Origin of the sequence: Streptomyces sp. NPDC048483 (genome assembly GCF_040651455.1) — a bacterium.
In the GTDB taxonomy this organism is placed as follows: Bacteria; Actinomycetota; Actinomycetes; order Streptomycetales; family Streptomycetaceae; genus Streptomyces.
The window spans coordinates 1-42248 of sequence record NZ_JBEZJZ010000071.1; the positions used below are offsets into that span (position 1 = coordinate 1).

At 70.3% G+C, this 42248-nt stretch carries 38 protein-coding genes and 1 pseudogene; 16 read left to right on the top strand and 23 right to left on the bottom strand.

Features of this window, described 5'->3' with window-relative positions:
- Window positions 1–76: 76 nt before the first annotated feature.
- The 11 genes and pseudogenes from AB0D04_RS28765 to AB0D04_RS28815 all read right to left on the bottom strand — a co-directional run.
- Window positions 77–397: pseudogene (locus AB0D04_RS28765) on the bottom strand (amino acid permease); the annotation flags it as partial.
- A 220-nt stretch (window positions 398–617) separates the two neighbouring features.
- On the bottom strand, window positions 618–1622 hold the full coding sequence (gene argF / locus AB0D04_RS28770; RefSeq protein ID WP_362708988.1) for an ornithine carbamoyltransferase: 1005 nt from the start codon (window positions 1620–1622) through the stop codon (window positions 618–620).
- Between the two features lie 116 nt (window positions 1623–1738).
- On the bottom strand, window positions 1739–2974 hold the full coding sequence (locus tag AB0D04_RS28775; protein ID WP_362708991.1) for an arginine deiminase: 1236 nt from the start codon (window positions 2972–2974) through the stop codon (window positions 1739–1741).
- Between the two features lie 221 nt (window positions 2975–3195).
- A complete protein-coding gene (locus AB0D04_RS28780; protein WP_362708994.1) occupies window positions 3196–3765 on the bottom strand; it encodes a lytic polysaccharide monooxygenase auxiliary activity family 9 protein in 570 nt (189 codons plus the stop codon).
- A 401-nt stretch (window positions 3766–4166) separates the two neighbouring features.
- Window positions 4167–6935 carry a polynucleotide kinase-phosphatase gene (locus AB0D04_RS28785; RefSeq protein ID WP_362708996.1) on the bottom strand — a complete coding sequence of 923 codons (2769 nt, stop codon included), beginning with the start codon at window positions 6933–6935 and terminating at the stop codon, window positions 4167–4169.
- Entirely contained in the window at window positions 6932–8470 is a 1539-nt protein-coding gene (locus AB0D04_RS28790) for a 3' terminal RNA ribose 2'-O-methyltransferase Hen1 (RefSeq protein WP_362708999.1), read from the bottom strand. The genes AB0D04_RS28785 and AB0D04_RS28790 overlap by 4 nt, the downstream gene beginning before the upstream one ends.
- Window positions 8471–8553: 83 nt before the next feature.
- Complete coding sequence (locus AB0D04_RS28795) at window positions 8554–9477, bottom strand: LLM class F420-dependent oxidoreductase (RefSeq protein ID WP_362709001.1); 924 nt, start codon at window positions 9475–9477, stop codon at window positions 8554–8556.
- A gap of 312 nt (window positions 9478–9789) precedes the next feature.
- Window positions 9790–10245, bottom strand: coding sequence for a DUF6099 family protein (locus AB0D04_RS28800; RefSeq protein WP_362709004.1), 456 nt, complete (start codon window positions 10243–10245; stop codon window positions 9790–9792).
- A 323-nt stretch (window positions 10246–10568) separates the two neighbouring features.
- Complete coding sequence (locus AB0D04_RS28805; RefSeq protein ID WP_362709006.1) at window positions 10569–10955, bottom strand: nucleotide pyrophosphohydrolase; 387 nt, start codon at window positions 10953–10955, stop codon at window positions 10569–10571.
- Window positions 10952–12403 carry a biotin transporter BioY gene (locus AB0D04_RS28810; RefSeq protein WP_362709008.1) on the bottom strand — a complete coding sequence of 484 codons (1452 nt, stop codon included), beginning with the start codon at window positions 12401–12403 and terminating at the stop codon, window positions 10952–10954. The genes AB0D04_RS28805 and AB0D04_RS28810 overlap by 4 nt, the downstream gene beginning before the upstream one ends.
- 83 nt (window positions 12404–12486) lie before the next feature.
- Entirely contained in the window at window positions 12487–12846 is a 360-nt protein-coding gene (locus tag AB0D04_RS28815; RefSeq protein WP_362709010.1) for a cell division protein SepF, read from the bottom strand.
- Window positions 12847–13153: 307 nt separating this feature from the next.
- Here AB0D04_RS28815 and AB0D04_RS28820 point away from each other — a divergent pair, with 307 nt between their 5' ends.
- From AB0D04_RS28820 to AB0D04_RS28830, 3 genes are all read left to right on the top strand, one after another.
- Complete coding sequence (locus AB0D04_RS28820; protein ID WP_362709012.1) at window positions 13154–13741, top strand: RNA polymerase sigma factor; 588 nt, start codon at window positions 13154–13156, stop codon at window positions 13739–13741.
- Window positions 13738–14544, top strand: a complete 807-nt coding sequence (locus AB0D04_RS28825) for an MGMT family protein (protein WP_362709014.1) — start codon at window positions 13738–13740, stop codon at window positions 14542–14544. The genes AB0D04_RS28820 and AB0D04_RS28825 overlap by 4 nt, the downstream gene beginning before the upstream one ends.
- Window positions 14545–14687: 143 nt before the next feature.
- Entirely contained in the window at window positions 14688–15242 is a 555-nt protein-coding gene (locus AB0D04_RS28830) for a methylated-DNA--[protein]-cysteine S-methyltransferase (RefSeq protein ID WP_362709017.1), read from the top strand.
- Window positions 15243–15259: 17 nt separating this feature from the next.
- Here the strand turns inward: AB0D04_RS28830 and AB0D04_RS28835 are convergent, their stop codons facing one another.
- The 7 genes from AB0D04_RS28835 to AB0D04_RS28865 all read right to left on the bottom strand — a co-directional run bounded on the left by AB0D04_RS28835 (window position 15260) and on the right by AB0D04_RS28865 (window position 23859).
- Window positions 15260–15910 carry a LysE family translocator gene (locus AB0D04_RS28835; protein WP_362709019.1) on the bottom strand — a complete coding sequence of 217 codons (651 nt, stop codon included), beginning with the start codon at window positions 15908–15910 and terminating at the stop codon, window positions 15260–15262.
- Between the two features lie 49 nt (window positions 15911–15959).
- Entirely contained in the window at window positions 15960–17234 is a 1275-nt protein-coding gene (locus tag AB0D04_RS28840) for an ATP-grasp domain-containing protein (protein WP_362709021.1), read from the bottom strand.
- A 96-nt stretch (window positions 17235–17330) separates the two neighbouring features.
- The gene (locus AB0D04_RS28845; RefSeq protein WP_362709024.1) at window positions 17331–17651 is read right to left on the bottom strand and encodes a Rieske 2Fe-2S domain-containing protein; all 321 of its coding nucleotides are present in this window, start codon (window positions 17649–17651) and stop codon (window positions 17331–17333) included.
- Window positions 17651–19075 carry an iron-containing redox enzyme family protein gene (locus AB0D04_RS28850; protein ID WP_362709027.1) on the bottom strand — a complete coding sequence of 475 codons (1425 nt, stop codon included), beginning with the start codon at window positions 19073–19075 and terminating at the stop codon, window positions 17651–17653. Before AB0D04_RS28850 ends, AB0D04_RS28845 begins: the two co-directional genes overlap by 1 nt.
- A gap of 39 nt (window positions 19076–19114) precedes the next feature.
- A complete protein-coding gene (locus AB0D04_RS28855) occupies window positions 19115–20200 on the bottom strand; it encodes a 50S ribosomal protein L11 methyltransferase (RefSeq protein WP_362709030.1) in 1086 nt (361 codons plus the stop codon).
- A gap of 398 nt (window positions 20201–20598) precedes the next feature.
- Window positions 20599–21879, bottom strand: coding sequence for an IS701 family transposase (locus tag AB0D04_RS28860; RefSeq protein WP_362709032.1), 1281 nt, complete (start codon window positions 21877–21879; stop codon window positions 20599–20601).
- Between the two features lie 783 nt (window positions 21880–22662).
- Complete coding sequence (locus AB0D04_RS28865) at window positions 22663–23859, bottom strand: FAD-dependent monooxygenase (protein ID WP_362709035.1); 1197 nt, start codon at window positions 23857–23859, stop codon at window positions 22663–22665.
- Window positions 23860–24218: 359 nt separating this feature from the next.
- On the opposite strand from AB0D04_RS28865, the gene AB0D04_RS28870 reads away from it, so the two are divergent.
- The 7 genes from AB0D04_RS28870 to AB0D04_RS28900 all read left to right on the top strand — a co-directional run bounded on the left by AB0D04_RS28870 (window position 24219) and on the right by AB0D04_RS28900 (window position 32174).
- Entirely contained in the window at window positions 24219–25040 is an 822-nt protein-coding gene (locus tag AB0D04_RS28870) for a 2-amino-3,7-dideoxy-D-threo-hept-6-ulosonate synthase (protein ID WP_362709036.1), read from the top strand.
- Entirely contained in the window at window positions 25037–26155 is a 1119-nt protein-coding gene (locus tag AB0D04_RS28875; protein WP_362709037.1) for a 3-dehydroquinate synthase II family protein, read from the top strand. The genes AB0D04_RS28870 and AB0D04_RS28875 overlap by 4 nt, the downstream gene beginning before the upstream one ends.
- Window positions 26156–26254: 99 nt before the next feature.
- Window positions 26255–27733: an amidase family protein gene (locus tag AB0D04_RS28880; RefSeq protein ID WP_362709039.1), complete on the top strand. Its 1479-nt coding sequence runs from the start codon at window positions 26255–26257 to the stop codon at window positions 27731–27733.
- Between the two features lie 6 nt (window positions 27734–27739).
- A complete protein-coding gene (locus AB0D04_RS28885) occupies window positions 27740–29053 on the top strand; it encodes a class I adenylate-forming enzyme family protein (RefSeq protein ID WP_362709042.1) in 1314 nt (437 codons plus the stop codon).
- 136 nt (window positions 29054–29189) lie between these two features.
- The gene (locus AB0D04_RS28890; RefSeq protein WP_362709044.1) at window positions 29190–29714 is read left to right on the top strand and encodes a cupin domain-containing protein; all 525 of its coding nucleotides are present in this window, start codon (window positions 29190–29192) and stop codon (window positions 29712–29714) included.
- Window positions 29715–29799: 85 nt separating this feature from the next.
- A complete protein-coding gene (locus tag AB0D04_RS28895; protein ID WP_362709046.1) occupies window positions 29800–31323 on the top strand; it encodes an MDR family MFS transporter in 1524 nt (507 codons plus the stop codon).
- A 107-nt stretch (window positions 31324–31430) separates the two neighbouring features.
- Window positions 31431–32174 carry an SDR family oxidoreductase gene (locus tag AB0D04_RS28900; protein WP_362709048.1) on the top strand — a complete coding sequence of 248 codons (744 nt, stop codon included), beginning with the start codon at window positions 31431–31433 and terminating at the stop codon, window positions 32172–32174.
- A gap of 97 nt (window positions 32175–32271) precedes the next feature.
- Here AB0D04_RS28900 and AB0D04_RS28905 read toward each other — a convergent pair whose 3' ends face one another.
- The 5 genes from AB0D04_RS28905 to AB0D04_RS28925 form a co-directional block, all read right to left on the bottom strand.
- Window positions 32272–33762 carry an FAD-binding oxidoreductase gene (locus AB0D04_RS28905; protein ID WP_362709051.1) on the bottom strand — a complete coding sequence of 497 codons (1491 nt, stop codon included), beginning with the start codon at window positions 33760–33762 and terminating at the stop codon, window positions 32272–32274.
- Between the two features lie 576 nt (window positions 33763–34338).
- Window positions 34339–34977, bottom strand: coding sequence for a DNA-3-methyladenine glycosylase I (locus AB0D04_RS28910; RefSeq protein ID WP_362709053.1), 639 nt, complete (start codon window positions 34975–34977; stop codon window positions 34339–34341).
- Window positions 34978–35019: 42 nt separating this feature from the next.
- Window positions 35020–35295, bottom strand: a complete 276-nt coding sequence (locus AB0D04_RS28915) for an Ada metal-binding domain-containing protein (protein ID WP_362709056.1) — start codon at window positions 35293–35295, stop codon at window positions 35020–35022.
- 54 nt (window positions 35296–35349) lie between these two features.
- The gene (locus AB0D04_RS28920; RefSeq protein WP_362709059.1) at window positions 35350–35736 is read right to left on the bottom strand and encodes a VOC family protein; all 387 of its coding nucleotides are present in this window, start codon (window positions 35734–35736) and stop codon (window positions 35350–35352) included.
- A 107-nt stretch (window positions 35737–35843) separates the two neighbouring features.
- Window positions 35844–36767, bottom strand: coding sequence for a nitroreductase/quinone reductase family protein (locus tag AB0D04_RS28925; protein ID WP_362709062.1), 924 nt, complete (start codon window positions 36765–36767; stop codon window positions 35844–35846).
- A gap of 500 nt (window positions 36768–37267) precedes the next feature.
- Between AB0D04_RS28925 and AB0D04_RS28930 the strand changes: the two genes are divergently transcribed.
- The 6 genes from AB0D04_RS28930 (at window position 37268) to AB0D04_RS28955 (ending at window position 42156) form a co-directional block, all read left to right on the top strand.
- A complete protein-coding gene (locus AB0D04_RS28930; RefSeq protein ID WP_362709065.1) occupies window positions 37268–37732 on the top strand; it encodes a MerR family transcriptional regulator in 465 nt (154 codons plus the stop codon).
- Window positions 37732–38070, top strand: a complete 339-nt coding sequence (gene trxA / locus AB0D04_RS28935) for a thioredoxin (protein WP_362709067.1) — start codon at window positions 37732–37734, stop codon at window positions 38068–38070. Before AB0D04_RS28930 ends, trxA begins: the two co-directional genes overlap by 1 nt.
- A 385-nt stretch (window positions 38071–38455) precedes the next feature.
- Window positions 38456–39265, top strand: a complete 810-nt coding sequence (locus AB0D04_RS28940) for a hypothetical protein (protein ID WP_362709070.1) — start codon at window positions 38456–38458, stop codon at window positions 39263–39265.
- A 50-nt stretch (window positions 39266–39315) separates the two neighbouring features.
- A complete protein-coding gene (locus AB0D04_RS28945; protein ID WP_362709072.1) occupies window positions 39316–39849 on the top strand; it encodes a hypothetical protein in 534 nt (177 codons plus the stop codon).
- A gap of 118 nt (window positions 39850–39967) precedes the next feature.
- On the top strand, window positions 39968–41248 hold the full coding sequence (locus AB0D04_RS28950; protein ID WP_362709075.1) for a VWA domain-containing protein: 1281 nt from the start codon (window positions 39968–39970) through the stop codon (window positions 41246–41248).
- A 17-nt stretch (window positions 41249–41265) separates the two neighbouring features.
- Window positions 41266–42156: a hypothetical protein gene (locus AB0D04_RS28955; protein WP_362709076.1), complete on the top strand. Its 891-nt coding sequence runs from the start codon at window positions 41266–41268 to the stop codon at window positions 42154–42156.
- The last annotated feature ends 92 nt before the right edge of the window (window positions 42157–42248 follow it).

Consider the following 42248-nt stretch of genomic DNA (forward strand, 5'->3'; position numbering starts at 1 on the left):
AACCACCCCGGAGAGCTGATCCGGAAGCCCGTACGGGCCCCGGAATGAATGCCGCGCCCCGCAGGTTCTAGCCTGGGCCGAGGGTGGCGTAGGCGTAGGAGTAGGAGCTGCCGGAGACCGGTATCGCGCCGCCCAGCTCCGCGAAGGAGAAGGCGGTGAAGACGCAGGTGACGGCGGCGAGGACGAAGGAGACGATGACGGCGGGACCCGCCTCGGCGACGGTGTCGGAGAGCCCGACGAAGATGCCGGTGCCGACGATGGCACCGATGCCGAAGCACACGAGCTGGAAGAGCCCCATGCTGCGCTTGAGGCCATTGCCTTCGCGGTCCGCGCCGGATTCGGCGACGAGGAGGTCGGGGGACTTGATGCGCAGTCCGGACGGACCTGAGGCACTCATGGGGTGGTTCTCTCTCTGGTGGTGCGGTGCGCGCGGCGGGGGTGGGGCCACGCACAGAGCGGGGTCCGGACCGGATGGGCCCGAACCCCGTGAGCGGCTCGATGGTAGCCGCTATGACTGCATGATCGCCCGTTGAGGTGTATGGCTATGCAACGTATCTGTTGTGACGTTTATGACGGAACCACCGGCTGAACCGAAGCCCGCGCTGCGACGGGGCGGCCTACCGTCCCAGCGTCGCCACCATCACGGCCTTGATCGTGTGCATCCGGTTCTCCGCCTCGTCGAAGACGACGGAGTGCGCGGACTCGAAGACCTCATCGGTGACTTCCAGCGAGGTGAGGCCGTGCCGCTCGTGGATCTCCCGGCCGACCGCCGTGCCCAGGTCGTGGTAGGCGGGCAGGCAGTGCAGGAACTTCACCTCCGGCTTCCCGGTGGCCCGCAGCACGTCCACGGTGACGGCGTACGGGGTGAGCAGCGCGATCCGCTCGTCCCACACCTCCTTGGGCTCCCCCATGGAGACCCAGACATCGGTGGCGACGAAGTCCGCGCCGCGCACGCCCTCGGTGACGTCCTCGGTGAGCGTGATCCGGGCGCCGCTGCCGTCGGCCAACGCGCGAGCCTGGGCGATGACGACCTCCTCGGGCCACAGCTGCCGGGGCGCCACGATCCGTACGTCCATGCCGAGCAGCGCGCCGGTGACCAGGTAGGAGTTGCCCATGTTGTTGCGGGCGTCGCCGAGGTAGGCGAAGGCGGTCTCCTCCAGGGCGCGGCCCTGGCCGTGCTCGACCATGGTCAGCACATCGGCGAGCATCTGGGTGGGGTGCCAGTCGTCGGTCAGCCCGTTGAAGACGGGTACCCCGGCGTGCGCGGCGAGCTCCTCGACGTCCGCCTGCCGACTGCCCCGGAACTCGATGCCGTCGAACATCCGGCCCAGCACGCGCGCGGTGTCCTTCACCGACTCCTTGTGCCCGATCTGCGAGCCGGAGGGGTCGAGGTAGGTGGTCGAGGCGCCCTGGTCGGCGGCCGCGACCTCGAAGGAGCAGCGGGTCCTGGTCGAGGTCTTCTCGAAGATCAGGGCGATGTTGCGGCCCGTCAGGCGAGCGATCTCGGTCCCGGCGCGCTTGGCGGCCTTGAGTTCGGCCGCGAGGTCGATCAGCCGACGGAATTCCTCGGCGCTGAAGTCCAGCTCCTTGAGGAAGTGGCGGCCCGTGAGGTCTATCGCCATGGTGGACTCCTGGTTCGCGCGAGCGGGGTGGACGGACTCGGATCCTGGAAGTATATACGAGAGTACGTATCTCTATACGAACGCCCGTCCCCCCGGATTCCTCCCCGCCCCTCCCCTCATCCCATTCCCGGTACCGCCTCCCGCGTCACCGGGCAGCTCATGCACCGCGGTCCGCCCCGCCCCCGGCCCAGTTCACTCCCGGGGATCGTGATCACCTCGATGCCACGCTTGCGCAGGAACGTGTTCGTGGTGACATTCCGCTCGTACGCCACGACCACGCCCGGCTCCACCGCCAGCACATTGCAGCCGTCGTCCCACTGCTCGCGCTGCGCCGAGTGCACATCCTGGGTCGGCGTCAGCACCCGGATGTCGTCCAGCCCGAGGGCGGCCGCTATGGCGCGGTGCATATGCTCCGGTGGATGGTCGGTGACCTTGAGGTCCTGCGCCCCCGAACCGGCTTCGATGGTGTACGAGCGGAGCATCCCCAGCCCCGCGTACTGGGTGAAGGTGTCCCCGTCGATCATGGTCATGACGGTGTCCAGATGCATAAAGGCCCGCCGCTTCGGCATGTCCAGCGCCACGATGGTGCGCGCGGAGCCCGCCGCGAACAGTCCGCGCGCCAGCAGCTCCACGGCCTGCGGAGTGGTCCGTTCGCTCATCCCGATCAGCACCGCCCCGCTGCCCAGCACCAGGACGTCGCCGCCCTCGATCGTCGAGGGGAAGTCCGCCTGCCCCTCCGACCACACGTGGAAGTCCTCACCGCGGAAGAGCGGGTGGTGCCGGTAGATCGCCTCGTAGTGCACGGTTTCGCGCTGCCGGGCGGGCCAGCGCATCGAGTTGATCGAGACGCCGTCGTAGATCCAGGCGGAGGTGTCACGGGTGAAGAGGTGGTTGGGCAGCGGTTCCAGCAGGAAGTCGTCCATCTCCATGACGTGGAAGCGGACCGAGGTCGGCTCGGGGTGCTGTTCCAGGAACTCCCGCTTGGTCATGCCGCCCACCAGCGCCTCGACGAGCTCGGTCACCGGCAGCTCGTCGAACGCCGCCCGGAGGTGGTCGGTGGCCAGCGGCCCGTACTCCTTCTCGTCGAAGACCCGGTCCAGGACCAGGCTCCGTGCCTCGGGCACCCGCAGGCTGTCGGCCAGCAGATCCCCGAAGAGGTGGACATCCACCCCCCGGTCCCGGAGCACATCCGCGAACCCGTCGTGCTCGGCCCGCGCCCGCCGGACCCACAGCACATCGTCGAAGAGCAAGGCGTCCTTGTTCGACGGTGTGAGCCGCTTCAGCTCCAGATCAGGGCGATGCAGAATGACCCGGCACAGCCGCCCGGCCTCGGAGTCGACATGGAATCCCATCTCCCCATCTTGGCGGCTACGGGGCGAGTAGGAACCCTGCCGGAGGATGTCGGGTGGGGTTGTGGGGTGGGTGGGGTGCATGGGGTGGGTGAGGAGCGGTCCGTGGGCTGTCGGAGGCTGTTGTGGGGCTGTCGGACATGCCCAGGCGCGTGCGTAGACGCTTGCCCAGGCGCGTGCGTAGACGCTTGCCCGGGCTCGCGCATCGCGCGCCGTAGCTCCGGCTACGTGTACTCAAGGTCGATGACCTGGTAAAAGGCATTGGGCGTGTCGGCGATCTCCCAGACGGCGAGCAGCACCTGATATCCGTCGGCACGCCGGGGCATGAGCAGCGTGTGCGTGGTCGGCTCCTCGGGGATCAGGCTGTCGCAGGACCAGAAGGGCTGACAGGTGAGCTGTTCGGCGTGGAAGGGCTCCGCTTCGAACTGGCCACGGCTCAAGCGCTCGCCCGGGTCCCATCCCTCCTTGGTGAGGAAGTAGTTCCACCGGCGGGTCCTGTGTGCCGTGCCGCTGTACCAGGCGATGTCCAGCCTCTGCCCCGAGGACACCGACTGCGTCTTCCAGTCGTTCCGGGGCTCATCGAGCAGGGCGGCGAAGTCGTGCCCCGCGCTCGCGATCCGGCCGTCCTCGGGCGGTTGACCGTTCATCGTGTCGTCCGGAGCGTACGGGTCTCGCAGACCCGAGTCGCTCGCCGGGAAGAACTTCCCCGCTTCCAGGCCCGCTGCCTGCCATGCCGCCAGGTAGAGCTGCGCCCGAGAAGGCGGCGAGCTCACCTGCCCGTGCCTCGCTTCCACGCCTGCCCCTCTCCTCCGGTCTCACCCGATCCGATCTGATCCGACCTGATCACACTTGCGACACGCATCATTACAGAGAGTTGGCGACCTCTTGCTGACGACCGGGCAGCGTGGCGAGCCCTGCGGCTCATCGATCGGCCGACCTCCTCGTCCGGCGAGGCGGCGTGAGTGTCGCGCGATACGACGGACAGGCTCACGGAGCCCCGCACCGCCGGGCGAGCGCCGGGTGGACGACGGGTCCGGCGGCTCGGCGGCCCGACGCGCAGGGCGTACGCCCGGTCGACCACCGCGGCCGTACGGGCGGCGGCCCGGGTGGCCCGCCCCGTGACGGGGTGACCCCGCGCCATGAGGTGCCGATCCCCCGGGCCGCCCCGCCACCGCCACGGTGGTCGCCCGGCTCGCTACAACCGCGGGTCCACCGGCTCGGACTCCAGCGCGAGCACCGCGAAGACCGCCTCGTGGACGCGCCACAGGGGATCGCCGTCGGCCATCCGGTCGAGCGCCTCCAGGCCGAGCGCGTACTCGCGCAGGGCGAGCGAACGCTTGTGGCCCAGGTGGCGGACCCGCAGACGCCGCAGATTCTCCGGGCGGGTGTACTCCGGCCCGTAGATGATCCGCAGGTACTCGCGGCCGCGGCACTTGATGCCCGGCTGAATGAGCTGGCCGTTCCCGCCGCGTATCAGCGCCCGCAGCGGCTTGACCACCATGCCCTCGCCCCCCTCCGCGGTGAGATCCAGCCACCAGGCGATGCCGGCCGCGACGGACGCCTCGTCCTCGGTGTCGACGACGAGCCGACGAGTCGGGGCGAGCAGCGCCGTACGCCCGCCGTCCGGCTCCGTGCCCACGGCCGCCGCCTCCGCCTCCGCCTCCGCCTCGATGAGCCGGTCGATCATGGCGAGCTGTTCGGTGTGCGCGAGCCCGGCCAGGCTGCGGCCCTGTACGGCGAGGATCTGGAACGGGGCGAGCCGGATGCCCGCCAACTCGTCGGTCCCGGCGGGCCGTTCCGCACCGACCCGCCAGCAGTAGCGCCGGTACGCCTCGGTGAACGCGACGGCATCCGAGGCCCGGTCGCGCTGCCGGCCCAGCAGCGTCGATACGTCGACACCTCGCGCGGCCGCCGCCTCCAGCGCCCCGAGCGCACCCGGGAACACCGCCCCGGACGCCGCGCCCACGGCGGCGTACTGCTTGCGCAACAGACCGGTCGCCTTCAGGGACCACGGCATCAACTCGGCGTCCAGGAGCAGCCAGTCGGTCTCCAGCTCCGTCCACAGCCCGGCCCGCTCGGCACTCTCGCGGACCCTTTGCAGGATGCGCTCGGTCGTCTCCGGGTTGTCGAAGAACGGCCGTCCCGAACGGGTGTAGAGCGCGCCGGATACGCCCTCCGGCACCTCGAAGCGCTCACGGGCCGCGGCCTCGTCGCGGCAGACCAGGACCACCGCGCGGGAGCCCATGTGCTTCTCCTCGCACACGACCTCGCGCACGCCGTCCTCGCGGTAGGCGGCGAACGCCTCGGCCGGGTGCTCCAAGTAGCCCTCACCAGCGGCCTCACCTCCGGTCTCGGCCTTGGAGGTGGCGCAGGGCGCCATCGTCGGCGGAAGGTACGGCAGCAGCCGCGGGTCGATCGCGAAGCGGCTCATCACCTCCAGCGCGGCCGCGGCGTTCTCCTCCCTGACCGCGAGCCGGCCCATGTAGCGGGTCTCCACGATCCGTCGCCCCGCCACATCGTTCAGGTCCAGCGGACGGCCGTCCGTGCCGCCGGGTGCTTCCGTGACCAGCGGCTTGGCGGGCTCGTACCAGACCTTCTCCGCCGGTACGTCCACCAGCTCGCGCTCCGGCCAGCGCAGCGCGGTCATGGTGCCGCCGAAGACACAGCCGGTGTCGAGGCAGATGGTGTTGTTGAGCCAGTTGGCACGCGGGGTGGGAGTGTGGCCGTAGACAACGGCGGCGCGGCCCCGGTAGCCCTCGGCCCAGGGGTAGCGCACCGGCAGGCCGAACTCGTCGGTCTCGCCGGTCGTGTCGCCGTACAGCGCGAACGACCGCACCCGGCCCGATGTCCGGCCGTGGTACTTCTCCGGCAGCCCGGCGTGGCACACCACCAGCCCGCCGCCGTCCAGAACGTAGTGGCTGACCAGGCCCTGGATGAACTCCGCTGCCTCGGCGCGGAAGGTGTCGTCCTCCTTCTCCAGCTGCTCGATCGTCTCGGCGAGTCCGTGGGTGTGCTGGACGTTGCGTCCCTTGAGGTAACGGCCGAGCTTGTTCTCATGGTTCCCGGGCACGCACAGGGCGTGGCCGGCGCCGACCATGCCCATCACCAGGCGCAGCACCCCGGGGCTGTCCGGCCCACGGTCAACGAGGTCACCGACGAAGACGGCCGTACGGCCCTCCGGGTGCGCGGCGTCCACGGGCCGGCCGAGTGCGTCGCGCTCCAGGGCGTAGCCCAGCCGGCCGAGCAGGCTCTCCAGCTCGGAGCGGCAGCCGTGGATGTCGCCGATGATGTCGAACGGTCCGGTGAGGTGGCGCAGGTCGTTGAACCGCCGCTCGGTGACGATCTCGGCGGCCTCGACCTCCTCCTGGCCGCGCAGGATGTGCACCTTGCGGAATCCCTCGCGCTCCAAGTGCCGCAGGGAACGGCGGAGTTCGCGCTGATGACGCTGGATCACCCGGCGGGGCAGCCCGGCCCGGTCGGCGCGCGCGGCATTGCGCGCGGCACAGACCTGCTCGGGCACGTCGAGCACGATGGCCACCGGCAGGACGTCGTGCTCGCGCGCCAGCCGCACCAGCTGGGCGCGCGCCTCGGACTGCACATTGGTGGCATCGATGACGGTCAGCCGTCCGGCAGCCAGGCGCTTGCCCGCGATGAAGTGCAGCACGTCGAACGCATCGCGGCTGGCGCTCTGGTCGTTCTCGTCGTCGCTGACCAGCCCGCGGCAGAAGTCGGAGGAGAGGACTTCGGTCGGCTTGAAGTGCCGGGCGGCGAAGGTCGATTTGCCGGAGCCGGTGGCCCCGATCAGCACCACGAGCGAGAGGTCGGGCACGGCGAGCGTACGGGGTGCCCGCTGGGCCCGGGGCTGCGGCTGGTTCTTGCTCTCCGGCGCGCGCCCGCCCTCCTGCTGGTCCTCGTGCTGGTGCTGGTTCTCGTCCCCGTACTCCGTACGGTCGGCGTCCGTCATGCCGCGGCCTCCTTCCCACTCATCGCACTGCTGCTGTCCTGGCCCTTGCTGCTGTCACTGCTGCTGCTGTGGCCGCTGCCGTCGTTACCACTGTCGTCACCGGTCAGACGGAAGCAGGCCAGCTGGGTGGGCGGCCCGACCTCGGGATCCTCGGGCCCCACCGGGCCGAAGGTCACCGCATAGCCGTGCCGCGCGCCGACCTCCTGCGCCCACTGCCGGAACTCCTCCCGCGTCCACTCGAAACGGTGATCCGCATGGCGCACCTCACCGGCCGGCAGCGACTCCCAGCGCACGTTGTACTCGACGTTCGGCGTCGTCACCACGACCGTACGCGGCCTGGCCGCACCGAACACCGCGTACTCCAGCGCCGGCAGCCTCGCCGGATCCACATGCTCGACGACCTCGCTCAGCACCGCCGCGTCATATCCCTTGAGCCTGCTGTCGGTGTACGCCAGCGATCCCTGTACGAGCCGTACACGTGCCGACTGCCGCTCGGACATCCGGTCCAGCCGCAGCCGACGGCGCGCCTCGTGCAGCGCCCGCATCGACACATCCACCCCGACGATCTCGGTGAACTGCCGCTCCTTGAGCAGCGCACCGACCAACTGCCCCTGCCCGCAGCCCAGGTCGAGCACCCGCGCCGCCTCGGCCGCACGCAGCTCCGCCAGGATCGCCTCCCGCCGCTGTACGGCGAGCGGTACCGGTTTCTGCTCGGTGTCCACCTCCTCGTCCACGGCGTTGTCGATCTCCTCGCCCTCGGTGTCGTCCGCCTCGGCGAGCCGCTCCAGCGCCAGCCGTTCGGTGGCCTGGCGCGTCAGCGCCCAGCGCCGCGCGAGATAGCGGCCGACGATCACCCGCTGCTGCGGATGGTTCTCCAGCCAGCCCTCGCCGGCCCGCAGCAGCTTGTCGACCTCATCGGGCGCGACCCAGTAGTGCTTGGCGTCGTCCAGGACCGGCAGCAGCACATACAGATGCCGCAGCGCCTCGGCGAGCCTGCACTCCCCCTCCAGCACGAGCCGTACGTAGCGCGAGTCGCCCCACTCCGGGAACGTCCCGTCCAGCGGCAACGGCTCCGCCACCACCGTCCAGCCCAGCGGCTGGAACAGCTCCCGCACCAGCTCCGCACCGCCGCGGGCGGGCAGCACCGGCACCTCGATCCGCAGCGGCATCGCCCGCTCGGGCAGCTCCGGCCGCGCCTTGCACTGCCCCTTCATCGCACTGGCGAAGACGCTGCGCAGAGCCACCGCCAGCAGTGAAGATGCCGCGTACGGGCGGTCGTTGACGTATTGCCCGAGCGCCGAATCCGGAGCGCCGCCACGGCCCTTGCCCTGACCTCGGCGGACCAGGGCGACGGGGTCGACCTCCAGCAGCAGCGCCGCGGTGCACCGATGCTCATCGGCCTCTGGGTAGAGGACGTGCGCGACTCCGTACGCCGTAGAGAACTGCTGGGCGTTGTCGGGATGCTTGTGCAGCAGGAATCCGAGGTCGGTCGCGGGACGGTCGGCGCTGCCGGTGGTGGAGATCGTCAGGAACACGCATCCGAGTATCGCTTCACATGCTCCGATCCCCCACCCGTTTTCCGGCAGTGCCCGCCCGCGGCCGCGCCCGGGTTCCGTCGTCAGCTCAGCTGCGACTGCACCTGCGAGGAGATCAGCTCCAGGTGGTCCAGGTCGTCGAGGTCCAGCATCTGCAGATAGACCCGGGACGTGCCGACGGCGGCGTACCGGCCGATCTTGTCGACGACCTCGGCGGGCGAGCCCGCGAGGCCGTTGACCTTCAGTTCATCCACCTCCCGTCCGATGGCCGCGGCTCGCCGCGCCACCTCGGCATCGTCCTTGCCGACGCAGGCCACAAGGGCATTCGAATACACCAGGTCATCGCCCTTGCGCCCGGCGGCTTCGGCGGCCGCCCGCACCCGTCCGAACTGGCGCTCACTGTCTTCGAGCGAGGCGAAGGGCATGTTGAACTCGTCTGCATACTGCGCCGCCAGGCGCGGCGTACGTGTGGCACCGTGTCCGCCGATCAGCACCGGCACCTTGCCCTGGGCGGGCTTGGGCAGCGCGGGCGACTTCTCCAGCTGGTAGTGCTTGCCGTCGTAGGAGAACTCCTTTCCTTCCTCGGTGGCCCACAGGCCTGTGATGATCGCCAACTGCTCTTCCAGGCGCGCGAACTTCTCCTTGGGGAACGGAATGCCGTACGCCTTGTGCTCCTCCTCGAACCACCCCGCACCGAGGCCGAGCTCGACGCGGCCGCCGGACATCTGGTCGACCTGCGCGACCTGGATGGCCAGCACTCCGGGGAGACGGAAGGTGCCTGCCGTCATCAGGGTGCCGAGGCGGATGCGCTGGGTCTCCCGGGCCAGACCTGCCAGCGTGATCCAGGCATCCGTCGGGCCGGGCAGGCCATCGCTGTTGCCCATCCGCAGATAGTGGTCGGACCGGAAGAACGCATCGAAACCGAGGTCCTCGGTGGCTTTGGCGACCGTAAGAAGAGTGTCGTAGGAAGCGCCCTGCTGGGGCTCCGTGAAGATTCTTAGATCCATACCTCCATCCTGCACACTCGACGGCGGGCCAACCGTCCGTGCTTGTCGATCACTGGGTCGGGTCACCGCCGGCCGGCGCGGGCCGGCGAGCGGGTGTCGGGGCGGTGCCCTGCGTGCTCGCGAGGGCGGTGACTGCGCAGGGCTCAGCGGCCGGTGCAGTGGTCACGGCTGCTGCGGTAGCGGAGGCGGAGGCGGGCGGGGAGCGCCTCGGGCGTGGGCGCGGAAGTCAGGTAGGGGACGGCTCGACAGTGGTCGACGCGCCCTGCCGGAAGGCACTCCGCGTCGGCGTGGCTTGGCCAGGCCCGTCGTACGTCAGGCGAGGTTCCGTTCGCGCGCCTCCAGCTTTTCCAGTATTCCGGCCACGTGGTCTCTCGACTCGTCGGCAGTGTCCATGGCCTCGACGCAGGTCCAGTACATCCCCTCCTCATCTGCCGAGCACACCACGCTCACCAGTGCCTCGCAGACCTCGTGCAGCAGTTGGCACAGGCCGGTCAAAGCGGCCTTGACGTCGCGCACTTCGGACAGCTGGGCCGCCCGCAGCCCGTCGGTGGCCGGCGCCTGGCACAGCAGTCCCCCGCTGAACCGCCCGCCTGCGTCGCCCAACCCCTGGGCTCTGGAGCGCACTTCGTACGGCCCCACTGTCGCGAGATGGCTGCCTATCGCTTCTGCCAAGGCTTGCGCCTGCCACGCCTCGACAACCACGTCCTCAACCGAGCTCGCCCGCGCCAGACCGCGCCGACTGGCCGCGATGATCCGCACCGCGTCCATCCGCGCCCCCTCCCTTCCTCACCACTTAGCTTCACCCCGCACTCTTTCCACTACCCAGAGTGAGGGTGAACACCCAAAAAAGCCAGAGGATTTCGCAAATCTGTGGACAAGCAAGGCGCTGTGGAAAGATTTATGACTCCATAGAGTGACGAAAGCCGTGCTCGGCCCCGCTCCTCTCCCTCGGGCCACCCTGCACCCACCAACAACACTGCCATCACAGGGCACTTGAATCTTTGATGACACTCCCGCCACAGGGATCCACGTGATCCCGTTGCTCGCTTCCCGGCACGCACACGGGAGGGAGAGGAACAAGGGAAGGCCCCCTACCCCTCTCCCTCCCGCCCTTCGCTCCCCTGCCCGTTCACCCGCGGCCGGTCCGGCCGGGCCTTGCGGACCGGCGGGAAGCGCACCTCATTGCGCTCGATCTTCGCGGCGAGCGCCGTCAGCGCATCGATCCCCAGCGCCTCACAGAACTGCAGAAGATACGCCAGTACATCCGCAACCTCGTCCTCGACCCGACCGGCCGCCTTCGGGTCGGACATCACCGCCGCCGATTCCTCCGGCGTCAACCACTGGAAGATCTCGACGAGTTCGGCGGCCTCGACGCTGAGCGCCGCGGCCAGGTTCTTGGGCGTGTGGTACTGCTGCCAGTCCCGGGCGGCCGCGAACTCGGCCAGTCGTCGCTGCAGGGCATGAAGATCGTCACTCATACCCCTAGGTGTAGCACCCGCACGCCGGGCAGCCCCTCGGCGACCGACGGGTCCCGTACCGTCCCCAGCAGCCGGATGTGCCCGCGCTCAGCCATCCGTACGGCCAGCGACACCAGCTCCCGTGCTTGTCTGCGATCCATGCAGCGATCCAGCCCGTCCGCCATGACCGTCAGCTGCTGATGCGCCGACGGAATCTCCCCCGCCGGGTCCATCGCCAGCACCCCGGGCCCGGTGAGAAGGACCAGCGCCAGCGCGAGAAACCGCAGCTCACCATCGCCGAGCTGCTCGACGGGCATCATCCCCAGCGCACCACGGTCGACCAGCGCCTGCATCCCGGCAGCGACCGGCGCCGCCTGCGCCCCGCCCTGCCCCCGAGCCGGCCGCGTGGCCACGCTTCCTTGCGCGCCCCGAACCGCCTGTCCGCCGCCCGGCGAGCCCGATGCCGCCCCGCGCCCGGCCGGCCGTTCGCCGGTCACCCCGGCCCCGACTGCCGCCCTCGCGGCGGTCCCGCCCTCCGCGGCGCTCGCCTCTCGCGGGACCGCGTGCAGCCCGTCGACGGGACCCTCGCAGGCGTCCCGTACCGCCGCCACCAGGAGCGCATGGCGACGGGTGCACTCGAGGCTGGTCCGCGCCAGCACCGCCGGGAGATTCTCGCAGGACGACCTCAGCCGCCCTTCGTCCGATTCCTCTCCCCCGTCCCGGCCCCAGCTGCCGGCCGCGCCGCCCTCGCCCCCTGTCCGTCCCCTGCCCCTCGCGGCCCCGCTCCCCGAACCCGTCGCCGTCTTGGCCGCGCCCGACGCCGGGGACACCCCTCTCCCCGCCTCCCGCATGACCTCCGGCCGCGGATCGCACACGAACGCCGAGCGCAGCGCGACGACGACCTGCTCGGCCGCGGCCAGCACCAGTCGCTGCCCGGCCGTCTTGCCCGCGACGCGCAGCGGCAGGAGAGAGGTGCCCAGCCGGTCATCGGGCAGCGGTGCGCGGGTCACCGGTGTCGCACCGGCCGTGTGCCAGGCCGCCTGTACGGCGCTGCGGGCCGGGTCGGTGAGCGCCGTGGTGAGGAGCGTCTCGCCACTGCCGGTCAACCGTTCGCCGACGATACGGAGTTCGGGCTCCGCCTGGACGGCGAGATCGAGGTGGACGGGGCCGGCCGGGCCGTCGACCGTGCAGCCGAGGCGAAAGCCGCGCCGCCCCTGTTCGTCGGGGCGCGCCCCGGCAGGAATGCACCCCGCCGCACCGCCGGCCGCCGCACCGACGGCGCGCGCAAGCGGTTCTCCGCTGCCGAGCCGGCAGAGGATCTCGTAGGCCTGCAGCGCGCTGGACTTGCCGCTGCCGCTCTCGCCGCTCAGCAAGGTCAGCGGGCCGATCGGCAGGGTGACGCCGCGATGGGCCTTGAAGGCGGAGAGCCGTAACTCGGTGACGGCCGGACGTGCACTGTCAGTATTCATACGGGGACGCTATGCAGCGACCCGCACGGAGAACCGTTACGCCCAACAGCTCTTCCTACGAATGGGGGACGGCTCCACAGGCCCTAGGCGACCTCGGTGCCGACCGGTGCGAGCAGGAAGACATTGGTGTCGACGCGGTGCATCCCGCTGCCGAGGCCGAAGACAACGCCGCTGGAGAAGTCCAGGATGCGCTTGGCGACATCGGTGTCGGCGCTGCTGAGGTCCAGCAGGACCGGGATCTGTGCCATGAGGTACTCGGCGACCTCGCGTGCGTCCGCGAAGGTCTGGACCCGCATAACCATGAACCGCCGCTTCTCCTCCGTCGGTTCGTCCTCGGGAAGGGCACGGTGGTCGGGCCATGACGGCCACTCACTGCTGCTGCGGAGCGGGACAACCTCGGCGAGTCCTTCCCACTGCTCGTCGGTGGCATCGGGGCCGTTCACCGAATCACCTCACTCAGAGGGGCGCTGGCTTTCTGCGGTATCTGCACCGCGCGGAGTCTACCGATAAACATACAAACCCCGCGGACGCGACACACGCGGCGTCACGTCCCGGACCCATCCTGCACCATGGCCCCTGACCTGTGCCGAAGGCCTCGGCAGATCGTGCGTCGACTTTCTGTGTGCCCGTTCATCCGCGCTTGTGACGGGGAGGGGTAGGGGTGGAGTGCTGCCCTGGGAGTGACGGCCTTCCGTACGTCCGCGCAACCGCCGTGCAACCATCGCAGGCCCTTCGGTGTTTTGGTGAGTGATGGACGAGACAGCCGAGCCACTCTGCGAACGCCTGGCGACGGATCTGGACAACGGTTTTACGGAACTGGTCCGGGTCCACGCCTCAGCGGTCCATGCCTTCTTGCTCCGGGTGACGGGAAACGCCGCGGAGGCAGATGACCTGGGCCAGGAGACATTCCTGCGTGCCTATACGGCACTGCAGGGGTACTCCGCGGAACGGCGCCGTGCGCTGCGTCCCCGTGCGTGGCTGATGACGATCGCCGCGAACGTGTGGCGCAACCATGTGCGCACCTGCGTCCGCCGGCCCGTCGCCACCGCTCGCGTGGAGGATTCCTGCGAGAGCTGGCCGGCGGAAGGGCCGGGGCCGCAGGAGCGGGTGGACACGGCCGCCGACCGGGCGCTGCTGGTCGCGGCGCTCGCTCGATTACCCGAGCGGACCCGTGAGGCGGTGGTGCTGCGGCATGTGGTCGGGATGAGCTACGCCGAAGTGGCCGAGGCGCAGAGATGCCCGGTCGGTACGGTCAAGGCTCAGGTGTCGAGAGGGCTCGGCGCCCTGCGTGAATTACTGGAACCAGAAGTCGCGTTGCTGAGGGAGGTGACGATGTGAACCGAGGTGGGGAATGGACCACGCAGCCGGAGAGCCGCGTGGAGGCCGCCCTGGCGGGGCTTGCGGGTCCCGCTCCGGGTGACTTCGCGGCGCGGGTGCTGCAGCGGGTCGGAATCCCGAGGGACCAGTACGACATGTATCTGCACCTCGACGCGCCCGCCGGCGGGCTGTACGTCGCGTACGGGGCGCACGCCGTGACCGGAGCCGCGCTGGGCAGAACGCTGCCCGGCCCCCGGGCGTTCGAGGAGGCGCACCTCGCCCGCACCGGGCGAAGCGCGATCCCCACGACGCGGCCCCTGCCGGGTCTGCGGACCGCGCTGCGCACCGGGCGCGCCAAGAGCCTGCGCATCGATCTGCCGGAGCTCACCAAAGCCGAGCGGGCCGCGCTCGCTGCGGTACGCACCATTCCACGCGGGCAGTTGCGCCCGCTCGCCTGGGTCGCGCGGGAGGCCGCGCTGCCCAGTACTGCCGCCGTCACCGAGGCCCTGGTGGTCAATCCGGTGCCGCTGCTGATCCCCTGCCACCGGGTCACGTTCGACGACGGCGGGTCCTGCGATCTGCGGTACGGACCCACGGTGGGCGCGGTGCTGCGCGCCGCCGAGGGGATCGACGACGAGTTGGTGGGGCTGTCCCGTTCGGGGACGGTGTTCCTCGGTAGCGACACCACACGGATCTACTGCCATCCGACCTGTGCCCACGCACGGCGGATCACCCCGCCCCATCAGGTGCCGTTCCGCTCGGCGCGGGCCGCACGCGAGGCGGGATACCGCGCCTGCAAGAGCTGCCGGCCGATAGCGGCGTGAGGCGGCGCGGCGGAGCGAGGTCCGTCGCCACGTGAGGCCGGTCGCGGCGCGAGGTCCCTCGCGCCAGGCGGGAAACAGCGGCGTGCCAGGTGCCGCGGAGCAAGGGACAGCCAGCCATGTCGCCCAGCCAGGAGGAAGACGTCATGCATGCCAGGAGCCGCCGCGCAGCGAACGAAGTGGTGGGCGCCGTGGTCGTCGCGGAGCACCACACACCGATCGGTCGCCTGTCGCTGGCCGCCACCGACAAAGCCCTGCTCTACTGCGGCTTCTTCCCGCCGGACGCCGTACGGCAACGGCTGACGTCGGGCGGGCGGGAGTGTGTGGACGAGGCCGGGGCCGGCCCGGATCAGCTGGCGGTGATGGGCGAGGCGCGCGGTCAGCTCGACGACTTCCTCGCAGGGAAACGGCGCTCGTTCTCCGTGCCGCTGGACCCGAGTCTGGCCACGCCGTTCAGCAAGGAGGTCGTGCTGGCGGTCGCGGAGCATGTTCCGTACGGCGGGACGGCCACCTACGGGGAGCTCGCCGCCGCGGTGCGGCGTCCCGGCTCCGCGCGGGCGGTGGGCAAGGCCCTGGGGGCAAACCCCCTGTGCCTCGTACTGCCCTGTCACCGCGTGGTGGGTGCTTCGGGCCGGCCGACGGGATACGCGGGCGGTGTCCAGGCCAAGCGTTTTCTGCTCGATCTGGAAGGTCAGGGCTGAGCCGGTGTTGCGGCCGCTCACCCGCCGAGCCCCAGACGCACGGCGAATCCGATGAACACGGTCCCGACCACCGCCTCGACCACCCGCGCCGCGCCGGCGCCCGCGTCGGGCCGACGTGCGGCCACCCAGCGGCGCAGCAGATATACGGCACCGCTGAGCACGGTCAGCCACAGCGCCGCGAGCGACAGATGGACGGCGGCCAGCACGGCCATGGTGCGCGCCGGGGGATCCCCGGGCGGCACGAACTGCGGCAGGAACGCCAGCAGGAACAGCCCGACCTTGGGGTTGGCGCCGGTGCACAGCAGGCCCTGCAGCCAGCAGCGCCACATGGACACCGGGGGCGGCCGTCCGGGCTCGGTGCCGGGCTCGTCCGGCGGAGGCGGTCGGCGCAGTGCGGACCGGAGAGCCCGTATGCCCCACAGCAGCATGACGGCCGCACCGCACCAGCGGACGGCGGTGAACAGCTCGGGCCGGCCGACCAGCACGAGGGACACCCCGCTGATGGCAAGCGCCGCATGGGCGGCACCGGCCGTCAGCATGCCGGCCGCCGCGGCGAGCGCGGGTGCGCGCCGCCCGGTGCGCAGCACCAACTGGGTGATCAGCGCCGCGTCCGGCCCCGGCGTGGTGATCACGAGAAGTGCACTGCCCAGGAACCACCCGCTGATCATGGGCGGCTCCGGCAGCACTCCGGGGCGGTGGCGGCCGGGGGCGGCGGGCTCATGCCGCGTCCGTCTCCGGGTCCACCGTCAGCAGCGACTCGATCCGCCGGACCTCGGCATGATCGGCGTCGAGCTGCGCCGGGTCCTCGTGGGCGAGTACGACGAAGCCGAGCGACAGCGTGCCGAGCAGATCCTTCGTCGGGGCAATGCGGTCGCCGGTGCGTACCGGCACGGCCGAGACGTGATGGCTCTTCACCTCCCTTATCGCATCAAGGACTTCGGCATTACGGACGACTCCGGACGACCGGCTGATCAGGAAGACGACGCGGACCCGTTGGCGCAGCTGGTAGCCGGACGGCACGGGGCCCCGGCCGGTGAAGTAGGCCACCGCCCGGTCGACCTGGCTGTCGCCGGTCGCGGCGCGGCAGAAGCGGGGATGGCCGCCGCCGTGCGGACGGGCGTTGACCTCGATCAGCCGCGGCCCTTCGGCGGTCATCATCACCTCGACATGCGCGGCGCCCCACCGGAAACCGACCGCGTCCAGCACGCCGCGGGTGTAGCGGATCAGCTCCGGCACCTCGGGGCGGTCCTCGGGGACCCAGTCCATGGACTCGTACACCGCCATCTGCCCGCTGCTGTCGATCTTGCGGTAGCGGCACACATCGGTGACGGTGTGGGTGCCCGCGTGGCTGAAGACGTCCACGACGTACTCGGTGCCGGTGGCGTACTCCTGGACCAGCATCTGGTCGTTGCGGATCTGCCACTGGTTGAGCCGGCCGAGCTGGGCGTCGAATTCCTCGCGCCAGCCGTGCCCGCCGGCGATCCGGGTCACGCCGTCGGTGCTGGCGCTCTTCGGCGGTTTGACCACCAGGTCGTGGCCGGTCAGCCCCTCCTTGTCGAGCCAGGCGGCGACCTCGTCCGGATCGTCGGAGCACAGCTGCCGGATCACCGGCAGCCCGGCCGCGGAAACCGCCTGCGCCATCGCGTACTTGTGGCGCCGGGCCGCCGCGAGAGCGGGAACGTTCGCCACCTCGGGCACGACATGGGCCGCCAGCCGGTCGGCGAGTTCCACGCCGATCTCGGCCCCCGGCAGTACGCAGCGCGGCCGCAGCGCGCGCAGCCGCTCCACGAGCGCGGCCTCGTCCCCGCCCCAGGTCAGGATCGTGTCGAAGTCCTCGGGACGGAAGGACCCGGCATAGGCCTTCGGGATCTCCGGATACGAGACGACCGCCACCGTCGGCACGCCCGCGGCGCGGAAGGCCGGGGCGTAGAGGCCACCGGAGGAGAACGGATCGACGATGACCGCGGGGCTGCCGGAAGGATACGGAGACACAGCTGCTGTTCCTTGTCCGCTCGGTGGATTGAGGGCCCGGGGTGCGGGCCGGTGAGCCGCGGCCGGGACCGCAGGGGTCCCGGCCGCACTGCGCGGTCAGCCCGCCAGGTCTGCCGACAGCGGCCGGTGCCCGATGCTGACCTCGGCCTCGGGCAGACCGGGGAAGACCGCGGTGACGGTGTCGCCGCTGCGTACGGCGGGGATCTCCTGCCGCAGCCGGGTCAGCGACGTCTTACGCTCGTGCCACGGGCACACCAGCCGGTTGCCCTCGGGGGCCAGTTCGGCCAGATGCAGCGGGCCGCCGCGGTGCGGGCAGCGGGCCCGCATCACAAAGGAGCCCTCGTCGGTCCGCGCATACACATACGGCTCGCCGGCGACCACCGCACAGTTGTTCCGGCCGGCCACGGAGAACGTCACTACATGCACTTCTTGTAGTCCCCCACCGAGTGGATCTGATAGACGCACTCCTCGGACTCGATGATCGCCCCGTGCAGCCGGTTGCGCTGGATGACGGTGCCCTCGCCGGCTTCGAGGATCTGGTGCGAGTCGAAGCCGGAGACGAACTTCATCGTCCCGGACACGATGTGGCACAGCTCGTCGCCGTCGTGGCAGTGGGTGTTGGACAGTTCGCCGTACGGCTCGACGATGTCGGCGACCGGGGCGGTGACACGGCCGCTGGAGAGTGCGTCCCACACCGGCGCGTGCAGCTTCTTGAACTCGGGGCCGTTGTCCATCCAGGCGATCTGGGTGGCGAAGTCCTCGTCGGCGAGCTCCTGGATGCGGCGGTACTCCTCGATGCCGCGGACGATCTCCGGGATGATCTGCTCACCGTGCTCGGCGACCAAGGGGCGGATCAGCTTCTCCAGGGCCATCCGGCCGTGGTGCTGGTCGATGTGCACATGCTCGGTGAAGTACTGGGTGTCGACGCGGTCGCCGAAGACGTCCTTGAGCAGGGCGGTGGCCCGGCGGCAGAAGTCCACCAGGGTGGCCTCGGTGTAGTAGAGCGCGCCCACGTACCGGAAGAACAGTTCGTGGTTCTTGCCGAGGTAGTGGAAGTAATTGTTCATCAGCAGGCTGCTGTTGAGGTAGTACTGCCAGTACCGGTGGACATCGGTCTCGAGCCCGACCGACTCCAGGGTGCGCTCGAAGAGCTGGCTGTGCTTGGTGTCGTGGACGCCGTAGCCGTACTCATCGATGACGATCTTGAACCATTCGGACTGGGCGGCGCCGTAGTAGCCGAGCACATTGCGGATCATCGGCGAGGCCTCGGAGAGGAAGTCCGGGGCGAACTGGATCAGCCACATGCGGGCCGCGCGCTCGCGGTCGGTGGAGTCGGTGATGGCCTTCTCGGAGAGGGACGGCCCGGCCGGCTCATGGGCGTTGAGCGATTCCAGGTATGCCTCGAGGCTCTCGGCCGTCCACTTCCCGGAGGTCTCCACCTCCTCGTCGAGGAAGCCGAAGGCGTACCGCTCCAGCGCGGGACGGATCATCTCCCCGAGCACCCGGTTGGTCGGGCTGTAGAAGCGCTTGAAGTCCTCCCACTTGCCCTCGCCCTTGAGGCCACCCTTGGGCAGAAAGACCAGATCGGCCTCGTAGATGCTGGTGAGCAGGCGCTGCACGGCCAGGCTGCTGTAGTCCAGTATCTCGTCGCGGCCGGGGACCCGGTCGAGGTCGAGGTGCCTGAGCACCTGCGGGCGCAGCTGGCGCCGGTAGGGGTTGTCGCTGTTCTGCCACTCCTCGTTGTCGAGGTAGACGGGGTTGCTCGCATAACGGACGACCGCGTCGCGTAGTTCCTGGCCGTGCAGCTCGAACGGTTCGTAGGGGAACGGAGTGTGGCTCATCGGATCAGGTCGGCCTTCCTGTGAGGTGGGTGCGGATGCTCAGCGTGCGGACAGGCTGTAGTCCGTCCAGTGCAGCTCCACGTCCAGCCGCTCGCCCGGGCTGACCGGGATGGGCTTGTCGAACGGGATCAGCGCCTGCATCCAGTGGGACCCGACGTTGTCGGGAGAGTTGCGCAGTACGACTCCGGAGCCGAGGTCCAGCTCGAACCAGGCGACCAGCGCGGTGGCCGGGCCCGCGGCGGTGGCCGGCACTGACACCACCCGGCGGCCTGCCTCCAGCGGGTCGGCGAGCAGATCGAAGCTGAGCAGCTCGACGGGGCCGGAGAGGATCTCGTGCGGCCAGGTGTGCAGCCGTACGGGGAAGTGCCCGCGGGTGGACGCAGCGTTCATCAGCGAGACGTCGAATCCGCCGGCGTTGCCCACCCGGTTGAGGCCGTCCGCCACCTCGCTGTGGATGAGCTGGCCGTACAGCCGCGCAGCGCCCGGGATCAGGATGCCGCCGGGGGCGAGGAGGTGCGTACGGGCGTGCCGCATCGTGGGCAGCAGCCCTTCGCCGATCAGTCCGCAGTCGACGATCTCGGAGATGAGGACGTCGACCGGGCGCTCCAGGTCGCTGCCCATCTCCAGGTAGGTGGAGCGCTTGTTGACAACGGTGATGACGTCGGACATCCCGTGCTCCGCGACGATCTGGCGAGCGATCTCGGCGAGCAGCGGGTTCTCCTCGCAGGTGATGACCCGTCCGGCGCCGGCCCGGGCGGCGGCCATGGCCAGCAGGCCGGTGCCGGTACCGATGTCCAGGACATGGGCGCCGGCCGGGATGCGGCGCTCGAGCGCCACGATCAGGGCGTCATTGCGTTCGGTGTCGTTGAGCATCGCGAAATGCCAGCGCGGGATCGTACGGGCGGCGATCTCGGCGAAGACGGCGGAGTGCGGGGACAGGCTCTCGCGGGGCCGGGCCATGGCGTCGACCGTGGCGGTCACCAGCCGGTTCAGCTCCAGCGCCTGGGCCTGCAACGAGGCGAGCGCGAGACGCAGCCCCGGAGACGCGTCGAGGTCGAGCGCGGCGAATTCCTCGTCCCGGAATTCTGTATTCCCGTTGGTCAGGGAGTTGGCGGAAATACTCATGACAGTGTGTGCACGCTCCTCCGGAATGAATTTCCGAATTGACGGCCGCTGGGGTGTGTATTGCCCATGGGGGCGAAGCGGGTCGTTCTCATCCTCAGGACACCATCCGCCCCGGGGGCCGGGCAAGGAACCTTTCGGAGTGCGGTCCTACTGCGGTACTTGGAGATTTCATGAAGGGAGCGCAGACGGGTTTTGACGGAACTTTTCGCTGGTTACGGATGCGCTCCGGAAAGTTCATCGCCCGCTCATGCGCAATCAATCGGGCCGCGCCTCGCAAAAGAAATTGCGGTCTTCGCGTGGTGAGCAGGCGTCAGCCCGGCGCGGCGCCGAGGGGCGTCGAACCGGGCTGACGGGCAGGCGAATTCGCCCGTACGAAGGGGTGGCGGACCCCGCCGTTCTCAGTCGCCGCGGCCCAGGGCCACCGTATGGGCGGCCATGGCCAGGAGGGAGAGCGTGATGTGCCGGTACCAGGCGGTCCAGGTGCGGATCTCGTGCCGGTCGAGCCCGGTGTGCAGCCGGGCCGCGTCCAGGTGGCGCCGCGCACCGCAGCGGGCTGCGGCGGCAGCGACCATGGCGTGGCCGTTGGTGCCCCGGGGTGCGTGCACCAGATAGCAGTCGGTCCGCGGCGCGTTGGGCCGGCGGTGGAGCAGCAGGGTGCGGGTGAAGCCGTCGCGGAGCGGTGCCGCGGGGCCCCAGTGCGACGTGTCCGGTACCGTCAGCCGGGCCCATTTGCCCGGTACGGGACCGAGGTGGCCCGGCACTTCGGGAGCCGGCCACCACCGCTGCTTCGGGATGGCGGCAGCGGCCGAGGCGGCGCCGAGCCGCCTGGCCGGTACGGCGAACGCGTAGCCGATACCTTTTTTCTCCAGCCAGCCGCGCAGTGCCTCGTCCTGGCCGTAGTCCTGTCCGCCGCACACCCACTGGAAGGGTACGGACGAGTGCCTGGCGCGTTCGATCATCGTCCGGGCCAGCTCGGCCTTGGTCTGGTAGGCGAGGCGCTCCTCGGGGACGCCTGCCTTGATGCAGCGCTGCGGATCGTCGGTCCAGGCCTCCGGCAGCAGCAGTTCACGGTCGATCAGGGCGTGGCCGTGCGGGGAGATGTAGGCGGTGATGACGGCGGTCTGGCAGTTCTCGACGCGGTGGGTGACCTCGGTGTACTGGCGGGCCGCGGCGACGGTCTTGGCGCCTTTCTTCAGGGCGTCGCTCTGACCGAGGACGAGCATCGCCCCGGTGTGGCCCAGGTTTTCGGAGAGGTAGCCGCGGACGACGTCCTGGACGGCGTCGGCGTCCCAGCGGGCGCGGGTGAGCAGGCGCTGCATCCGCCAGGGGGACGAGTCCCCGACGCGCTGGGCGAGTTGCCAGGTGTTGCTACGCCCGCCGTCGGCGAGCAGGCCCAGGGCGTACTGCAGTGCCTGCGCCCGTGGTTCGGGGCGGGCGAAGAGCGGGCCGATCCGCTCCCCCAGTTCGGCGAGGACCGCGGTCAGCCGGTCTTCGTCGACATGAGGCCCCCGCTCTCCGGCCGCGGCGGGCGCTCCCCAGCCGGTGTCCGCGGGCAGCGGTTCCGGTATGCGGACGGCGGCGGGCGCGGCGGGCGCGGGTTTCCGGACGGTCTCCGCGGTCGGTAATGCGGTCGGTAACGCGACATCCGTCGGTCTGGTAGCGCACTCGGTAACGGTCACTAGAGCTCCTCCGTCGGGCGCACGGCCGCATGGCCGCACGCCTGCTCTGGCGCGGTACGTGCTTCATTCCAGGTGGGGTGAATAGCGCTCACGGGGGCGCGAGAAAGCGGACAGATTCCTTCCGGTATCTGCGGGCACGCATATACGGTCGCCCGAAATCCGGAACTCCGGATCAGCCCGTCTTGAACCCCCCGATACGTCGAACGGCCCGGCCGGCGACAGAAACCAACTAATCGGTCAGTTCGTTTCATGATCGCCCAAGGTGCCCCCCGCACGCTTTCCGGACCAACCCCAGCGAACCCCACCGGCCGAAGACTCGGCAACTAAAAGCTGAGTCATGAAAAGGTAAAGCATATGCCATGAACGGAGATCTCCAGTGGCAGGATGGCTGCACATACCCGCAGGTGAACGATGTGCGTGCGACGCAACGGGCCGAGAACTGCCCGTATCGGAGAAATGATCGAGTCTAGTGGTTTGACTCGAATGTCGATCCTGAGGCAGGTCTTCCGCAACTTTCTGGCGCGCTGCGGTGTTCCAGAGGGCAGGGTGGAGAATTGACGGCGGAGATCGGCGGTACGACATGCGGTATCCGACCTCGGGGAACATCCCGGAAAACCCATTCCGGGCGATGACGGAGGGCGCCGGAGGGGCGGGTGGATTCCGGCCATAATCCACGGGGCTCAGGCGCGTGAATCCTAGGGCTGTACCAGAGAAAACAGGCCCCCTGGACGCCAGGAGCCGTCCAGAGGGCCGGGAGATTGCGCCGGGGGAACGCGCCGGGGATCAGGCCGGCTGATGGCTCGCCAGGGAGTTCTCGACGTCGTAGCCATGAAGCCAGTCCTGCCGCTCCGGGGCGGGAGTGCCCATTGCCGCGTCGCGCTCGCGCTGTGCCTCGCCGTCCGGCAGATGGAACGCCGTGCTGTTGCCGCGCGAGCGCTCCTGCACCAGCGTGGTCCGCGGCCTGCGCAGCGACTCATAGCGCCGGAGCGCCGCGGGGAACTCCCCCGCGACGGCGTCCCGCAGACAGGCCGCCAGGGCCGCCGCATCCTCGATGGCCTGGTTGGCGCCCTGGCCCATGAACGGCAGCATCGGATGCGCCGAGTCGCCCAGCAGCGTGATACGGCCGGTGCTCCACCGCTCGATCGGGTCGCGGTCGTGAAGCGCCCACAGGCTCACCTCGTCCGCCGCACCGATGACCGAGGTGACGTCCTCGCACCACCCCTCGTACGCCGCGGCCACATCCGCCACCCGGCCCTGGCGCGACCACGACTCGTCCCCGGAACCGCTGGTGGGCACCGTGGCCACAAAGTTGACCAGCCGCCCGCCCGACACCGGATAGCAGACGAAATGCCGTCCCGGCCCCAGCCACAGCAGCACCCGCGGCTCCGCCACCAGGGCGGGTATTCGCCCGCTGTCGACCAGCCCCCGGTAGACGGACTGTCCGGAGAACCGCGGCCGGTCGGCCACCAGGGTCCGGCGCAGTACGGAATGGATACCATCGGCGCCGACGGCGGCATGCGCCTCGGCGTGCGAGCCGTCCGCGAACCGCAGGACGACCCCGTCCGGGCCCTCCTCGACCCCGGTACACCGGGCGTCGAGCCGCACCACGCCCGCCGGCAGCGCATCGACCAGCGCACGGTGCAGATCCGCGCGGTGCATCGCGTAGTACGGGGCGCCGTACCGCTTCTCGCAATGCTCCCCCAACAGACCACGGCTGATCACCGAACTGTCCGCCCAGCGGCGGAACTCCATGGCCGCAGGCGCAACCGCCGACGACCGCAGCGCGGGCTCCAGCCCGAGACGGTGCAGCAGCCTGGTCGCGCTGGGCGACAGCTGCAGCCCCGCTCCCACCTCCCCCAACCGGGGCGCCTGCTCGTACACCTGGCACTCCAGCCCGGCCCGGTGCAGCGCGAGCGCGAGCGTCAGACCCGCCAGTCCTCCTCCGACCACAGCGATGCGCGGCGGCGTGTCCTTCCTCATCAGCCCCTCCTCCACAGGCGCGGTGCCCCTTCGGGCCCCTTCACCCGCAGAACACCGAAGAGCCCAACTCAGTTGCGTTCTCCGGGAAATTGACCACCAACGGGCCGCGAAGTACCGCTGTAGCCGCCAACTTCTTCTCCATTCGGCGCCGGAGCCCCGAGGATCTTGCTCCTGGCGCCGCGGGGCCTTAAGAATCTGTATCCGGCGGGAACGTACACGGGCTGAAGCCGGAGCGCTCCAAAAGACTTTCACCCGGCCTGGGTCGGCCCGTTTCCGAAGAGTTCATCATTCTCCGGGTCTTTATCAATCCGCAGTTGCGACTGACGGTTCCCGTATCACCCGTGCTTACGGAGGGTGCTGTGCCCCTACTACCTCTGAGCGGAAAATCGCTGCGCCTTACCCGGCTTTCCAGGCCCGGCGACGGAAAATATCTCATCGTGCCCATGGACCATTCCGTGGCCGACGGCCCCATTGCCGACGCCGCCGGGTTCAGCCGGATCGTCGGTGATGTGGTGACCGCCGGTGCCGACGCGATCGTCGTGCACAAGGGGCGCGCCCGCATCATCGAACCGGGCCTGCTGAACGGCACCGCCCTGATCGTCCACCTGAGCGCCAGCACTCCGCATGCGCCCGACGGCGACGCAAAGGTCCTCGTCGGCGGCGTCGAGGAGGCCGTACGCGCCGGGGCGGACGCGGTCAGCGTGCACATCAACATCGGCTCGGACACCGAGAAACGGCAGCTCGCGGACCTCGGTGCGGTCGCGGCGGGCTGCGATCGGTGGGGCATGCCGCTGCTGGCGATGATGTACGCACGGGGGCCGCGCATCCAGGACCCCCGCGACCCCGCGCTCCTCGCGCATGTGGTGAGCATCGCCGTCGACCTCGGCGCCGACCTGGTCAAGACCGTCGCCGCGGGCTCGGCGGAGGACATGGCAGGCATCGTGGCCAAGACCCCGGTCCCGCTTGTCGTGGCCGGCGGCGCGGCCGACGGCCGTGACCTCACCGCCTTCGCGCACTCCGCGATGAACGCCGGCTGCCGCGGACTCGCCGTCGGCCGCCGGGTGTTCCACAGTCCCGACCCGGCGGCGGCGGTGCGCGCACTCGCCGCCGCCGTCCACGAACCACGCCCGGAACACGCCCCGAATTCAACCTCCCTACCCGAACTGGCAGGTGCGATGTGAAGTTCGCCTGGATTGACATTCGTTCCGTTTCCGCTGAGCAGCGCACGGCGCTCGTCGAGGCGGCCGTGCACGCCCGGATCGACGGCATCGTCGACGACGGACCGGAGATCCTGGCCACCCTCCCCCCGACCGTGCGCAAGGTACTGGTCGCCAAGGGGCCCGGCGACGGGGCCGCCGGGGGCTGGGACGGCTACGACGTACTGCTCAGCGATGTCACGGACATCAACGGACTCGCCACGCTCCAGGGCCGTGTCCTGGAGGGCCAGGACTCCGTCGCCGCCCATGTGCCGGTGGACGACGACGCCTCGCTCACCCTGGCGTGCTCGGCCGCACGGGACCTGCCCTACACCGCGGTCACCTTCAAGGACCCCACCAAGATCCCGCTGGAGATCGTGATCGCCGCGGCCGACAAGGCTCCCGGGCAGCTGATCTGCCGGGCGGACTCCCTGGAAGAGGCGAAGATCATCCTCGATGTGCTGGAGAAGGGCTCGGAGGGCATCCTCCTTGCGCCCACCTCCGTCGCCGAGGTGCTGGAGCTCGCCGAGCTCCTCCAGACCGACACACCCCCGCTCCAGCTCACCGAGCTGACCGTGGAGTCCATAGAGCACAGCGGGCTCGGCGACCGGGTGTGCGTCGACACCTGCAGCTATCTGCACAAGGACGAGGGCATCCTGGTCGGCTCGTACTCGCACGGGTTCATCCTGTGCTCCAGCGAGACCCACCCCCTGCCCTACATGCCGACCCGGCCGTTCCGGGTCAACGCCGGTGCCCTGCAGTCGTACGTCCTCGGCACCGACAACCGCACCAACTACCTGAGCGAACTCGGCGCCGGCGACACCGTCCTGGCCGTCAGCACCACCGGGCGCACCCGCCGCGTCGTCGTCGGCCGCGTCAAGCTCGAGTCGCGCCCGCTGCTCACCATCAAGACCCGCGCCGACGACGGCACCCTGGTGAGCCTCGCCGTCCAGGACGACTGGCACGTACGGGTCCTCGGCCCCGGGGACGCGGTGCGCAATGTCACCGAGCTCAAGAAGGGCGAGAAGCTCATGGGCTACCTCGCCACCGACCAGCGCCATGTCGGCTGGCCGGTGGGCGAGTTCTGCGTCGAGAAGTAGGCCAGCGCGCCGGCTCAGGCGCCTGCTGTACGGGCCGTCTCCCAGGGCTCGTACGGAGGCGCCCGGGCCGGTCGCGCGCAAGTAGAGGGAAGTCGCACCATGGATGAACTCGCCTATCAGCCGGCCACCCGCCTGGCCGGGATGATCCGGCGCCGTGAACTGTCCCCGGTCGAACTGGTCGAGGCATGCCTCGACCGGATCGAGCGCCGTAACCCCGCCGTCAACGCCTTTGTCACCGTCTGCGCCGACGAGGCCCTGGATGCCGCCCGGCGCGCGGAGCGCGAGGTGCTCACCGGCAATCCGCTGCCGCCGCTGCACGGGCTGCCCGTAGGGATCAAGGACCTCGACCCGGTGGCCGGGATCCGCACCACCCAGGCGTCGTACGCCTTCGAGAACACGGTGCCCCAGGCCAACGGCGTGAGCGCCGAACGGCTCCAGCAGGCCGGTGCCATCGTCATCGGCAAGACGAACACCCCGGAGTTCGGCCACAAGGCCATCACCGACAACTTCCTGTTCGGGCCCACCAGTACGCCCTTCGACCTGACCGCCAATGCGGGCGGGTCCTCCGGCGGCGCCGCCGCGGCCGTCGCCGAAGGCCTGGTGCCCATCGCCCAGGGTTCCGACGCGGGCGGCTCGCTGCGCGTCCCGGGCTCGCTGTGCGGGGTGTTCGCCCTGATGGGTACCTTCGGCCGGGTGCCCACCGTGGTGCGGCCCAATGCGTTCGGCCTGCTCAACCCCATGGTGTGCTACGGCCCCGTCACCCGCACCGTCGAGGACGGGGCGCTGATGTTCGAGGTGATGGCCGGCCCGCATCCCCGGGATCCCTACTCGCTGCCCGCCGCGCCCGAACGCCTCTCGGACGCCCTGCGGCGCCCGCTCACCGGCCTGCGCGTCGCCTACTCCCCCGACCTCGGCGGCTTCCCCGTCGAGGCCGATGTGGCCGCGGTCGTACGGGAGTCGCTCGGGGCGCTCATCGACGACGGCGCCGAGGTCGTCGAGGTCGACATCAAACTGCCGCGCCCCCACCAGGAGTTCACTGCCCTGTGGCGGCGCATGCAGGCCGTCCGCCAGGTGGAGTTCATCACCCGGATGCGGCGCGCCGGTGTGGACGTCCTCGCCCACCGCGACCGCATGGCCCCCACCTACCTGGAACTCCTGGAGATGGGCGAGCGCCCCTCGGCCGTCGACTACCGCCTCGAGGACGTCATCCGCAGCGAACTCCTCGACTCCCTGGAGGATGTCTTCGACGAGTACGACCTCATCGTGAGCCCGGTGACGTCGGTGGCACGCATCCCCAACGCCGCCGACCGCACCACCGTGGGCCCCTCCGAGGTCGCGGGGCAGAGCGTCAATCCGCTGGTCGGATGGTGTCTGACGGGCCTGTACAACTTCATCGGCAGCCCCGCCGCCACCGTTCCCGCGGGCTTCACCCCGGCCGGGCTGCCGGTCGGCCTGCAGGTCGCCGCCCGGCGGTTCGACGAGCCGCAGGTCGTCGCGGCCTGCGCCGCCGTGGAGCGCCGCCGCCCCTGGCACGAGGGCTATGAGCGCCTGGAGCTGCGGCGCGAGCGGGAAGGCTGAGTCACCGTGTCCCTCCACTCCCGTCGGGACGCCGACTGGTGGGGCGCCGGGCTGCTGGAGAACCGGCCGCCCGACGCCCCCTGGGCGATTGCCCGCAGCACGGTCACCTACGGCCAACTGCGCGCCCAGGTCTCCTCGTTGCGCCACACCATCAGGTCGTACGGCATCGGGGCGGGCAACACCGTCGCCCTGCAGGGCGCCCGCAGCTTCACACAGATGTGGGCGCTGCTCGCGCTGTGGTCGTGCGGCGCCCAGGTCATGCTGATGGGGCCCGGTCTGCGCGGCCGTGAGCTGGGCACGCTCCTGGACCGCTGCCGGCCGCAGTACCACCTCTCGTTCGACGCGCCCGGGTGGGCCGCCGGGACCTTTCATGACGAGTGCGAGGTCCTGGTCCGGCGTCTGAAACACGGCCGCCCGGCCGAAACGCCGCACTGCCTGGTCCAGTTCACCTCCGGCAGTACCGGCATCGCCAAGGCCATCGGCCGCACGCCCGAGTCCCTCACCACGGAACTCGGGCGGTTCCGTGCGATCGGCGGGATGCCTCAGAGGGGTGAGAAGGCGCTGCTGCTGGCGCCGCCGGAGCACTCCTTCGGGCTCATCGGTGGGCTGCTGCATGCCATGAACACCGGCGCGGTCACGGTCTTCGCGCGGGACACCGGTCCCCCGGCGGTGCTCGAAGCCTGCCGGGCACATGACGTCGAGGCGGTCCTGGGGGCGCCCGCGCACTTCGCGGGGCTCGCGGCATTTCCAGGGCTCTGCGCCGCCTCGTTCTCCTCGGCTGCCCCGGACTCCTCGGCCTCCTCTGCGCCTTCGGCCTTCCCGGCTCAGGGCGGCGCACCGCCGCTGCCCCGGCTGCGAACGGCGATATCCGCCGGAGACGTGCTGGTCCGGCAGGTCTCCGCACGCTTCGCCGAACGCTTCGGGGTGCGGATCGGCCAGGCGTACGGGACGACCGAGACCGGCATCATCGCGGTCGACACGGCCGGGGCGCACGGACCGGGCACGGTCGGGGTGCCGGCGCCCGGTGTCCGGGTCCGGCTGGTCTCCGGGGAGCTGCAGGTACGGCTGCCCGGCTCGCCGTATCTCGCGCCGGAGGAGCCCCCGGTGCGATTCCTCGCGGACGGCGGGCGCGACCCGGGCGGCTGGCTGTGCACCCGTGACCTCGTCGAGGTCGACCCGGCCGGCGGGGCGTTGCGGCTGCTGGGCCGCCTCGATCCGCTGGCCGACCGGCGCGGGCTGGCCGCCGGCGCCACCCAGCGCCAGGTCGCCGACCGCGCCGTCGTCCGACACCTCGACCGCGACGGCTCCCTCGCCGTCTGACAGTGCATCCCGGGCCGTGCGTCGGCCCGGGATGCAACCGTTCCCGATCCGGCGGTGTTTCACCTTTGCATGCCACCGAACCGGACGTTCTCCTCACAGCGAATTCCGTTCCGCACTCACCCGAGCTGGAGGCCCCATGACCGAGGCAACGACGACCAAGGAGAAGGAAGACGACCCGGAGCTCGCGCAAAGCGTCCTGCATGTCCCCGCCGGGGAGGGCCCGACGGTCTGGGTCGATGGCAACACCTACACCATCAAGGCGAGCCATGAGAACACCGGCGGCCGACTGGCCTTCGTCGAGGCCTCCGTGCCGCCCGGCTGCGGTCCCGATGCCCATATCCACCGGGGCGAGGACGAGGCGTACTACGTGCTCTTCGGCGAGCTCGAAGTCCTCGACGGGGAGCGTACGTTCACCATCCGGCAGGGGGACTTCGTCTTCATACCGCGCGGGGTGACCCACCGGTTCAAGAACCGCGGCCTGCATGCGGCCAAGATGGTCTTTCTGTTCACCCCCGCCGGGTTCGACAGGTTCTTCATGGAGGCCGGCGACCCTGCCCGGCCCGGTGTACAGCCCCAGCCGTGGCCTGCGGAGCACTTCGTGCACATCGCAGAGATAGGCGCCCGCCACCGCTGGGAGCCGGGCCAGGAACCCACCGGCTGACCCGTACGGCACACACCCCCGACCGGCCGCGCGCCCACGCGAGGAGCGTGCGGTACGGAACGCAATGACTGCACGGAAGGTAACGATGGAAGAGACCGCGGCGGCGCACCCGCCGGAAGTCGACAACGCCCCGCGCACCGAGGCGCCCGCCAAGGGAAGTGCGCAGGAGGAAAAGGGCCTGCTGCCCATCGGCTCGACGCTGTCCTTGGGCGCCGTCATCGCCCTGCTCAGTACCACCATCGTGTCGGTGGGTATGGGACGCCTCGCCGAGGTGTTCTCGGTGCCGCTGTCGACGGTGCAGTGGGTGAGCACCGCCTATCTGCTGGCGATCGCCGTCGCCATCCCGATCGCCGGCTGGGCGATGGACCGCTTCGGGGAGAAAACCCTCTGGCAGGCGTCCCTCGTCGTCTACCTGATCGGCTGTGTGCTGGCCGCCGTCGCCACCAGCGTCGGTACCCTGATCGGCGCCCGGGTCGTCCAGGGCATCGGCGGCGCCATGTTCGAGCCGATCATGCTCACGATGCTGGCCCGCGCGGCCGGGCCGAAGCGCGCCACCACGGTGCTGAGCATGGTCCAGATCCCCATCACACTCGCCCCGGTCTTCGGCCCCATGGTCGGTGGCATGCTCATGGACAACCTGGACTGGCGCTGGCTGTTCTGGTTCAACGTGCCGCTCGGCCTGCTGTGCGCGGTGCTGGCGCAGCGCATTCTGCCCACCGACCCGCCGCGTGCGGAGCGGGGCAGTTCCCGGCTCGATGTGACCGGCCTGGCCCTGCTGCCCGCCGCCCTGGCCGGACTGCTGCTCGGCTTCTCCCAGCTGGCCACCGGCGACGGCGTCGGCTCCCCGGTCGTCCTGGTCTCGTTCGGCGTCGGCGTGGCCCTGCTGATCGCGTATGTGGTGCACGCGCTCCGTATGCGGGGCGTGCCCCTCATCGATGTGCGGCTGTTCGCCACCGGCCGGTTCACCGCCGCCGCCCTGGGCTCGTTCCTGTTCGGTGCCTCGGTCTACGGGATGATGTTCCTGCTGCCGCTGTTCTTCCAGCAGGGCGGCGGCTTCGACGCCTGGACCTCGGGCCTGCTGCTCGCCCCGCAGGGCGTCGGTACGGTCCTGATCCTGCCCGCGGTGGGACGCCTCGTCGCCCGGTTCGGGCCCCGCGCCGTGGTCCTGGCCGGTATGGCCCTCGCAGCCATCAGCACCCTCGCGTACACCCAGTTCGATCCCGCCAACGACACCGCACTGCTGGTCATTGCACTCCTGGTGCGCGGCGTGGGCCTGGGCACGACCCTTGCCCCGGCGCTCTCCACGGGATTCACCAGCATCGCCCCGGAGAACACCGGCCGGGCCAGCAGCGCCCTGATCGCCTCCATCCAGCTGGGCGGCTCGGTCGGCACGGCTCTGCTCGCGGTCGTCGTGCAGCAGCAGCTCACCGACCGCCTGGGCCCGAACGGTTCCGCCGCGTCGGTCGCCTCCGCGCCCCACCTGGCCGGGCCGATCACCGAGGCGTTCGGCGCGGCGTTCTGGTGGACGCTGGGCCTCTGTGCGGTCGGCGCGATAGTCGCCCTCTTCCTGCCCCGCGCCGAGCGCGGCAGCACCCCGGCGGAAACCTGACCCGATCCGGGGCGGCGGCGCCACCGCCGCCCCGCCGAAGCCACCCTCCACTTCACCACCGAAGCCACCACCCAAGAAATCGAAACACCCATGAAAGGACGCACAACGTGACAGACACGCTCAACGGCAAGGTCGCCCTGGTCACCGGGGCATCGCGCGGCATCGGGGCGGCGATCGCGCAGCGCCTGGCGGCCGACGGCGCCGCCGTGGCACTCACCTACTCCCACTCCAAGGACCGCGCCGAGGAGGTCGTGGCCGGCATCCGCTCCGCGGGCGGGCGCGCCCACGCCATCCAGGCCGACAGCGCCAAGGACGAGGACATCGCCGCGGCCGTCGACGAGACGGTACGGGCCCTGGGGGGCCTGGACATCCTGGTGAACAACGCCGGGGGCGGCACCTTCGGCCCCGTGCAGGAGCTGCCCATCGACGCCATCGACACGATGATCGGTGTGAACATCCGCGGTGTGGTCGTCGGGATCCGGGAGGCGCTCCGGCATCTCCCCGATGGGGGCCGCATCATCACGATCGGCAGCATCAACGCCGACCGCATCCCGTTCCCCGGCGGTTCCGTCTACGGCATGACCAAGGCGGCGGTGGCCGGGCTGACCCGCGGTCTGTCCCGGGAGCTGGGCCCGCGCGGCATCACCGTCAACAACGTCCAGCCCGGCCCGGTGGACACGGACGCCAACCCGGCGGACGGTCCCATGGCCAGCAGCATGCTCGGCTGGATGGCGCTGGACCGGTTCGGCAGGGGCGAAGAGATAGCGGCGATGGTCTCGTACCTCGCCGGCCCCGAGTCCGCGTTCGTCACCGGTGCGAGCCTGGACATCGACGGCGGCTTCGGCGCCTGAGCTTGCCGGCACCGTGGTCCCACTGCCGTCCCGCCCGGGGCAACCAGCTCCGGGCGGGACGGAATCACCAGGACGGCATCACAGTGCGGCGGTCTGCCTAGGGCAGGCGCACCGACTGGCCGTGGCTGAAGTGGTTGCCCGGGTCCCACTTCGCCTTGACCTGCTGCAAACGGGGATAGTTGGCCCCGAAGTACAGGGTGTGCCACGGCACTCCGGAGGTGTTGTGCCGCGGGTCGTTGAGATCGATGTCGGCGTAGTTGATGTAACAGCCGTCGGTGGTCTCGTCGAGGACCGGCACACCGCCCGTCTTGCGGTAGACGTCCTCGTAGAAGGACCGCAGCCATGAGATGTTCGCATTGTCGTCGGCCGGGTCGTTCCAGTACGTCTGGTACAGCAGCTTGAAACGTGAATCACGGTGCACGCTCGCAGTGGCGCCCGGTTCCACGCTGTTCACCGCACAGCCGAAGGAACTGAACTGCACCATGGCCCGCGGGTTTTCGAGATCGGTATGAGCCAGGTGCTCATACATCGTCTCGATCTGTGTGTCGGTCACCATCTGCTTGTTGTAGGCCGACTTGTAGTCCGCGCGCAGCGTCGGGTCGACCAGGAAGTTGGTGGTGGTGCCGAAGTACCGCGTGGCCTGCAGCCAGGGCAGCCGCTGCGTGGTGTGGTACTGCGGCATCGCTTTGTGCTCACCCATGGTGTTGGTGACGGGGCCGTGCTCGATATCGACCCCCTCGGTCACGGTGGCGATATAGGTCTCCAGCAGTTTCTCCGCGTGCGGAGTGGTGGCGTCCATCTGGGACACCAGGCCTATCTGGCCGTTCGACCGGTGGTTGAGCAGCAGCGAACTCATCAGGCCGCTGTAGGCGCTGCCCGGCTCGGAGTTCTCGTCCGCCGTGTGCCAGGCCGCGTAATTCCGCGTGAGCCGGATGAATGCTTCCTTGGTCATGTCCTCCCAGGACCAGGCAACGGCGCTGATCAGCACCTCGCTCGGCGGCTTGATGAGCGCCTGCTCCGGCCGGCGGCCGGTGGCCTGCGGTGAACGGAACCAGTACCGGGTGATCACGCCGAAGTTGCCACCGCCGGCCCCGGTGTGGGCCCACCACAGGTCCCGGTTGGGGTCGGACTTCTCGCGGGTGGCGACCACCGTACGGGCGGTGCCGTGGGCATCGACCACGACCACCTCGACCGCATAGAGATGGTCGACGATCAGGCCGTCCCGGCGGGCGAGCATGCCCCATCCACCGCCGCTGACATGGCCGCCCACGCCCACCGAATAGCACATTCCGCCGGGAAGGGTGACGCCCCACACCTTGTACAGCCGCTCATAGACGTCGAGCAGCGTCGCACCGGCCTCCACGGCGAATGCGGAGAACCGGTCGTCGTAGGTGACCGAGGTCATCTCCGACATGTCGAGCACGATCTGGGTGTCGGCGTTGAAGACGAAGTTCTCGTAGCAGTGCCCTCCGCCGCGGACCGTCAGTTTCTTGCCGGCCCGGACGGCTTCCTGCACCACGGCCTGAACCTGCTGAGTGGAGTCGACGACCCGTACGGATTCCGGCCGCCCGACCCAGCGCTGGTTCATCCCGCGCACCAGGTCCCCGTACCGCGGATCGGCCGCCCCGATCGTCGTCGCGGAAAATTCTGGGGCGGGAGCTTTCTCGGGCTTGCGCCCTCTGGGCCCCCCGCCCTGTACCTGATCCTCGTGTTCGTTCGTCATAACCGTTCTCGAGCCCTTCCTGAGTGAATTGCCCCGGAACTACTCGATCCCCGCGAAGCGGGAATCCCTGTGCCGTCCACAAAGCAGCAGCGGACGATGGGCGCGTACGCCACCAGGGCCGAAGGTGCGACCGCAGCGATCACATGTCGCGGCGCAGACAGAGAAAGCGCACAGAGCGCCAAGGAACAGATCTCCCCCCGGATCCTGGACTCCCCGACGCTCGACAGGAGAACTCAATGCCCCTGCCCCCAAAGGGAGTCACCGCGATAATGAGACGCGAGCCACAGGATTTCAAGGCAAACGGGGGTATCCCTGCACAATGTTTGCCATCCCGACAAGAGGCTGTGACAGAAGTGGCGCAAAACCCCGGTTGTCACGGCCGGAGGGCTGAATCGGAGTTCCGCCCTCCGGCCGTGACAACACTCCTCAGCGACAGCCGCGTCACGTCTGGTCGTGCTGTCCCGAGGACCCGCGGCGATGGCATCCCACCAGATGCGTGTCGACCAGGCCGATGGCCTCCATGAGGGCATAGCTCGTGGTGGGACCGACGAACCGGAAGCCGTACGAGCGCAGTTCGGCGGCGAGCGCCTTCGACTCGGCGGTCTTGGTGGGCACTTCGGAGACCGTACGGGGCACCGGGGTCCGGCGAGGCTTGTGGGACCAGATCAGCGGGTCGAGCCCGCCGTGCTCGCGCAGGTCCAGGACGGCCCGGGCGTTGGAGCGAGTCGCCTCGATCTTCGCGCGGTTACGGACGATCCCGGCGTCGCCCATGAGGCGTGCGACGTCCCCGTCCGTATACGCCGCGACGGTCTGCGGATCGAACCCGTCGAACGCCGCGCGGAAGGCCGGCCGTTTGGCGAGAATCGTCAGCCAGCTCAGCCCCGACTGGAAGGCCTCCAGGGTGATCCGCTCGAACAGCGCCTGTTCGCCGCGGACCGGCAGTCCCCATTCGGTGTCGTGGTACTGCTGGTTGAGCGGATGCGAGACGGCCCACAGGCAACGCCCGAGCCCGTCCTCCCCCACGACGGCTTCCCCCTCCGCCGGCCGGACGTCCGACTCGCTGCCGGTTGTACTGGTCACGCACTCACTCTCTCTTCCAGCGCCGCCCCCACCGGACGGCCTTCACGATGCGCCGCCGTCCCTCCGCGCCTTCCACCGCGAGTACCGCCGGGGCAGGCACACCGCGCACGGCCGGTATCCGGCCGCGACGGCCGTCTCTTCATCGGTGAAGAAGACCCGGTGCCGTACGTAGTGGCCGCGGGCGAGGGCGCGCAGCGCGGAGGGACAGTCGAGCCGCCCGTACAGCCTCCCCGGCCGGTATCCGCCCAAGGAGCCGGGCGTGGGACTCACGTAGGGCCGACCGTCGCGCCCTGTCAGGGTGTACGTCGCGTCGCCCATGAGCCGAGTCTGCACGCCCGGCAGCCGGAGATCCGGCGGTATTCGGACGTCGTGTTACCGCCCGGCGTCCTGCGGGTACCAGCGCAGTTCCACGGTGTTGCCATCGGGATCCGCTACGTACACCGACTGCGCCTCGCCCCGTGCGCCGTACCGGCCGACCGGGCCCTCCAGCACGGTGAACGTGCCCGAGTCGATGACCTCCTGCCAGTCCAGCGGGTCCACGACCAGGCAGATGTGGTCCACATTGGACTCGCCGCGGGGCCGGTCGACCAGATCGATGATCGTGGTCGGGCTGACCCGCACCGACGGGAACGGGGCATCACCGGCCCGCCACTCCGCCACGCGCACCGGCTCCAGACCGAGCGGCCCGCAATAGAAGTCCAGCGCGCGCTCCACGTCCTGCACATTGAGGACCAGGTGATCGAAGTCCTTGACTCTCATGAGGCGATGCAGCCTTTCCCGGGGGATTTTTGTCTCCGTGCCCATATGCGTCTCCATCATCGTCTGTCCTTTCGTCTCCGGGCGCGCCTCCGGTCCCGCCTCCGGATTCAGTGGCCGCCCGTCGGCGGGAACGGGATTTCGGTGAGTACGGGGATGAGCGACTCCTCCTCGTAGGCGAGGTGGGCTCGGAGCTCTTCCGTCATCCGGTCCAGTTCCGCGCGGAAACGGCCGGGGTCTGCGGTGGCGATGTCGGACAGCAGGGCGAGGAGCTCGCCCTTGATGCGTGCGACGGTGCGGTGCTCGTCGTGGAGACGTTGGAGCGCGTCGCGCAGGTGGGGGTGATGCTGCGCGAGGGCAGGGAAGATGTGCGCGTCCTCGCTGGTGTGATGGAACTCCAGCGACTCGCAGAACGCCAGGCAGTGCTGCCGCAGCTGCAGGCCCAGGCCCGGCACCGGAGGTTCGCCGGGTCCCTGGCGTTCCTCCCGCGCGGCGAAGTGGGCATCGGCCTCGTCGCGTACCTGCCGCAGCTGTGCGCGCAGCCAGGCGTGGACCTCGAGGAGCTTGTCCGCGAGGTGGGTGACCTCACGGGGCCCCTCGCCCGCCTCGGGTCCGGAGCGTTGCAGTGTCACGACCGGAAGGGTTCGGGTCGTACCGCGCTGGTAGTCGGCGTATCCGGGCGCCACCCGCACGACCTGCTCGAACAGTTGGTTCCGCCGCGCGCCCTCGGCCGGGACCGCGATCGCCGCGAACACTTCGGTGCCGACCTCCACCCGCACCATGGGGTGGGCGAGCAGGTTGTGGTACCAGGCGGGGTGCTGGGGTGCGCCGGCGGCGGATGCGATGAGCAACAGCAGGTCGCCGTCGCGGAAGTAGGCGAGGGGGACGGTGTGTTCCTTCCCCGACTTCGCGCCGGTGGTGGTCAGCAGGAGCAGGTCACCGCCCTCGAAGGGGCCGCCGACCTTTCCCGCGTGGGCTCGGAATTCCTCGATGATCGACTGGTTGAAGGGGTTGGACGACGGCTTTGTGGACATGCTGCGGTGAATCTCCAGATTTCGGTCAGACGGGCTGACGTCGGCGGTGCGCGCGGCGATGTATGCGACGCACGGCGCGTAGGGGCCGACGGCCCTGCCCGGAACGTGCGAAGGCGTGGCGATGCCGGGTATCAGGGAGGAAAAGGGGACGACGCGCGGACGCGCTCACCTCAGAGGCGGCCGCTCAAAAGGCGGACGCTCAGAAGGCGGGTCCTCGGACGCAGATGCTCAGATGCTGGGCGCGGAGAATGAATTCATTGCTCGGTCCCTCGAAGAATGGTGGTCGCCCGACCACCGACCGGCCCACTGCTCTTTGGTCGGCGTCACGTGCCACGCGGCTCATTACAGTCACGGGCCCGCCATCTGTCAACGCGGAGCCTGCGATGCCGCCATTCCGGCTGCGGCCGTCCTGGCCTTGACGTCAGGGTCAAGGTCTACCGTCCATGTCCACCGGCCATCGGGGCCGGTGGACATGGACCGACGCAGGGAGGGCTTTGCGGATGCGGATCGGCGATCTGGCGCAGCGCGCGGGGACCACGGCGCGCGCTTTGCGCTATTACGAGTCGCGGGGCCTGCTCACCGCCGGGCGAGACGGCAACGGCTACCGCGACTACGGCGAGGACGATCTGCAGGTGCTGCGGCAGATCAAGGTGCTGCAGGACCTCGGCTTCGAGCTGGAGGACACCCGGCCGTTCGTGGAGTGCCTCCAGGCCGGGCATCCCCAGGGCGACGCCTGTCCCGCCTCGATCGACGTCTACCGCAGGAAGCTCGCCGAACTCGACCGCTGCATCGAGGAACTTCAGGACGTACGGGAATCGGTGCAGCGGCAGCTGGGGCGCGCGGAGGCGGAGGCCGGACCCAACCGGACGCCGGACCCCGCACCCGTACCCGCACCCGCACCGCTCTGTGAGCTGTCGTCCCTCGGCCGGTCGGCCACGCCCGTCCCCCCACAGCAGGAGAACTGATGCCGCAGACATACGACGCCGCCGTGCTGTCCGTAACGGACGAGACGTTCGAAGCGGAGGTACTGCGTTCCGCACTTCCCGTCCTGGTGGACTTCACCGCCGGCTGGTGCCCGTCGTGCCGGATGATCGCGCCGGTGCTGGCGGAGATGGCCACGGAAGAAGCGGGGCGGCTCAAGATCGTTCAGCTTGATGTGGACAGCAATCCGGTGACACAGAGCACGTACGCCGTGCTGTCGATACCGACGCTGATGGTCTTCCGCGCGGGCGAACCGGTGAAGTCCCTGGTGGGGGCGCGGCCGAAGCGTCGATTGCAGCAAGAACTTGCGGATGTGGTGTGACGAGCGGTCGGCCACCGGGTGCAACGGCCTTGCTCCTACGCTCCCTTGACAGTCGTCAGCGGGCGGAGAAGCCTGGTTGACGGGTCGTCCCGGCGGTTGCCGGGACGCCGGGGGATGCGGAATCCGGGGGGACGGGGGAAGCATGGTGGGGTCTACTTCTGTGCCCAGGTCGGCGTCTACGCCTGCGTCAGGGGGCGACGCCGCGCCTGCCAACGCTGCGCCTGCCGCCGCCTGTGGTGCCGCCGGGCGGCGAAGGCTGCACCGGGTCGTCGGGCTCGGTGCCGGACTGCTGCTTGCGCTGCCGCTGGCGGCCTGTTCGGCGGGCGGGGAAACCGATGACGGGCCGGACGGATCCGCGAGCCCGACGGCCGGGGCCTCGCCGTCCGTGAGACCGACGCCGACCGTTGCGCCCGCCGCCTACCGCCGCACGCTGGCCACCGCCCTCGGGCCGCTCAACAGTGCCCTGCGCGCGGTGGACCGGGCCCAGGAGGGCAAGGCGCTGAACACGGCGCTGGAGACGGCGGCCAGGAAGGCGGACGCGTCCGCCGGGGCGCTGGAGGCGGCGCGGACGCCGGACAACGCCGCGGCAGGAAACGGTCAACTCACCACCGCGCTGCGGTCCTTGGGGCGGGAGCTGCGGAGCGCTCGCGGTGACGGTGGCCGATGCGCCACCTCGCCGCGCGTCGCACTGGGTACGGCGACGAGCCCGAAGGACGTCAAGGAAGCCGGGCGCGCACTCAGCGCTCTCGGCTACGACGCCACGCTGCGGCTGCCGCGTACCGAGGAGGCCGAGCACCGCCGGCTCGGCAACGGCGCCTTCGTGCGCGACGGCAGCCGGGGTGGCCTGGGGCGGCTGACCGTCAGCAACGGCACCGGCACCGATGCCGTGGTGACGCTGACCCGGGGCAGCAGGACGGCGTTCTCGGTGTATGTCCGCGGGGGCGCCGACACGACCGTACGGAGCGTCAACAGCGGTTCGTACACCGTGTATTTCACCACCGGCGAGGACTGGGACGGCGGCAAGCGGTCCTTCACGCGCGAATGCAGCTTTCAGAAATTCGATGACACAGCGGACTTCCGGACGGTTCAAGTAGCGGGCGGAACGCAGTACACGGTGCTGAGGCTCACGCTGAACAAGGTGTTCGGCGGCAATGCGAGCACGAGCGAGGTGCCGCCGGGGCGATTCCCGTCCTAGCGGTGCCTCGGCGGTGCGCCTCGTCGGGCCCCTGGGTATCGTGACGCGGCGTGGACGACAGCATGGTGGGGACTCTGACGATCGCGGCCCTGACCGGGGGCACCGCGGTGCTCGCCAGCTGGGTCACCAGCCGCGGCAGTACACGGGCCGCCAGGATCCAGGCGGAGATCGCCGCGGGCGCGCAGCGCGCCGAGCGGCTGCGCGAGAGCCGCCGCGCGGCCTACCTGGACCTGATCGAACAGACCCATCTCATGGGCGAGTTGCTCTGGGAGATAGGGGACACGCTCCGCCTTCCCGGCTCCGCGGCCCGTACCACCGCCCTGGGAGAGCTGCACGTTCGCCAGGTCGCCGAGTACGTGAAGATCCGCCGCTGCGCCCGCGTCGTGGAGCTGGAGGGACCGCCCCGGGTGGCGGACGCCGCGCTTGCCGTGCAAAAGCGGACCGGGCCGTTCCATGCGGCCATCACGGCGGCCCTGGCCGGTGAAACCGACACCCACCCTGCCTTCGACGCCGCTTTCAGTCCTTTCTGGAAGGCGCTGGAAAACTTTGTGGACGCGGCCCGCGGCGCGCATCAGATGGAGTGAGCGGCGGAGTGCGGACGCTGTGCAGAAAACCCGGTGAACAGGCCGGTGAACAGACCGGTGAACCGCCCGGAAAACAGGCCGTTTTGGCGCCGGGGCGAATCCTCAATACGATCCGGCGATGATCATAAGAAAACGGCTGGCGGCCGGGGTGTGCGGGCTGCTCGCCGCTCTGGCCGTCGGGCTCCTTCCCGGATCCGCCGTCGCGGACGAGCCCGATGCGCGGCCCTCCCCCAAGGTCGAGCTGGTGCTCGACGTCAGCGGCTCGATGCGGGCCCGCGACATCGACGGACAGTCGCGGATGTCCGCGGCGAAACAGGCGTTCAACGAGGTGCTGGACGCGGTGCCGCACGAGGTGCAGCTGGGAATCCGTACCCTCGGCGCCAACTACCCCGGCGAGGACCGCAAGCGCGGCTGCAAGGACACCAAGCGGCTCTACCCCGTCGGCCCGCTCGACCGGACCGAGGCGAAGACGGCGGTGGCGACGCTCGCCCCCACCGGCTGGACGCCGATCGGGCCGGCCCTGCTGGGCGCGGCCGATGACCTCAAGGGCGGCGACGCGACCCGCCGGATCGTCCTGATCACCGACGGCGAGGACACCTGCGCCCCGCTCGACCCCTGCCAGGTGGCGCGCGACATCGCGTCCCGCGGCATCCACCTCACCGTCGACACGCTCGGCCTGCTGCCGAACGCCAAGACCCGTAACCAGCTCAGCTGCATCGCCGAGGCCACCGGCGGTACCTACACCTCGGTGCAGCACACCGGCGAACTGCGCGACCGCGTCCACCAGTTGGTGGACAGAGCCGCCCGGCCGGTCGTCACGCCCGTGGCAACCAAGGGCGCGGCGCAGTGCGACGGTGCGCCCAAGCTCACGCCCGGTCTCTACAGCGACCGGGAGACGTTCGGCGAGCACCGCTGGTACCGGGTGGACGTCCGGCCGGGGCAGGAACTGCGGGCGTCGGTGAGCGTCGCCGCGGACCGCGCGGTCAACAACGACTACGGGGTGCTGCTGCAGGCCTCGACGGCCCATGGCCGGGAAATCGTGCGGGGGGCGGAGGCCGGCAGCGGCCGGACCGATGTGATCTCGTCCGGACTGCGGTATCCGAAGGCGCCGGCCGACGCCGCCGACGACGACGAGGACGGCAAGCCCACGGCGGAGACCGTGTGCCTGCAGGTCAGCAACTCCTTCTCGGCGCCGGCCTCGGTCAAGACCGCGCCCGGTCTGCCCGTCGAGCTGGCCGTCGACCTGGTGGACGCACCGCACGACGCCGCGGACACGGCCGCCTTCGGCCTGGGACGCGGCTGGTGGCTGCTGGCCGCGCTGGTGCTGACCGGCCTGGTCGCCGGGCTGCTGTGGGGCTGGATCTCGCGCTGGCGCATTTCCGTCTGGAGGACCAACTGATGCGTACCGTAGAGGGAATGACCGGGCCCGGACGGCGGACGGCCTCGGCAGGGCGCACCGGACGCGTCCTGACCTCGTGTGTGGTGGCGGCCGCCGCGCTCTTCGGCGCGGCGGGCGTGGCCTCGGCGGACAGCCCTTCGCCGAGTTCCCGTCCGGGTTCCGAGGCGGACGGACCGACCGAGGCCGGTACGTCGTTCCGTACCGCGACCGCGATCAAGCAGGGCCAGCGGGCGACGGCCGGCGCGTCCACCGGCGACTACCTGTACTGGGTGGTCCCGGTGGACCAGGGACAGCGCGCCACCGTGCGGGCCAAGGTCACGCTGCCCAAGGCCGCCCGCCACGGCTCCGCCACCTGGCAGCTCGATGTGTACGACGGGCTCCGCCGCCGCCAGGCGTGCCGGTACGGGGCGCAGACCAGGGCGGCGGCGCCCGACGCGGGCTCCGTCGAGCTGTCCTGCACCCTGCGTACGGTCCGCGGCTGGGCGGAGCCGTGGGCGAACGATCCGCTGCCGGGGAGCTACTACGTGCGGCTGACGGTCGTGGATCTGCCGAAGGAGGACCTGGGGCTGCCGGTACGTGCCGAGGTCCGGACCGATACGGCCGAGGCGGGCGGTGCGCAGGCCGTCGACGGCTCCCTCGCCGCACCGCTCGTAGCGGGCGCGGGCACCACGACACCGCGGGACGAGGCGACGCCCGAGGACGAGGCGACACCGCAGGACGAGGCGAGTGCCGCGCCGGATCAGTCGGCCGCGTCGGCCGAGCCGGACGGCGGCTGGTCCTCCGGCTGGTGGTCCGACCGCTGGGTCTGGACGGCGGTCGGCGGGCTGCTCGCGGCCCTGGCCGGGATCGGGGGCTACTCCCTGACCCGCGGCTCCGGCCGCCCGTCCCGGGTGCCGCCGGGCGCCTGACCAGGCCGTACCCCCCTGTGGAAGTGCCCAGCTGGGCTGGGAGCCCACCGTCGACTTCCCCGAACTGATGCGCATGATGGTCGACTCCGATC

Coding starts and splice junctions, on each gene's coding strand:
- AB0D04_RS28920 (WP_362709059.1), bottom strand. CDS start 35,736: ATGAGAGTCAAGGACTTCGATCACCTGGTCCTCAATGTGCAGGACGTG.
- trxA (WP_362709067.1), top strand. CDS start 37,732: ATGCCGCAGACATACGACGCCGCCGTGCTGTCCGTAACGGACGAGACG.
- AB0D04_RS28890 (WP_362709044.1), top strand. CDS start 29,190: ATGACCGAGGCAACGACGACCAAGGAGAAGGAAGACGACCCGGAGCTC.
- AB0D04_RS28835 (WP_362709019.1), bottom strand. CDS start 15,910: ATGATCAGCGGGTGGTTCCTGGGCAGTGCACTTCTCGTGATCACCACG.
- AB0D04_RS28865 (WP_362709035.1), bottom strand. CDS start 23,859: ATGAGGAAGGACACGCCGCCGCGCATCGCTGTGGTCGGAGGAGGACTG.
- AB0D04_RS28805 (WP_362709006.1), bottom strand. CDS start 10,955: ATGAGTGACGATCTTCATGCCCTGCAGCGACGACTGGCCGAGTTCGCG.
- AB0D04_RS28775 (WP_362708991.1), bottom strand. CDS start 2,974: ATGGGATTCCATGTCGACTCCGAGGCCGGGCGGCTGTGCCGGGTCATT.
- AB0D04_RS28895 (WP_362709046.1), top strand. CDS start 29,800: ATGGAAGAGACCGCGGCGGCGCACCCGCCGGAAGTCGACAACGCCCCG.
- AB0D04_RS28915 (WP_362709056.1), bottom strand. CDS start 35,295: ATGGGCGACGCGACGTACACCCTGACAGGGCGCGACGGTCGGCCCTAC.
- argF (WP_362708988.1), bottom strand. CDS start 1,622: ATGGCGATAGACCTCACGGGCCGCCACTTCCTCAAGGAGCTGGACTTC.
- AB0D04_RS28795 (WP_362709001.1), bottom strand. CDS start 9,477: ATGGATCTAAGAATCTTCACGGAGCCCCAGCAGGGCGCTTCCTACGAC.
- AB0D04_RS28880 (WP_362709039.1), top strand. CDS start 26,255: ATGGATGAACTCGCCTATCAGCCGGCCACCCGCCTGGCCGGGATGATC.
- AB0D04_RS28925 (WP_362709062.1), bottom strand. CDS start 36,767: ATGTCCACAAAGCCGTCGTCCAACCCCTTCAACCAGTCGATCATCGAG.
- AB0D04_RS28800 (WP_362709004.1), bottom strand. CDS start 10,245: ATGGACGCGGTGCGGATCATCGCGGCCAGTCGGCGCGGTCTGGCGCGG.
- AB0D04_RS28785 (WP_362708996.1), bottom strand. CDS start 6,935: ATGACGGACGCCGACCGTACGGAGTACGGGGACGAGAACCAGCACCAG.
- AB0D04_RS28820 (WP_362709012.1), top strand. CDS start 13,154: ATGGACGAGACAGCCGAGCCACTCTGCGAACGCCTGGCGACGGATCTG.
- AB0D04_RS28830 (WP_362709017.1), top strand. CDS start 14,688: ATGCATGCCAGGAGCCGCCGCGCAGCGAACGAAGTGGTGGGCGCCGTG.
- AB0D04_RS28810 (WP_362709008.1), bottom strand. CDS start 12,403: ATGAATACTGACAGTGCACGTCCGGCCGTCACCGAGTTACGGCTCTCC.
- AB0D04_RS28905 (WP_362709051.1), bottom strand. CDS start 33,762: ATGAACCAGCGCTGGGTCGGGCGGCCGGAATCCGTACGGGTCGTCGAC.
- AB0D04_RS28855 (WP_362709030.1), bottom strand. CDS start 20,200: ATGAGTATTTCCGCCAACTCCCTGACCAACGGGAATACAGAATTCCGG.
- AB0D04_RS28850 (WP_362709027.1), bottom strand. CDS start 19,075: ATGAGCCACACTCCGTTCCCCTACGAACCGTTCGAGCTGCACGGCCAG.
- AB0D04_RS28930 (WP_362709065.1), top strand. CDS start 37,268: ATGCGGATCGGCGATCTGGCGCAGCGCGCGGGGACCACGGCGCGCGCT.
- AB0D04_RS28950 (WP_362709075.1), top strand. CDS start 39,968: ATGATCATAAGAAAACGGCTGGCGGCCGGGGTGTGCGGGCTGCTCGCC.
- AB0D04_RS28955 (WP_362709076.1), top strand. CDS start 41,266: ATGACCGGGCCCGGACGGCGGACGGCCTCGGCAGGGCGCACCGGACGC.